At 58.9% G+C, this 57671-nt stretch carries 47 protein-coding genes and 1 tRNA gene (1 of these 48 running past the window's edge); 28 read left to right on the top strand and 20 right to left on the bottom strand.

Translation table 11 applies throughout. The annotated features are described in order from the left end of the window. The 4 genes in view from DWW73_RS05620 to DWW73_RS05605 are tightly spaced (at most 59 nt apart) and all read left to right on the top strand, a layout consistent with a single transcriptional unit that may run on beyond the window. Nucleotides 1-755 carry the 3' portion of an aldose 1-epimerase family protein gene (locus DWW73_RS05620; protein WP_117772912.1) on the top strand. Its footprint begins 127 nt before the window's first position, so 755 of the gene's 882 nt are visible here — the last part of the coding sequence; its start codon lies off the left edge, out of view; the stop codon is at nt 753-755. Between the two features lie 59 nt (nt 756-814). Then, on the top strand, nt 815-1750 hold the full coding sequence (locus DWW73_RS05615; protein WP_117778979.1) for a hexose kinase: 936 nt from the start codon (nt 815-817) through the stop codon (nt 1748-1750). A 37-nt stretch (nt 1751-1787) separates the two neighbouring features. After that, entirely contained in the window at nt 1788-1922 is a 135-nt protein-coding gene (locus DWW73_RS10370) for a hypothetical protein (RefSeq protein ID WP_255413121.1), read from the top strand. Between the two features lie 32 nt (nt 1923-1954). Next, nucleotides 1955-2428: a YhcH/YjgK/YiaL family protein gene (locus DWW73_RS05605; RefSeq protein ID WP_117778978.1), complete on the top strand. Its 474-nt coding sequence runs from the start codon at nt 1955-1957 to the stop codon at nt 2426-2428. Nucleotides 2429-2636: 208 nt separating this feature from the next. Here the strand turns inward: DWW73_RS05605 and DWW73_RS05600 are convergent. Next, a tRNA-Thr gene (locus tag DWW73_RS05600) sits at nt 2637-2712 on the bottom strand. Nucleotides 2713-2919: 207 nt separating this feature from the next. Between DWW73_RS05600 and DWW73_RS05595 the strand changes: the two genes are divergently transcribed. Continuing rightward, on the top strand, nt 2920-3402 hold the full coding sequence (locus tag DWW73_RS05595) for a PTS sugar transporter subunit IIB (protein WP_117778977.1): 483 nt from the start codon (nt 2920-2922) through the stop codon (nt 3400-3402). A 326-nt stretch (nt 3403-3728) separates the two neighbouring features. Here DWW73_RS05595 and DWW73_RS05590 read toward each other — a convergent pair whose 3' ends face one another. Beyond that, nucleotides 3729-4781 carry an aldose epimerase family protein gene (locus DWW73_RS05590; protein ID WP_117778976.1) on the bottom strand — a complete coding sequence of 351 codons (1053 nt, stop codon included), beginning with the start codon at nt 4779-4781 and terminating at the stop codon, nt 3729-3731. A 206-nt stretch (nt 4782-4987) separates the two neighbouring features. Between DWW73_RS05590 and DWW73_RS05585 the strand changes: the two genes are divergently transcribed. Next, complete coding sequence (locus DWW73_RS05585) at nt 4988-5752, top strand: DeoR/GlpR family DNA-binding transcription regulator (RefSeq protein WP_233502325.1); 765 nt, start codon at nt 4988-4990, stop codon at nt 5750-5752. A 110-nt stretch (nt 5753-5862) separates the two neighbouring features. Here DWW73_RS05585 and DWW73_RS05580 read toward each other — a convergent pair whose 3' ends face one another. The 4 genes from DWW73_RS05580 to DWW73_RS05565 form a co-directional block, all read right to left on the bottom strand. After that, entirely contained in the window at nt 5863-6168 is a 306-nt protein-coding gene (locus DWW73_RS05580; RefSeq protein ID WP_117564760.1) for a type II toxin-antitoxin system RelE/ParE family toxin, read from the bottom strand. Then, entirely contained in the window at nt 6158-6424 is a 267-nt protein-coding gene (locus tag DWW73_RS05575; RefSeq protein ID WP_117564761.1) for a type II toxin-antitoxin system Phd/YefM family antitoxin, read from the bottom strand. Before DWW73_RS05575 ends, DWW73_RS05580 begins: the two co-directional genes overlap by 11 nt. Nucleotides 6425-6721: 297 nt before the next feature. Further along, nucleotides 6722-8143: a 6-phospho-beta-galactosidase gene (gene lacG, locus DWW73_RS05570; protein WP_199407933.1), complete on the bottom strand. Its 1422-nt coding sequence runs from the start codon at nt 8141-8143 to the stop codon at nt 6722-6724. A gap of 76 nt (nt 8144-8219) precedes the next feature. Then, nucleotides 8220-9998, bottom strand: coding sequence for a PTS lactose transporter subunit IIBC (locus DWW73_RS05565; RefSeq protein ID WP_117564762.1), 1779 nt, complete (start codon nt 9996-9998; stop codon nt 8220-8222). A 283-nt stretch (nt 9999-10281) separates the two neighbouring features. On the opposite strand from DWW73_RS05565, the gene DWW73_RS05560 reads away from it, so the two are divergent. Then, nucleotides 10282-11283 carry a LacI family DNA-binding transcriptional regulator gene (locus DWW73_RS05560; protein ID WP_117564763.1) on the top strand — a complete coding sequence of 334 codons (1002 nt, stop codon included), beginning with the start codon at nt 10282-10284 and terminating at the stop codon, nt 11281-11283. Between the two features lie 173 nt (nt 11284-11456). On the opposite strand, the gene DWW73_RS05555 is transcribed toward DWW73_RS05560, so the two are convergent. Then, entirely contained in the window at nt 11457-13217 is a 1761-nt protein-coding gene (locus DWW73_RS05555) for a PTS lactose transporter subunit IIBC (protein ID WP_117564764.1), read from the bottom strand. A 175-nt stretch (nt 13218-13392) separates the two neighbouring features. After that, complete coding sequence (gene lacG, locus DWW73_RS05550) at nt 13393-14841, bottom strand: 6-phospho-beta-galactosidase (RefSeq protein WP_006234822.1); 1449 nt, start codon at nt 14839-14841, stop codon at nt 13393-13395. Between the two features lie 344 nt (nt 14842-15185). On the opposite strand from lacG (DWW73_RS05550), the gene DWW73_RS05545 reads away from it, so the two are divergent. Next, a complete protein-coding gene (locus tag DWW73_RS05545) occupies nt 15186-16214 on the top strand; it encodes a LacI family DNA-binding transcriptional regulator (protein WP_055310566.1) in 1029 nt (342 codons plus the stop codon). 267 nt (nt 16215-16481) lie between these two features. Here DWW73_RS05545 and lacG (DWW73_RS05540) read toward each other — a convergent pair whose 3' ends face one another. Further along, complete coding sequence (gene lacG, locus DWW73_RS05540; protein WP_117564765.1) at nt 16482-17921, bottom strand: 6-phospho-beta-galactosidase; 1440 nt, start codon at nt 17919-17921, stop codon at nt 16482-16484. A gap of 66 nt (nt 17922-17987) precedes the next feature. Continuing rightward, entirely contained in the window at nt 17988-19763 is a 1776-nt protein-coding gene (locus tag DWW73_RS05535) for a lactose/cellobiose PTS transporter subunit IIB (RefSeq protein ID WP_117564766.1), read from the bottom strand. A 356-nt stretch (nt 19764-20119) separates the two neighbouring features. Between DWW73_RS05535 and DWW73_RS05530 the strand changes: the two genes are divergently transcribed. Next, nucleotides 20120-21124: a LacI family DNA-binding transcriptional regulator gene (locus tag DWW73_RS05530; RefSeq protein ID WP_117564767.1), complete on the top strand. Its 1005-nt coding sequence runs from the start codon at nt 20120-20122 to the stop codon at nt 21122-21124. 214 nt (nt 21125-21338) lie between these two features. After that, nucleotides 21339-21677 carry a PTS lactose/cellobiose transporter subunit IIA gene (locus tag DWW73_RS05525; RefSeq protein ID WP_055252615.1) on the top strand — a complete coding sequence of 113 codons (339 nt, stop codon included), beginning with the start codon at nt 21339-21341 and terminating at the stop codon, nt 21675-21677. Nucleotides 21678-21867: 190 nt separating this feature from the next. Here DWW73_RS05525 and DWW73_RS05520 read toward each other — a convergent pair whose 3' ends face one another. Then, the gene (locus DWW73_RS05520) at nt 21868-23001 is read right to left on the bottom strand and encodes an IS110 family transposase (protein ID WP_117646653.1); all 1134 of its coding nucleotides are present in this window, start codon (nt 22999-23001) and stop codon (nt 21868-21870) included. A 373-nt stretch (nt 23002-23374) separates the two neighbouring features. Between DWW73_RS05520 and DWW73_RS05515 the strand changes: the two genes are divergently transcribed. From DWW73_RS05515 to DWW73_RS05495, 5 genes are all read left to right on the top strand, one after another. Further along, a complete protein-coding gene (locus DWW73_RS05515) occupies nt 23375-24388 on the top strand; it encodes a hypothetical protein (protein ID WP_055252625.1) in 1014 nt (337 codons plus the stop codon). 325 nt (nt 24389-24713) lie between these two features. Further along, complete coding sequence (gene lacA / locus DWW73_RS05510; RefSeq protein ID WP_006234830.1) at nt 24714-25142, top strand: galactose-6-phosphate isomerase subunit LacA; 429 nt, start codon at nt 24714-24716, stop codon at nt 25140-25142. Between the two features lie 63 nt (nt 25143-25205). Next, nucleotides 25206-25730: a galactose-6-phosphate isomerase subunit LacB gene (gene lacB / locus DWW73_RS05505; RefSeq protein WP_006234831.1), complete on the top strand. Its 525-nt coding sequence runs from the start codon at nt 25206-25208 to the stop codon at nt 25728-25730. A gap of 376 nt (nt 25731-26106) precedes the next feature. Then, nucleotides 26107-26988 carry an aldose 1-epimerase family protein gene (locus DWW73_RS05500; protein ID WP_117564678.1) on the top strand — a complete coding sequence of 294 codons (882 nt, stop codon included), beginning with the start codon at nt 26107-26109 and terminating at the stop codon, nt 26986-26988. 53 nt (nt 26989-27041) lie between these two features. Then, complete coding sequence (locus DWW73_RS05495) at nt 27042-27977, top strand: hexose kinase (RefSeq protein ID WP_117564736.1); 936 nt, start codon at nt 27042-27044, stop codon at nt 27975-27977. A 339-nt stretch (nt 27978-28316) separates the two neighbouring features. Here DWW73_RS05495 and DWW73_RS05490 read toward each other — a convergent pair whose 3' ends face one another. Together DWW73_RS05490 and DWW73_RS05485 are read right to left on the bottom strand one after the other, a co-directional pair. Then, on the bottom strand, nt 28317-29945 hold the full coding sequence (locus tag DWW73_RS05490) for a UDP-glucose--hexose-1-phosphate uridylyltransferase (protein WP_233502326.1): 1629 nt from the start codon (nt 29943-29945) through the stop codon (nt 28317-28319). After that, on the bottom strand, nt 29936-31141 hold the full coding sequence (locus DWW73_RS05485) for a galactokinase family protein (protein WP_117564681.1): 1206 nt from the start codon (nt 31139-31141) through the stop codon (nt 29936-29938). Before DWW73_RS05485 ends, DWW73_RS05490 begins: the two co-directional genes overlap by 10 nt. A 383-nt stretch (nt 31142-31524) precedes the next feature. On the opposite strand from DWW73_RS05485, the gene DWW73_RS05480 reads away from it, so the two are divergent. Then, entirely contained in the window at nt 31525-32511 is a 987-nt protein-coding gene (locus tag DWW73_RS05480; RefSeq protein ID WP_117564683.1) for a LacI family DNA-binding transcriptional regulator, read from the top strand. Between the two features lie 129 nt (nt 32512-32640). Beyond that, the gene (locus tag DWW73_RS05475; protein ID WP_117778975.1) at nt 32641-33801 is read left to right on the top strand and encodes an FprA family A-type flavoprotein; all 1161 of its coding nucleotides are present in this window, start codon (nt 32641-32643) and stop codon (nt 33799-33801) included. A 59-nt stretch (nt 33802-33860) separates the two neighbouring features. Here DWW73_RS05475 and DWW73_RS05470 read toward each other — a convergent pair whose 3' ends face one another. After that, nucleotides 33861-34664: a DeoR/GlpR family DNA-binding transcription regulator gene (locus DWW73_RS05470; protein ID WP_117564687.1), complete on the bottom strand. Its 804-nt coding sequence runs from the start codon at nt 34662-34664 to the stop codon at nt 33861-33863. Between the two features lie 335 nt (nt 34665-34999). Here DWW73_RS05470 and DWW73_RS05465 point away from each other — a divergent pair, with 335 nt between their 5' ends. Then, nucleotides 35000-35857, top strand: a complete 858-nt coding sequence (locus DWW73_RS05465; RefSeq protein ID WP_022095149.1) for a class II fructose-bisphosphate aldolase — start codon at nt 35000-35002, stop codon at nt 35855-35857. 322 nt (nt 35858-36179) lie between these two features. Here the strand turns inward: DWW73_RS05465 and DWW73_RS05460 are convergent, their stop codons facing one another. The 3 genes from DWW73_RS05460 to vsr form a co-directional block, all read right to left on the bottom strand. After that, complete coding sequence (locus tag DWW73_RS05460) at nt 36180-36803, bottom strand: HAD family hydrolase (RefSeq protein WP_089572377.1); 624 nt, start codon at nt 36801-36803, stop codon at nt 36180-36182. A 56-nt stretch (nt 36804-36859) separates the two neighbouring features. Continuing rightward, the gene (locus DWW73_RS05455) at nt 36860-37789 is read right to left on the bottom strand and encodes an AraC family transcriptional regulator (RefSeq protein WP_158548959.1); all 930 of its coding nucleotides are present in this window, start codon (nt 37787-37789) and stop codon (nt 36860-36862) included. Nucleotides 37790-38286: 497 nt separating this feature from the next. After that, nucleotides 38287-39276, bottom strand: coding sequence for a DNA mismatch endonuclease Vsr (vsr, locus tag DWW73_RS05450; RefSeq protein ID WP_117564690.1), 990 nt, complete (start codon nt 39274-39276; stop codon nt 38287-38289). A gap of 148 nt (nt 39277-39424) precedes the next feature. Here vsr and DWW73_RS05445 point away from each other — a divergent pair, with 148 nt between their 5' ends. Then, nucleotides 39425-40210, top strand: coding sequence for an ABC transporter ATP-binding protein (locus DWW73_RS05445; protein WP_117564692.1), 786 nt, complete (start codon nt 39425-39427; stop codon nt 40208-40210). Beyond that, nucleotides 40200-42404, top strand: a complete 2205-nt coding sequence (locus DWW73_RS05440) for an FtsX-like permease family protein (protein ID WP_117778974.1) — start codon at nt 40200-40202, stop codon at nt 42402-42404. The genes DWW73_RS05445 and DWW73_RS05440 overlap by 11 nt, the downstream gene beginning before the upstream one ends. 327 nt (nt 42405-42731) lie before the next feature. On the opposite strand, the gene DWW73_RS05435 is transcribed toward DWW73_RS05440, so the two are convergent. Then, nucleotides 42732-43697, bottom strand: a complete 966-nt coding sequence (locus DWW73_RS05435; protein WP_158563791.1) for a response regulator transcription factor — start codon at nt 43695-43697, stop codon at nt 42732-42734. Nucleotides 43698-44026: 329 nt separating this feature from the next. Between DWW73_RS05435 and ptcA the strand changes: the two genes are divergently transcribed. From ptcA to DWW73_RS05410, 4 genes are all read left to right on the top strand, one after another. After that, on the top strand, nt 44027-45100 hold the full coding sequence (gene ptcA, locus DWW73_RS05430; RefSeq protein WP_117654944.1) for a putrescine carbamoyltransferase: 1074 nt from the start codon (nt 44027-44029) through the stop codon (nt 45098-45100). 133 nt (nt 45101-45233) lie between these two features. After that, nucleotides 45234-46673, top strand: a complete 1440-nt coding sequence (locus DWW73_RS05425) for an APC family permease (RefSeq protein WP_117778972.1) — start codon at nt 45234-45236, stop codon at nt 46671-46673. 367 nt (nt 46674-47040) lie between these two features. After that, nucleotides 47041-48246, top strand: a complete 1206-nt coding sequence (locus tag DWW73_RS05420; protein ID WP_117646255.1) for an agmatine deiminase family protein — start codon at nt 47041-47043, stop codon at nt 48244-48246. A 539-nt stretch (nt 48247-48785) separates the two neighbouring features. Continuing rightward, a complete protein-coding gene (locus tag DWW73_RS05410) occupies nt 48786-50165 on the top strand; it encodes an APC family permease (RefSeq protein WP_117564704.1) in 1380 nt (459 codons plus the stop codon). Between the two features lie 65 nt (nt 50166-50230). Here DWW73_RS05410 and DWW73_RS05405 read toward each other — a convergent pair whose 3' ends face one another. Next, the gene (locus tag DWW73_RS05405) at nt 50231-50422 is read right to left on the bottom strand and encodes a hypothetical protein (RefSeq protein WP_117564706.1); all 192 of its coding nucleotides are present in this window, start codon (nt 50420-50422) and stop codon (nt 50231-50233) included. Nucleotides 50423-50550: 128 nt separating this feature from the next. On the opposite strand from DWW73_RS05405, the gene DWW73_RS05400 reads away from it, so the two are divergent. From DWW73_RS05400 to DWW73_RS05385, 4 genes are all read left to right on the top strand, one after another. Continuing rightward, complete coding sequence (locus DWW73_RS05400; RefSeq protein ID WP_117778971.1) at nt 50551-51543, top strand: helix-turn-helix transcriptional regulator; 993 nt, start codon at nt 50551-50553, stop codon at nt 51541-51543. Between the two features lie 315 nt (nt 51544-51858). Further along, entirely contained in the window at nt 51859-53487 is a 1629-nt protein-coding gene (locus DWW73_RS05395) for an amidohydrolase (RefSeq protein WP_158563790.1), read from the top strand. A 96-nt stretch (nt 53488-53583) separates the two neighbouring features. After that, a complete protein-coding gene (locus DWW73_RS05390) occupies nt 53584-54960 on the top strand; it encodes an MATE family efflux transporter (protein WP_089572364.1) in 1377 nt (458 codons plus the stop codon). A gap of 251 nt (nt 54961-55211) precedes the next feature. Next, nucleotides 55212-56381: an ATP-binding protein gene (locus DWW73_RS05385; protein ID WP_199410969.1), complete on the top strand. Its 1170-nt coding sequence runs from the start codon at nt 55212-55214 to the stop codon at nt 56379-56381. 374 nt (nt 56382-56755) lie between these two features. On the opposite strand, the gene DWW73_RS05380 is transcribed toward DWW73_RS05385, so the two are convergent. Then, the gene (locus DWW73_RS05380; protein ID WP_089572363.1) at nt 56756-57406 is read right to left on the bottom strand and encodes a GNAT family N-acetyltransferase; all 651 of its coding nucleotides are present in this window, start codon (nt 57404-57406) and stop codon (nt 56756-56758) included. Nucleotides 57407-57671: the final 265 nt, after the last annotated feature.

Here is a 57671-nt window from a genome sequence, read left to right as displayed (position 1 = left end):
AGGCGCCGATTTGCTTCCCGATTTGCGGAGGCTTGCGCGACAACAGCGCCATGACGTTTGCCGGGCATCATGTAAAGCTCGCTCGCCACGGCTTTGCGCGCAAGCAGGAGTGGAAGCTGCTGAGCCAAGGTGAGAACGAGTTGGCTATGTGCCTGGCTTCGGAGGATAACGCCGCGCTGCTGAGCGATTATCCGTATCCGTTTAGGCTCGTCGCCCGTTATACGCTCGAGGACAGCGCCGTGCGAGTCTCCTATGAGGTGACCAACGAGGGAACCGAGGACATGCCGTTCTTTATCGGTGGGCATCCCGGCTTTAGGTGCCCGCTCGATGAGGGCGAGGCCTATACGGACTACGAGTTGCGCTTTGAGAAGGATGAGGCTGCGGAGCTCTGCACCGCCGTTCCTTCGACTGGCTTGATTGATGTGGACAGGCGCTCCAAGAACCCCATGGTGGGAAAGACGCTGCCCCTGTCGCACGAGCTCTTCGATTTTGCGGAGACCATCTTTGACGTACTCGAGAGTCGTCAGGTCACGCTTTCCAAGAAGGGGGAGGACAAGGGCGTCCGCCTGAGCTTTGAGGGCTTTCCGTACCTCATTGTGTGGAGTAAGCCCGAGGGCGATTTTGTGGCAGTTGAACCCTGGGGCGGCCTCTCGACCTGCTCCGATGAGGACGACGTACTTGAGCATAAGCGCGGCTGCCTTGTCGCCAAGCCCAAGGAGACCATCGTTCGCTCGTTCACGATTGAGATTCTGTAATTCCGTTTTGTCGACTCGTATCGCGAGGCACAAGGAGCCTGCGAGATAAGGAGCTAAAAATGATCCTCACCGTTACGATGAACCCGTCTGTCGATACGCGCTATCAGCTCGATGAGCTCATTATCGACGACGTTAACCGTGTGACGCCCGAAAAGACCGCCGGCGGCAAGGGCCTCAACGTGGCCCGTGTGTTGGGCCAGCTGGGCGACGACGTTGTGGCAACCGGTCTGCTCGGCGGCCACATGGGCGCCTACATGGCCGAGCTCATGGACGCCAACGGTATTAACAACGACTTTGTGCCCATCAAGGGCGAGACCCGCATCTGCCTCAATATCCTTCATGCCGGCAACCAGACCGAGCTGCTCGAGAGCGGCCCGACAATTGCCCCCGAGGAGCTCGATGCCTTTACCGCCAAGTTTACCGAGCTTGCGAGCAAGGCCGCTGTCGTTACCATTTCGGGTTCGCTGCCCCGCGGTGTCGAGGCGGACTACTATGCCAAGATCACGGGCATTGCCGAGAACGCCGGCGCCAAGGTGTTGCTCGATACCTCGGGTGCTTCGCTCGAGGCTGCGCTCAAGTCTGAGGTCAAGCCCGAGCTGGTCAAGCCTAACCTGACCGAGATTAACGGCCTTTTGGGCACGAGCTTTACCACCGACGATGTGGACGAGCTCCGCGCCGCGCTCGCCTCGGATGCTCGCTTCTCCGATATTCCCTGGGTCGTCGTATCCATGGGCGCTGCCGGCTCCGTTGGCTTCCATAACGGCCGTGCATTCCGCGCCAAGACCCCCGATATCCCCGCCGTTAACGCTACGGGCTCTGGCGACTCCACTATCGCGGGCTTCGCGCACGCCATCGCAGCCGGCGCGGATGACGAGACGGTGCTGCGTACCGCCAACACCTGCGGCAAGCTCAACGCCATGGATCCCATGACTGGCCACTTGGTTATGGATCGTTGGGACGAGGTCTACAACGGCGTTGTCGTGACCGAGCTGTAAGAGCTTGTGCCGCGGCCCCGGTATCGGTTGCTTGCCTGTGGTTAGAGCCGATGACAAGTGCGGTAGCATTATGCCGGGGCGCGACGCCGACTTTGTCGTGTTCAATCCCGACCTTAGCCTGGTCGAGACGTATGTGGGTGGCAACAGCGTCGGTAACGTGTTTGCCGAGTAGCCGCCAAAGAAACGATCCGAGAGGGGATTTAGATGATTTACGGTGCACTGGGCGATATCGAGGAATACCGCGGAATGCTCAAGGGCCTCGACGTGCTGATTGACTGGCTCGAGGAGAACGACCCGGCGGAGCTCGAGGTCGGCAGCCATCCGATTCTGGGCGACAAGGTCTTTGCGAACGTCATGGCTCCCACGACGCGTCCCGAGGCCGAGGCTCACTACGAGACGCATCAGCGCTATCACGACTTGCAGATTGACGTCGAGGGTCGTGAGGCCTTTAAGGTTGCCACGGGCAGCCTGACGCTGGTCCAGGAGTTTGACGAGAAGGACGACTACGACCTGGTCGATTCCGACGCCTCGATCGCCGGCGATCTTGCCGACGACAAATTCGCGCTGTTCGTTGCCGGCGAGCCCCACATGCCCACGCTCGAGTTCCCGGGAGATGGCGCACAGCCGGTCAAGAAGATCTGCTTTAAGTTGCTTGCCGACGCTTACTGGGAGGAGTAACGCGCTGCTCGTCTGAGCTGCTCGTCTGATGGCGTGATTCCATTGAGGAGCGCGCTTGGGCCCCGCTGATCGCGGTTCCTTTGGGGATTGCGGTTGGCGGGGCTTTTTGTTGAGTAGGGGAGTTGCCGGCGGCGTTGTGCTTGGATTGGCGGATGTGCGCCCGAAATCGGCAACAAAAAAGCCGCCCGAAGGCGGCTATCTTGTGCAATGGAGCCAGCGACCGGGCTCGAACCGGTGACCCCCGCTTTACGAGAGCGGTGCTCTACCAACTGAGCTACGCTGGCGGCCATGTGATGACGCAACTGAGACGTCAACGGCTGTTTATGATACGGGACATCGCACATCCGCGCAAGTGTTCTGACGGCTTTTCTCACTTTAAATGCACTAATATTAGAGGCGTGATGTCTGCAGTGCCCATTTGGTACTTGACCTGCTGTTGAGTTGGTGGCCGACGTCCCGCTCGTATGGGTCTCAAACAGAATGGGGCAGCCATGGCTCAACCCAAGATCCTTCTCACGCGTATCGATGACCGTTTCATTTACGGGCAAGACGTTGAGCTGTGGAACGAAGCCGTGGGTTCCAATCTTGTCTTAATCGTCAACGATGAGATCGCGGCGGATTCGCGCCAATGGGCACCCATGAGGGTGGCGGCGCCAGAAGGCGTTTGGACGCGGTTTTTCTCGGTGCAAAAGGCCATCGACGTCATACATTCTGCAACGCCGCGTCAATGGATTCTGATCATGGTGGCCTCACCCACGGATGCACTCGCGCTGGTTAAGGGCGGTGTGCCAATAACCAAGATCAGCATCGGCCATATGCGGGCGAGGGAGGGCAAGCGCTCTGCAACGCCTGCCATTGCCGTAGACGATACGGACATTGCCGCCTTCAAAGAGTTGCAAAAGCTCGGCATAGAGCTAGAAATCCGTTATCTCCCCAGTTCCGCCCCCGACCCCATTGGCAATCTGTTCAACTGATCCCTTGGGGACGGAGGAAAACGGATCATTTTGCCCTTGCGAGGGATGCGCGCGATGCCGCCTGTCAAAAACTATGCCCATTTACTACGTTTGATTGGCTATCGTCGAGCATGTTGAATTTGAGATAAACAAAACCGCAGGTATACTGCTCACAAATGTAACAAAAACCGGTGCATGGTCGAGCATCCCGGGCTAAACGTAGTAAATGGGCATAGTTTTGATATGTCACTCATACAGTCACAGAAAAAACGAGCCTAAAAGATGAAAAAGCGCCCGTCGGCGGTGGTGCCGGCGGGCGCTGCTGTGCGATATGTTGCGTTATGGGCTTAGTGCCTCATAAAGTGGTATTCGATCACATTGCTGTAGGGGTGACCCGGGCCCACAATGCCCTGTGGGAACAGCGGCTGGTGTGGTGTGTCGGGGTACATCTCGGCCTCGAGGGCAAAGCCAGCGCCCCAGCCGTAGTTGGCATCGTCCTTGGCGTGCTCGTCGCCCAGCCAGTTGCCGGTGTAGAGCTGCACGCCCGGGGCGGTGGTGTAGTAGTCCAGCTCACGACCGGTCCACATCTCCTCGACGTGCATCGCGCGGCGCAGATTACGTCCGTACTGATAGCCATCGATGCACAGGCAGTGGTCGTAGCCACGGGCCTGCTTAATCTGCGGATCGTCGGCCTCCATGCCAGGCGCGACGGGGCGCAACTCGCGAAAGTCAAACGGAGTTCCCTCGACTGGAGCAATCTCGCCGGTGGGGATGCTCTGCTCGTTGATGGGCAGGTAGTGGGCAGCGTTGGCAACAAAGAAGTGCTCACAGTCCATGCCGGCGTTATGACCGGCAAGGTTAAAGTACGTGTGGTTGGTCATGGACACGTAGGTGGCGCGGTCGCTCTCGCAGCCATACTCGATACGGAAACGTCCGGTGCGTGTAACGGTAAACACGGCCGTAAAGGTGCGGTTGCCGGGGAGACCCAGCTCGCCATCCTCAAGCGAGGTGGTCATGCGCACGGCGTTGTGGACCTCGTCGAGCTCAACATCCCACACGCGCTTGTGCAGGCCGTGCTCAAGATCGCTGTGCAGGTTGTTGACACCTTCGTTGGCCGGCATATGCCAGTCCGTGCCGGCGATGGTGATCGTGGCGCCCGCGATGCGGTTTGCCACGGGGCCGATGGTCGCGCCAAAGCAGGCGGGGTTGTCAAAGTAATCCTCGAGCTTATCGAAGCCCAGCACCACATCACGCACGTTGCCGGGGATGTCGGGCACGTCGATGCCCAGCACGGTGGCGCCATAGTCCATAATGCGAACGCAGATCTCGGGCCCGTTGAGGGTGTAGCGATGAACGGGGGTACCGCACGGCGCGGTGCCGAAAAGCTCGGAAGTGATCATTTAGTTCCTAACATCGAGGTATTTCGGACAAACTGTAGCGCGAACAGGCAAGATTATCACTACACCCCACTAAAGCAGGGGGTATTTTTCTCAAAAAAGTGATGATTAGGGCTGCGTGGGCGTTCATTTTTGACGCGTACGAGTCTGATACAATTTGTTCGTTACTGTTTGAATGATATGCGCGCAGAGAACGGCGAGGATTCATCGTGATTAAGGCAGAGCGACAGGATAAGGTTCGTCAGCTGCTCGAGGAGCAGGGCACGGTCTCGGTCAAGGAGATTTCGGATGCGCTGGGCGTTTCGGACATGACGATTCGCCGCGACCTCGAAGAACTTGCGAGTCTGGGTGAGATCGAGCGCGTGCACGGCGGCGCCCGCAGTGCGCAGGGTCGTCCCCACGCTATGTTGCGCCATGAGTATTCGCACAGCGAAAAGCGCACCAAGCATGCCGAGGAAAAACTGCAGATCGCACGCCGTGCTGTGGAGCTTATCGAGGAGGGCTCTACTATCTTTTTGGGCACGGGCACCACGGTTGAGCAGATGGCCTCGATGCTGCCGACGTTTCGCCTGCGCATTGTGACCAATTCGCTTTCGGTGTTTAACCTGCTCGAGGCGCGCGAAGACTGCGAGCTGTGCCTCGTGGGCGGTATGTACCGTCGCCGCACCGCCGCTTTTGTGGGACCGACGGCCGAGGATACCCTGCGTGCGCTGGGCATCGATGCGGCGTTTATCGGCGCCAACGGCATTCTGGATGGCGACGTGTCTACGTCCAACATGGACGAGGGCCGTATCCAGCAGCTCGCTTTTAGCAAGGCCGACTCGCGCTATCTGATCGCCGACTCCAGCAAGATCGGCAAGCGCGACTTCTACACCTTCTGCCGCCTGGACAGCCTGGATGCCGTGGTGTGCGAGCCGGGTATCTCGGTCGAGGACCGCGCCGCCATCGAGGAGCACACGCAGGTCATCTGCTAGCTAACGCCGCAGACGATACTTCTGTCCTCTGCCGGCGCGGGGATTATCGCTTCACAATGACGCGCAGAATGATATGCATATGCGCTCGGGCCAGGTATTCAGCTTGTGGGCTAGACCAGGCGGGCGTAGTTCTGTGACTGATGAAAGATGTGGGCGATATAGATTGTTTCGTGCTCAAACTTGTATAGACACACGTAGTTGTTGACGGGAAACGATCGGTAATTACGTGCCGCTAGCTCTTGCATGTGCGAGAGGGGACGTAAAAGCGGCTGCTCGCGAAGCAGATCAAGCTGATATTCAAACTCAGCGACAAAATTGCCCGCTGCACGCGGATTCTTGAGGATTTGAGCAAGGTATCCGACAATACTCTCGTACTCATATCGTGCGCTTTTGAGGATTACGACGTTATAGGTCATATTTGTCTCGTATCGAAGCCGCGAAGGATTCGTAGTCGCTGTAGTCGCCTTGCGATATTTCGTCTTCTGCCAACATCATACGAGACAGCAGTTTTGCCTTGGCGATTTCTTCTTGCATGAGGCGATACTGGTCGCTGCTGATGCAGTGCATGGCCTCGTAGCCGTTCTTAGTTACGGTGACGTCGCGCTCAGACTCAACAAGCGTGGTGAATGCAGCAGTGTCCTTCATATCTCGGACGGGCACACAAGCTGACATGGGTACCTCCTTTGCGTCGGGACACAATTGTACCACGGTATGTTAAAACGTCGGCGTCGTTGGATTATCTCAATCTGTAACAGTTGGGAGTAGAAAACCGGGTTAGATGTTACAGATCGAGATATTCTGCTTCGGGCTACCCGTTTGTCTCGATCTGTAACAGGTAGGGCCGAAAACCCCTGCTAGATGTTACAGATTGAGACAAACGGCCTGTTCGGACCGAGCCAAAATAAAAAAGGCCGCATGCGAACCCGCGGAGGGATTCGCATGCGGCCGACAGGGGGTATGCGGTGGAAACTAGGCCATGAGCAGGCCGGTCTCTGCGACGTTCTTGTACCAGTACGCGCTCGCCTTGGGATAGCGCTTCTGGGTCTCAAAGTCGATGTAGAACAGACCATAGCGCTTGTTGTAGCCGTTGGTCCAGGAGAACTGATCCTGCAGCGACCACACAAAGTAGCCGTCGACGTTCACGCCGCCGTCGATTGCCTTGAGGATCCACGCGAGATGCTGGCGCATGTAGTCGATACGAGGGGCGTCGTCGATAAAGCCGTCCTCGAAGTCGTCCTTATAGCCCATGCCGTTCTCGGTGATGTAGATCTTCTTGTAGTTGGGGTAATCGTTTTTAATGCGGAGCAGCAGATCGTACAAGCCCTCAGGATAGATGATCCAGTCCCAATCGGTGGTGGGAACGCCTTCGCGCACGCATGACTCGCCCACGCCCTTGAGGAACCAGCGCGAGGAGCCCTTGTCGCCGGTGCCATTGTGGTTGATGTCGTTTTCGCCCTCGGCGGCACGCAGGAACTGGCACTTGTAGGTGTTGACGCCCAGGCAATCGTTGTAGGGGAGCGCGGCGGTCAGCGCGGCGATGTCCTCATCGCGGACGTCGAGCTCGCCGCCGGCGATATGGGCCAGCTTGGTCGCAGCCTCCATGGTGTCGGCTGCATAGTGGCCGCGGAAGGTGGCGTCGAGTACCCAGCGGTTGTTGATGACGTCGGCCATGCGAGCTGCCTCACAGTCGGCAGCGCTGTTGGGGTTGAGGGGATACTTGGGCTCCAGGTTCTGGACGATGCCGATCTCGCCCTCAAAGCCGCCCTCATGGAAGGCGACGACAGCCTTGGCGTGGGCCACCATCATGTTGTGCATGAGCTGGAAGGCCTTGTCCAAGCGATACTTCTCGCCGTGCGGCCAGTTGCCGACGATAAAGCTGCCCTCGGCGGTCGCGGGAATCTCGTTAAAGGTAAACCAGTGCTTGACCTCGGTGAACTCGGCAAAGCAGAACTTGGCGTACTCGACGAAGGCATCGATGGTCGTGCGCGTCAGGAAGCCCTCGCCGCCGTCCTGATAAAAGGCCTCGGGCGTATCGAAGTGATCGAGCGTGACATAGGGGATAACGCCGGCATTGTTGCAGGTGGCAAAGAGCTCGTGATAGAAGGCGACGCCCTCGGGGTTGATCTCGCCAGTGCCGTTGGGGAAGATGCGGCTCCAGGCGATGGAGACACGGATGCCGTTGATGCCGAAGCGCTGGCACAGGTCGATATCGACCGGATATTTGTTGTAGAAGTCGCTTGCAGGATCGGGGGAGAAGCGACCCTGAGCAGCCAGGAAATCGTCCCAGGGCACTTTGCCCTTGCCGTGTGTACGGGTCTCGCCTTCAACCTGGTAAGCAGCGGTGGCGCCGCCAAACACAAAGCCGTCGGGGAACTGCATGGGGTTGGTCATGAGTCATCCTTTCTGTGGGATACGAATAGGGAGAGGTGCCCGAACTGGGGATTCGGGCACCAACAGAGGGAGGTAACTAGTCGAGGTTCTCGCGGAGCCACTTGATGGCGCCAGCGGGGTCACGGGTAAGGTCGATATATTCCTTACCGCGCGGGGCGAGCAGCTTAATGCCCAGACGATCGGTGTCGGCCTTCATGTCGTTGTAGTAGCTACGGACCTGCGGGGCAAGCACGATAACGTCGTACTGATCCATGATGGCAGTGTGCTGACCATAGGCGCCTGCGGAGGAAGCAATATTCTCTCCGGTCTGTGCGGCACCTTCCTTGATGGCGTTGGCAAGCATGGCAGAGGTGCCGGCGCCGGCGCACAGGACGAGGACCTTCAGGCCGTCGACATCCTTCTTGGCGGATGCGTCGGCGGCAGGCTCGGGCTGATCGGCGACAGGCTTGCTGTCGGTGGCAGCGGCGGTCGTCTCGACGGAAGCGGTAGTCTGCTCGACAGCGGGCGCAGAGGCGTTGGGGGCGATGACGGCAGCACCATCGGACTCAAGACCCAGCTCGGCGGCGCGCTCGGCCTCCTGGTCGCAGAGCAGCTTATCGTATGCCTTCAAGAACGGCAGGTAGATGATGGCGTCCAGCAAGATGATGATCGCGACAAATACCAGGGCAATAAGCTGGAAGTTCGTGGTGATGAAGATGCCGATGGGGGCAGGGGTAGCCCAAGGCACCACGAAGGAGAAGCCGTTCATGCCCACGTTATCGATAAAGAACTTGGCAACACTCACGTTGACGCAGCCGGCGGCAACAAAGGGGATGAGCATGTAGGGGTTAAGGATCATCGGCGCGCCAAAGAGCAGCGGTTCGTTGACGGCGAAGGCAACAGGAACGATCGAGGCCTTGCCGACGGCTTTGAGCTGCTTGGATTTCATAAAGAGAATCAGCAGAAGCGGCACGATGAACGTGGCGCCGGTGCCGCCGAACTCACCCACGAGCGACATGTTAAAGGTGAGGGAGTGGGCGGGGTGGCCGCCTGCCAGCAGAACCTGCAGGTTTTCGGCCTGGTTGGCAAGACGGATGGGGTCGATGCCCGGCTGGACGATCGAGGGGCCGTGGACGCCGATGAACCAGAAGAACGCGGTGGCTGCCTGGATAAGGATAAGGCCAGGATAGGTTTCTGCAGCGGTGAAGAGCGGGGAGAGCAGTTTGATAAGCAGCTCGGAGAACGGAACGCCCATGAGGTTGCGCACGACGACATCGATGATGCCGCAGATGATGACGGCGCCGCCAAAGGGGATGATGTCGCGGAAGTTCTGAGCGATGGCGCCCGGAACCTCCTTGGGCAGCTTAATGGTCAAATCGCGCGAAACGCAGAATTTATAGACCCACACGGTAATGAACGCGGCGATATAGGCCGAGAACAGACCGCGCGTGCCCATGCTGGTGCAATCGAAGACCGAAAGTTCGGAGCCGTTGAACTTGGTGGTGAACTGCGTGACTGCGAGCAGCAGCATGCTGCACTGGGCGGCCACCATGGTGGAACCGTCGTTGAGCACTTTGCCGGCGGGCATACGACGGTTCATGGATGCCGTGAAGTTCTTGGCGGTGGTGCCGGCAACCATGATGCCCATGACGCCCATGGTGAAGTTGTAGAGCTTGTTGCACCAGTCGATGAGCGGCTGGGGCAGCGTGATGCCGACTACGCCGGGAAGGGTGGCAATGAGCAGAAAGATCGAAGAGGTGAGGACAATGGGCATGCACCCAAGGAATCCGTCCTTGATGGCCTGGAGGTATATGTTCCTCGAGATCTTCTCAAAGAACGGCTGATGCTTTTCGAGCATCTTTACGATGGCGTCCATAGAGCTCCTTTGCTACTTGATGCGCGATGCATGTGGATGGAACTGGTCGTCGATGGATGGTCAGGACTGCCCGGAAACCTTCCTGTTTAAGGAAGGCATTGCGAAATGACAACGTTGTCATTTCGTTAATGACAACGTAAGACATTTTTGGAAGAGCAACAAGGATATACGGGTGAGTGGTCGATATTGTTCGGTAAACGGTTGATTTATCAGTCAGGCAGGTAGTGTATGCTAGAACGCAAAAACAAGCGATGTAAAACCGACTGGAGAAGCAGTGGCAACGATGGACAAGAAAAATGTCTCAATGAATGATGTGGCGATTGCCGCTGGTGTTTCTCTCAAGACGGTTTCGCGCGTGATTAACGAGCCCGATAGCGTGCGAGAGTCGACACGCGATAAGGTTCATTCGGCCATGGAGGCGCTCGGGTTTCGAGCCAACTTTGCCGCGCGTTCGCTCAAGTTGGGCCGTTACGGGTGCATCGGCGTCGTGCTGTTCCACTTGTCGGGCGGTGCCGTGGACATGATCGACGGTATCGCCGATGCCGCCGAAGAACGCGGCTTTGCGCTCACGATGATTAAGAAGCGCGCAGGGGAAAAGATGACCCTTGCCGATGCGGCGCGTAGGATGTCGCAGCTGCCTGTTGATGGCATGATCTTTAACCTGCGTCAGATGGTCGATGACTTTGATACCTTCGAGGCTCCGAAAGACCTCAAGACGGTGATTATCACACCGATGGAGCATCCTACCTGCTCTACCGTCAGTGACGATCAAGAGGGTGGTGCGCGCATGGCGTGCGAGTACTTCTTGAATCACGGGCACAAGAACGTGTACTTCGTTTCGGGTAAGAAAGAGTCGCTGTCGAGTCAGTGCCGTATGAAAGGTTGGCGTGCGGCACTCGAGGCGCGTGGCATTGAGCCGCCCGAGCCTCTGCAAGGCGATTGGAATGCGGATAGTGGCTATGCCGCGGGCCTTGTGCTTGCCGATAAGCCCGATTGCACGGCGGTCCTCGCTGCTAACGACTGCATGGCAAACGGCGTGATGATGGCTCTACGTGACAAAGGGCTCAATGTGCCCGACGACGTGTCCGTGATCGGTTTCGACGATGAGCTCTACAAGACGATTCCCAACTCGATTCTGACGTCGGTGAAGTTTCGCCACCGCGAGCTGGGCATCCGTGCGCTTAACGAGGTCGTCGCAGGTCTGGAAGCCCCGAGCTCCAGAAGCCGTACGCTCGTCTCGGGTGTGTTGGTCGAGCGCGCGAGCGTGCGGGATCTGCGGGCGTAGACGTGCTCGGCCTGCTCGTCTAAATCTGTAACAGGTGGGACCCGAAAACTCGGCTAGATGTTACAGATTGAGATGAACAGGAGGACGGGTGCGGTCTAAACAAAATGGCCCGCGCATCACACATCGATGCACGGGCCATTTATTGTCTGCGAGCGGCAGGTGGTGTCAGCGTCTTATGCCTCGAGGTTTTCCTCGATCCAGGCGACGGCACCCTTGGGATCCTTAGTGAGGTCGATGTACTGTTTGCCCTTGGGCGACAGCAGCGTGATGCCCAGGCGGTCGGTGTCGGCCTTCATCTCGTTGTAATAGGTGCGAACCTGCGGAGCCAGGACGATGACGTTGTACTGGTCCATGATGGCGTAGTGACTGCCGTAGGCACCGGCGTTGGCGGTAATGTCGATGCCCAGCTCGTCGGCGCCTTCCTTAAGCGCGTTGGCGAGCAGTGCAGAGGTGCCGGCGCCAGCGCACAGAACCAGAACCCTCAGATCCTTGCCCTTAAGGGCGGACGGAGCTGCGGAGGCCTCAGTGGCAGAAGCGGTCTCGACAACAGGAGCCTCAACGGCGGGGGCGTCAGCGGTCTTGACGGTCTTGGTCTCCTCGGCCTCTTCTTCGGCCAGGGTCTCGGCCTCCTGCTTGCACAGGACGTTGTCGTAGGCCTTGCAGAACGGGTAGTAGATCAAGAAGTCAACGACCAGCAGGACGACAACCAGGACCAGAGAGATCGGCTGGAAGTTGGTGTCGATGAAGGTGCCGATCGGTCCGGGGAGTGCCCACGGCATGGCATAGATAAAGCCGTTCATGCCCAAAAAGTCGATGAAGAACTTACCAATGAGGACGTTGGCCACGGGGGCAAACAGGAACGGGATCAGGAAGTACGGGTTGAGGATGATGGGCGCGGCGAACAGCAGCGGCTCGTTGACGGCGAACATCACGGGTACGACAGAGGCTTTGCCGACGGCCTTGAGCTGCTTGGAGCGCATAAAGAGCAGGAAGATGATCGGGACAATGAACGTGGCGCCGGTGCCGCCGAGTTCGCCGATGTAGTTACCGAAGTTCTCGGTCAGGGCGAGGGCGGGGTGACCGCCGGCCTGCAGCGTGGCGAGGTTAGTGGTGATGTTGCCAAACAGCGCGGCGTTGAGGGCAGGCTTAACGACCGAGGGGCCGTGGATGCCCATGAACCAGAACAGCGGGATCATGAACCAGATGAGGGCGAGGCCGGCGTAGGAATCGGCAGCGGCGAACAGCGGGCTCACCAGCGTGGAGATGACGTTGGCAAACGGGACGGCCAAGCAGGTGCGGCAGATAACGTCGATGACGGCGACAAACAGGATGGAGAAGCTGAAGGCGAAGATGTCGCGGAAGTTCTGGGCGATGGCGCCGGGGACTTCTTTGGGCAGCTTGATGGTGATGTCTCGCTTAATGCAGAAGGCATAGATGTTGACCGTGGCAAATGCGGCGACAAAGGAGCTCAGCAGGCCCTTGGTGCCCATGTTGTCGGTAAAGAACACCGAGACATCGGCGCCGTCGATCTTGGCACTCGTCTGGGTAACGGCCAAGATGAGCATAGCGCACATGGCGGCGACCATGGTGCTCGTGGCGTTGATGGCCTTGCCGGCAGGCATGCGGCGGTTCTTGGAGCCGGTCAGCGCGCTTGCGGTGGTGCCGGCGACCATGATGCCCACGACGCCCATCGTGAAGTTGTAAACCTTGTTGCAGAAGTTCACGACGTCGACGTTCCACCAGTCGGGCAGCGTAAAGCCGCCGACCGTGGCGACAACGCCCGGCAGGGTCGAAATAAGCAGGAAGACAGAAGAAGACAGGATGATGGGCATTGCTGCCAAAAAGCCGTCTTTAATGGCCTGAAGGTAGATGTTCTTAGAGACCTTGTCGAAGTACGGCTGACCTTTCTCCAAGAACTTAACGATCGATTCCATAGTTCACGCTCCTCTTTGCATGAAATCTTAATGGCATGGACGTTGAAAACCTATATGGTCTCCCGCTTGCTAAAAGCCCGGGTGCAGGCGGGGTCGGTCCCAGGGGGAGAGAGGGGAGCGGCTGGGTTTGTATCGCATGGGGCCGCTCCCCCTCGGGGGAAAGCGAGGCGATGCGCTACTGCGCGTCCGCCATAGTGTCGGCGAGCTCCTTGTACCAGAGTGCCGACTGCTTGATGTAGCGTTTTTGCGTGTCGAAGTCGATGTAGAACAGGCCGTAGCGCTTGTTATAGCCATTGGCCCACGAGAACTGGTCCTGCAGGCTCCAGATAAAGTAGCCCTGGACGTCGACGCCCTCGGCACGCGCCTGGAGCACCTTCTCCATGTGCTGGTCGACAAAGTCGATGCGCTCGGGATCGGCGACGATGCCGTTTGCGTCGGGCTCGGGGTCCTTGTGGCCCAGGCCGTTTTCGGTGATATAGATGACGGGGAGGTTGGGATAGGTGGCGCTGATGTGCTTGAGCGTGTCGTAGAGGCCTTGCGGGTAGATGAGCCAATCCCAGTCGGTGGTGGGGATACCCGGCATATCGACCTGCTGCCCGACGCCCTTAAACTTAAAGCACGAGGTGCCCTTGTCTCCGGTGCCGTTAAAGCTGTTGGTGGACTCGCCATCGTAGGCGGCGATAAACGCCGACTGATAGTAGTTGAGGCCGAACATATCGTTGCGGGGCGCCGCCTTGGCGAGCTCCTCCATGTCGCTGTCCTCAACCGTAAGCGTGGCGTTGTTGGCACGCAGAATCTCGTTGATGAGTGAGAGGGTGCGCGCGGAGTAGTGACCCAGGAAGGCGCCGTCCATGATGAAGTCGGTGTAGAAGGCGTTGTACAGGTCGGCGGCGTGCTGGTCGGCGGGCGAGTCTGTGGCAGGATATGCCGGCGTCAGGACGTTGACCATGCCAATGCGTCCGCCCAGGTGCTCGGTCTCGTCAAGATCCTTATACAGGTTGACGGCGCGGGCGTGGGCAACGAGCTCGTTGTGCTGGCTCTGGATGCCGCTCGTCACATCAAAGTGATGGTTGGGCGGGAAGTTGCCTTGGATGTATTGGGAGTGCGAGAGGCTGATGAGCTCGTTGATGGTGAACCAATTCTTGACCTCGCGGAACTCGCGGAAGCAGAACTCGGCATAGCGCACATAGGCGTCGACGGTCTTGCGGTTGAGCCAGTCGCCCTGGTTGAACAGGGCGGCGGGGGAGTCAAAGTGATGCAGGGACACATAGGGCTCGACGCCATACTTTTTGCAGCAGGCGAACAGCTCGTGGTAGTGCTTAACGCCCTCGGCGAGGGGCTCGGCATCGTCGCCGTTGGGGAAGATGCGGGTCCAGGCGATGGACACACGGATGGCGTTGAGTCCATGCTCGGCAGAAAGGCGGATATCCTCCTCGTAGCGGTTGTAGAAATCACTGGCCGGGTCGGGCAAAAAGCGACCCTGGGCGACAAGGTAATCGTCCCACATGGTCTTACCCTTGCCTGCCACCTTCGTGGAACCTTCCGTTTGGTACGCGGCGGTTGCGGCGCCCCAAACAAAGCCCTTCGGCAGCTGCTGTACGCGGTTTAGCAAAGACATATGCATACACCCTCTCGTCTCGCTGTTCGATATTGTGCGTTTGCGCTCAGGAGGCTCCCTGGTTAGCGTTCAGCGGTGAAAAAGCCCGATAAACACTATCTTAAAATGATTAGAACCAAAATGAGCACGTGAACATTTGACAATGAGCACGTTAACATCCGGCTGGGATGTATAGAAACAAAACAACTTCAAACAGCCGCGAACGGTTGTATTTGTTCGGTAAGCGGTTTTGATTGACAGAAGTTTTCATGTTGTGGTATATGGCTCGGGTATCATGAGCACGTTATCAATGTATGTACGATGCGCCATGGGCGCGGGGAATAGTTGGGAAGCAGGTTAGCGTGGAAGGCATGGCTCAGCAGACAAGGAATGGTCATTCGGCGAGCGCGGCAGAAGTTGCGGCGCTCGCTGGCGTGAGCCGCCAGACTGTGTCTCGCGTGGTCAACGGTATGCCCAACGTGACGGAAAAGACGCGCAAGCGTGTGCTGGCCGCCATGGAAGAGCTGGGCTTTCGTCCCAATTTTGCTGGAGCGGCGTTGCGCGGCGGGTCGTATCGTTCTATTGGCCTGTGCATGTACAACATCACACGTGTCGGTAACCTGGCGACGCTCGAGGGTATCATGCAAGCGGCGCGCGAGCACGATTTTGCCGTCACTATGATCGAGATGGGCGGCGACAAGCCCTATACACTTGCCGATGCCTCGCGCCGCATGGTCGAGCGACCCGTCGACGGCATGATTCTCAACATGAACCGCATGGCTCCCGATTTTGAGGAGTTTGTTCCCCAGCCGGGAGTGCGAACGGTCATCCTGTCCATGTATGCGCATCCGCGCTGCACGACGATCGACTCCGACCAGTATGGTTCGTGCGAGCTGTTGACCAATTATCTGCTGGAACATGGTCACTCGAATATGCGGTTTGTGGCGGGTCCGGAAAACTCGATTTCCTCGCGTTTTCGTGAGGCCGGTTGGCGCGATACGCTGGGTCGTGCTCATGTCGATGCCGCTCCGATGCTGCGTGGCGATTGGAGTGCGGACAGTGGGTACGCCATGGGCGAGCGGATTGCGGCCGAGGTGCTTGCCGGCGGGTCGCAGGCGCCGACTGCCGTGCTTGCGGCAAATGACCAGATGGCGCTGGGCGTTATCGCCGCGCTCGAGAACGCGGGCCTGTCCGTGCCCGACGACGTGAGCGTGGTTGGTATCGACGACGCACTCGAGGGACTTGTTCCTCACAATCGACTGACGACGCTGCGATTTGATTTGCGCGGTGTCGGTAAGCTTGCGTTTGAGGCGGCGATTGGAGAGAGCTCGTCTATCGAGGCGATTCATGTGCCGAGTACGCTGGTCGAACGCTCGACTGTTAGGGACATACGGGGTTAGGTCCTACTCCGTTTGTCTCGATTTGTAACAGGTAGACGGTCAAAAGCGGGCTACGTGTTACAGATTTAGATTCTTCGGAAAGAGCAATCCTGTTCGTCTCAATCTGTAACAGCTAGGACCAAAAAACTCGGCTAGATGTTACAGATCGAGACAAACGGCTCCCGACCAGCCCAAAAACAAAAAGACCGGGGGCGGCGCGCCGTGTGACGTGCCGCCCCCGGCTGAGAAATGGGGACAGGTTGTGTGAGCGGGCAACCCCGCCAGCCACTAGTCCAGACGACGGGTCTGCGCCACGTGCTTGTACCAGTAGGCGCTTGCCTTGGGCGTGCGCTTCTGGGTTTCAAAGTCAACGTAAAAGAAGCCGTAACGCTTGTTGTAGCCATTGGTCCAGGAGAACTGATCCTGCAGGCTCCACAGGAAGTAGCCGCCCACGTTGACGCCCACCTCCATGGCCTTGAGCAGCCAACGCAGGTGCTGCTCGATGTAGTCGATGCGCGGCTGGTCGTCCACAAAACCGTTCTTGTAGGGGTCCTTGTAGCCCATGCCGTTCTCGGTGATGAAGATCTGCTTGTAGTTGGGGTAGCGCTGCTTAATGTAGACGAGCAGATCGAACAGGCCCTCGGGATAGATGATCCAGTCCCAGTCGGTGGTGGGGATGCCAGGCTTGTTCACATGCTCGCCAATACCCTTAACGCGCCAGCGGCCGGTGCCCTTCTCGCCCGTACCGTTGTGGTGCAGGTCGTTCTCGCCGTCGTAGGCCTTCAAGAAGCGGCACTGATAGTTGTTAACGCCCAGGTAGTCGTTGTAGAGCGCTGCCTCGCGCATAATCTCGAGGTCCTCGTCCAGGATCTCGATGGTGCCGCCCGAGACGGCAGCCAGGCGGTTGGCGCACTCGAGGGTGTCGGGCGCGTAGTCGCCGCGGAAGGTGGCGTCGAGCAAAAACTGGTTTTGCAGCACGTGCTCGTTGTTGGCGGCTTTGATGTCGGCGGGGTCGTTTTCGTTGAGCGGGTACTTGAACTCCAACGACTGAATGACGCCGATTTTGCCCTTAAAGCCGCCGTTGTGGAAGGCCAGCACTGCCTTGGCGTGGGCGAGCATCATGTTGTGCTCGCACTGGAAGGCCTCGGCAAGATGCGCCTTGACGCCACCGGGGAAGGTGCCCTCGATGTAGGTGTTGGAGGCATCGGCCCAGATCTCGTTAAAGGTGAACCAGTAGGTCACCTGGTCGGCGTACTCCTTAAAGCAGAAGGTGGCAAAGTCCACAAAGGCATCGATGGTCTCGCGGTTGAGGAAGTCGCCCTTCTCAAAGAGGGGAAGCGGCGTATCGAAGTGATGCAGCGTGACAAACGGCTCAACGTGGTGCTTGTGGCACTCGGCGAAGAGATCGTGGTAGAACTGCACGCCCTCGGGGTTGATTTCGCCGGTGCCGTTGGGGAAGATGCGGCTCCAGGCGATGGAGAGGCGAATGCCGTTGATGCCAAACTCCTCGCACAGCTCCAGATCGACGGGGTACTGGTTGTAGAAGTCCGAAGCGGGATCGGGGGAGAAGCGCCCCTGGGCCTCCAGGAAGTCGTCCCAGGCGACCTTGCCCTTACCGTGGGTACGGGTCTCGCCCTCTACCTGGTAGGCAGCAGTGGCGCCGCCAAAGATAAAGTCCTCGGGAAACTGCGCGGGCGGGTTGGTGACGCTAACAGGGTTAACGGACATGATGATCCAATCGTCTAAATCGAAGGGCCAGCCGGCTGTTGATGGTCGACTGGCCCTGGGCGTTAGTTACTTCGAGAGTTGCTCGCTTACGAAGGCGAGAGACTTATCGCCGTTCTGGGAGAGCTCGATGTACTGCTTGCCGCGGCAGGCGACGCACTTGTTGCCCACGCGCCCGCAGTCCTTCTGCAGGTCTGCCAGGTAGCTTGCGGCCTGCGGGGCCAGGACGACCAGGTCAAAGTCGGGGAGCATATCCACGTGGTTGCCATAGGCCTCGGCAGCGGTTTCGAGGTTAATGCCGCGCTCCTTGGCAGCCTTGGCCAGCGCGTTGGCGAGCAGACCCGAGGTTCCGCCACCCTGGCAGAGCACGAGCACGCGCTTGCCGTTGAGGTCGCTGGCGGTCGTTGCCTCGGCAGCGGGTGCTGCAGAAGCGGCAGGGGCGTCGGCCTTCACGGCCTCGGCTGCGGCGCCGGCGGCAACGCTCTTGGCATCGGCCTTGCCCTGGAAGGCGTCGTTGAGCTTGGCGGCCTTCTCGGCGTTCTTGGCGGCGAGCTCCTCCTGGGAGATCTCGGCCTCCTCGGCGCACTTCTGGGCGTCATAGGCACGGAAGAACGGATAGTACAGGACAAAGTCGACGACCAAGATGAGGGCGAGCATCACAAAGGCGAGCGGCTGGAAGCCCAAGCCCATGATGGTGCCGATGGGGCCGGGGACAGTCCAAGGCAGGGTGTACATAAAGCCGTTCATGCCCAAGAAGTCGATAAAGATCTTGAGGATCCAGATGTTGGCGATCGGGGCAAAGACAAACGGGACAAAGAAGACGGGGTTGAGCACGATGGGTGCGGCGAACAGCAGCGGCTCGTTGACAGCAAAGCAGACCGGGACGATGGCGGCCTTACCGACGGCGCGCATCTCCTGAGACTTGGCCAGGAAGCAGAACATAAAGACCAGGACGAGCGTGGCACCGGTGCCGCCCATGCAGACGACGAAGTACTGGGCACCCTGGGTCAGGACAGCGGAAGCGTGCTGACCGGCCTGGAACGCAGCCAGGTTGTCGGTCATGTTGGCAACGAGGGCGGCGGCGATGGCGGGCTCGACGATCGAGGGGCCGTGGACGCCCACGAACCAGAAGAGGCTCATGGCGCCGTAGATTACAGCGAGGCCGATGTAGCCGTCGGCAGCGGTGAACAGGGGCTGGAACACCTGGATGACGCCCTGGGCAAAGCAGAAGCCAAAGGCGGCGCGGAAGACGATGTCAAAGACCCAAAAGACGGTGATGCAGACGGAGAAGGGGATGATGTCCTTAAAGGTCTGCGAGATGTTGGGCGGAACCTGCTCGGGCATCTTGACGGTGATGTTGCGCTTGATAAAGAACTTGTAGATGATGCCGGTCACAAATGCAGCGATGAAGGCAGTCAGCAGGCCTTTGGAACCAAGATAGGTGGTGTTGAAGCCGCTGGCGGCGTCCGTGGCGATCGTGTCGCTCGAAAGGAGCAAGAAGCCGATGATGGCCGCGCACATGCACGAGATGAAGTTGATCTGGTTGTTCTTGGGCAGGTCGCGATTCTGGGCGTCGGCGAAGTGCTTGGCGGTGGTGGCGGCACAGGCGATGGCCAGGATGCCCATGGAGTAGTTGTAGCACTTCCACAGGGCGTTGTTGATGTCATCGGGCCAGTAGAAACCCCAGATGTTGGGGACCGAAGCTACCAGGCAGAAGATGGACGAGAAGATGATGATGGGGATGACGGAGATAAAGCCGTCGCGGATCGCCTTGAGGTACTTGTTGCGGGCGATCGCGTTGAAAAAGGGCTGGCCTTTTTCGATGGTGGCGATGAGTTGCTCCATGCAAAGCTCCTAAGAGTCGGTGGGTTAGCAACGATAGTAGCTTTTGACGTTTGGTTGCCAAAATGTTGACGTTGCCATTTTGCGACACAAAAAAGGTGCGAACCGGTGGCCCCTGTGCCTGCGGACCGTCGATTCCTTGCGTGTAAACGTGTGAGCCGCCCGGTGGCTCTGTGTTTGCGCAATGGCAACGTTAACATTTGGGAGCCAAAAGCCGTTTGGGGAAGCAAAAATGTCGGTGAACGGTAGGTTTTGGGTGGTGAGCGTATGGTGGGGGAGGCGTTGGATATACTTGAAGGCGTTAAAAATGACTGCGTAGGGTGCCACCAATGGCATCGTCGACATAGAAAGATCGACCTATGGCCGCTGTTAAAAAATCGGTTTCCGTTAAGGATGTGGCGCGTCTCGCGGGCGTCTCGGAGCAGACGGTCTCGCGTACGGTGCACGATTCGCCCAGCGTGCGCCCCGAGACCAAGGAGCGCGTGCGTGCCGCCATGCGCGAGCTGGGGTATCGCCCCAATTTTGCCGGTCGATCGCTGCGCCGCGGTAAGTTTAAGACCGTCGGCGTCGCTATGTTCAACATTACCGGCACCGGCAACCTCGACCGTATGGAGGGCTTTGCCGCCGCCGCCGACAAACACGGCTACGCCATCACCCTCACTAAAGTAGATGGGCATCCGTATACCCTCGAGAGCGCATCGTCGCGTATGAGCGCACTGCCGGTGGACGGTATGGTCGTGATTATGAACCGCATGCCGGCGGACTTTGGCACCTTTGAGCCGCTGCCCGGTATGCAGACGGTGCTCGTTACCATGCTGGAGCACCCGCTGTGCTCGACGGTCGATAACGACCAGTTCGATTGCTCGCGCCAGGTGGTCGAGTACTTGCTGGAGCAGGGGCACAAGACCGTGCACTTTATCTCGTGTCCCGAGCGCTCGCTTTCGGGCATGCGACGCGAGGAGGGCTGGCGTGAGACATTGCGTGCGCATGGTATTGAGCCGCCGCGACTCGTCCGTGGCGATTGGACGGCACAGAGCGGATATGCCGCCGGCCAGGTGCTTGCGGATGATCCGACCTGCACGGCCATTTATGCATCCAACGATGCCATGGCCTACGGCTGCATTCGCGGACTCGAGTCGCGCGGAAAGCGCGTGCCCGAGGACGTGAGTGTGGTGGGTGTTGATGACAGCCTGGGCGATATCGTGCCCGACCGTCGCCTGACCACGGTGCGCTTTGACAACAAACGCGTCGGCATGTGGGCGGTCGACAAGATTGCCGGCGCCGAGGGCGCTGCACCCGGTGTGGAGCACATGCTGTTTCCGGGCGTGCTCGTCGAGGGCGATACGGTGCGCGATGTACGCTAGGGCGCGGGTCTGTTTGGGTTGCCGCTAATTGTGTTCGATATTGTTCAGATTGGTTTAAAAACCGTTCACGGACGAATAGTGACCGTTCATAGCTCAAAATTACGTTTTGCGCTGTTCTTTTTTGTTTGAATGTTATTGTTTCTGTCATACACAACGCAGCGCGTATGCCCGGACGCGATGCTCTCCATTGGTTCATATGTGAAAGGAACGCAATATGGCAACCAAAGAAGAAATCTCGATGGTTGGATTCGAGATTGTCGCATACGCAGGTGACGCCCAGACCGATCTGCTTGCAGCGCTCGATGCTGCTCGCGAGGGTGACTTTGAGAAGGCCGAACAGCTGCACAAGGATGCCAGCGATGCACTTATCGGCGCCCACGACACGCAGACCAAGCTGCTTTCGCAGGAGGCCGGCGGTGGCGAGATGGAGATGACCTTCATCATGGCTCACGCTCAGGACACTCTCATGACCACTATGATCCTGGAGAAGCAGGCCCGCTTTACCATCGATGCCTACAAGCGCATCGCTGAGCTCGAGGCCAAGCTCGCCTAACGAGCCCTCACAACCAAGTTCCCTTCCAAAAGCCCTGCCGCACCCGCGACAGGGCTTTTTCTGTCCTCCTCCAAGTTGCGGTGAAATAAGGACTGAATAGGGGCCGGCGGGCGCAAAACAATCCCTATTCCACCGCAACTCATCCCGAGATAGTCATTGGGTGTTCCTATAGTTTTGTCAACCGTCGGGGCTACTCCCGGTAGGGCACCCGGTCGCGCATCACGGCGTATATCGCCCTGAGCCGCTTCCTCGCGACGGCCTTGAGCGCCCGCCCGTGCCCCATGCCCCGCGCCCTGCAGGCCCGGTAGTACTCGCCGTAGCGCCCCGAGGACCTCACCAGGCTGTTGCACGAGAAGATCAGCAGGGACTTGAGCCTCGCGTCGCCGCGCCTGGACGCCCTGACCGACCTCACCGACGTGCCGGAGCTCCTCACCCTCGGGGCTATGCCGCAGTACGAGGCCAGGTGGTCGTGGTCCGGGAACCTCGCGATGTCGACCGACACCGCGAGCTGCGCCGCCGTCCTCGGCCCGATGCCGGGCACGGTGAGCAGGCACGCGTAGGTCTCGTCGCCCTCGAGCAGCGCCGCCGTCTCGGCCTCGAGGGCCCCGGCCTCGTCGAGGGCCTCCGATATCCGGGCGGCCAGGAACCTGACCTGCCTGTTCTCGGCCTCGACGAGCGCCGGCGGGGGCGCGGTGGAGGCGGCCGCGGCCTCCCCGGCGGCCTCGGCCCGCGGGCCCCCGGCCCCGGAGCGGGCGATCCCCCACGCCCCGCCGAACCCGGCGAGCAGCTCCAGCCACCGCCGGTCCGACAGGTCGACCGCGGCCTCGAGGGCCGGGCAGGACTCGAGCAGCACCGCGCGCAGGCGGTTCTTGTCCCTGGTCGCGCAGGCGACGACGTGGTCGCGCTGCGACGAGAGGGCGCGGGCGGCCTCGAGGGCCTCGCCGCGGCCCGGGACCCCCGACAGGGAGTCCGGCACGCCCAGGGCGGTCCGCGCGATCACCGCGGCGTCGCGCTCGTCGGTCTTGGCCTCGCCGGCGAACAGGCCCGCGGCGCGGCTGGCGGCGAGCCCGGGCAGGTGGGCGACCCCGAGCCCCGCGGCGCGGGCCCGCCTCACGGCGAGGGACCCTATGTTGCGGAACTGGTCGACGACGACGAGCGTGCCGGCGGGCGCGGAGGCGAACAGCGCGTCGAGCTCGGCCTCCCTGTTGCGGACGGGGGCGCTGGCCAGCACCTCCCCGTCGCGGTCGATCAGGCAGGCCCAGTGCGATGACTTGCCGACGTCCAGGCCGAGCACGGCCGCGGGCCTGGTGGATGGCGCTTTCACGGTGGTATCCTTCCGGTAGTCGTTCGACCGGATGGCCTCCCCCTCGGCACTCACATTACCAGCCGCGGCGCCTGCCCGGCACTTTCCTATCAGCCGTCGGGGGCGGCGCGTCCCGCGCCGGCAGCACCCAACGGGCCCTCTCGGGGGCAGGGACGTTCGGCCGTGCGCGGGCGCCCGGTCGGCGGCCCGTTCTGGGCGCGCCTCAATCGTAGCCCGAGACGGTCCCGGGCTGACAATTTCGACTGTAATGGACGTTCTTAAACGACTGGTCATTGGGGACAGTCTTGGTGCGCTCCGTTCGTCCTCCCGTTCGATTTTTGCTCGGTGGGTATACTTCCATCCGCAATACAGGCCGGAATGAGGAGGTATCCAAATGCCGGACAACGGATTGATTCAAAAGAAAGATGCGCACGAGATGGCTCATGGGCGTCCTGTCCAGATAACCGAGCACACGGCGGTAACCGAGCTGCAGCCCAGTCTGTCCGATGTCGTGTGCGCAAACAAAAAGCTGCAGATTGGCTTTATCGTTGCGCTCGTGGTCCTGGCGCTGCTGTCGGGCTTTGTAGCTCGTCCGCATTTCGCCGATACCAAAACTTGGGACTCCACCATCGAGGTCATCGACCAAAAGAAGGGTAACGTACTGGCGCTCACGACCTCGTGCGTGGCGCTGTCTGCGGGCATTACCGCGCTGCCGGGTGATACGGGAACGCCGGTTGCCGAGCAGCTCGCGCAGCTTTCAGGCAACCTTGGTATCGTGCTTGCCGTGCTCTACCTCGAGAAATACCTGCTAACCATTTTGTGGTCGGTTGGCTTGGGCATCTTAATCCCGTTTGCGTTGGTGCTCTTTGCGGTGTCGCTCGGCATTCACGGGCGCTGGAGCACGAGCGCTGTCCTGCGCCGTGTGGCGACACGCGTGCTGGTAGTTGCCGTGATCGGCATGGCGTTGGTGCCTGCAAGCGTTTGGGTGTCGCAGAAGGTCGATGAAACGTATCGCGTAAGTATTGAGCAAGCTGAGCAAAAGGCTGCGGACGCTGCGGACGCGGCCGACACCACGGACAAGTCAGCCGAGACCAGCTCAAAATCGAACAAGAAAAAATCCGAGGCCACGGAGTCCAAAAACGTGCTCGAGCAGTTGACTGATGGGGCCTCGAGCCTTGTTACGTCGGTGACCAGCGGTGCCAAGCAGATGACCGACGAGATCGTGCAGCAGGTGACCGACCTCATCGAAGGCGTCATCGTGATGATCGTGACTTCGTGCGTTATCCCGCTGCTGGTGCTCGTGGCGTTCCTGTGGCTGGGACACGTACTGCTGGGGATCGATATTTCCGGCCCGGCGAACTATTTGACGGGCCGCTTTCTGAGTGCTCCGTCCAAGCACGCCAAATAGGGTGGGCAGTCCGAGTAGCTAAAACAGCTGTATATACCGGGGAATACCGCCGAAGGGCGGCCGAGACACGTTCTTGGCCGCCCTTTTGTTTGTTGAACACATGGTCGCTACGTCCGCGCCCGGCTCAAACGGTCAGCAATCATCCGTGAACGATATTTGTTCAAAAAAGAACAAAGATAAACAAATAGTTGTTGCAGTTACTGTTCGAATGTGTTCAAATAAACATGAACAGTGAAGAACCGCACATTCAGATGCCCGGACCTGAACGCGATTCAACACTTCCAAACAGAAACTACGCACCTGCGTATCTCTCAAGGAGGATGTCATGAGGGTTGTAATCGCTTCCGATGCCGACGGTATGTCGATGAAGGAGTCCATCAAGGAGATGCTCATCGCCGACGGTCACGAGGTCGTCGACTATTCCGAGACCCCTGCCGCGGACTTTGTCGATTCCGCGACCGCCGTTGCCAAGGACCTGCTGGAGCACAAGGATTCCCAGGGCTTCGCATTCGATAAGTACGGCGTCGGCTCCTATATGGCCGCCGTCAAGATCAAGGGCATGGTCGTCGCCAACATTTCCGACGAGCGTTCCGCTTACATGACCCGCGAGCACAACGGCTCGCGCATGGTCACCATGGGCCCGGGCGTTGTGGGCACCGAGGTCGCCAAGAAGATCGCCCGCGAGTTCCTGCGTGCACAGTACGCCGGCGGCCGTCACCAGATCCGTGTCGACATGCTCAACAAGATGGCCTAACGAGAGCCACCGAGAACTCGAACTTCTACCTCAACTTGTGAATTCAGACGAAAGGACGTTCTGATGAAGAAGACCATCGCAATCGGTTGCGACCATATCGTTACGGACGAGAAGATCTATCTGGCCGACCGCCTGGAGCAGGCTGGTTACAAGGTGCTCGACTGCGGCACCTACAGCCACACCCGTACGCACTATCCCATCTACGGTAAGGCCGTGGGCGAGGCTGTTGCCAGCGGCAAGGCCGACTTTGGCGTGGCCCTGTGCGGCACCGGCATCGGCATCACCAACGCCGTCAACAAGGTTCCCGGCGCCCGCTGCGCCCTGGTCCGCGACATGACCTCTGCCCTGTATGCCCGTCGCGAGCTCAACGCCAACATCGTGGGCTTTGGCGGCAAGATTACCGGCGAGTTCCTGATGGCCGATATCATGCTTGCCTTCCTGGAGGAGCCCTACGAGAAGACCCCCGAGCACGATGCCCTGATCGCCAAGATCGATGCCTGCAATAAGGCCGACGCCGAGGCTCAGGCTGACCCGCACTTCTTTGACGAGTTCCTCGAGAAGTGGGACCGCGGCGAGTACCACGACTAAGGAGGTTACGCGGTTTTACCAAACCGCGTAACGGGTCGACGCTGCGAAGCCATCTGGTGGGCAATCTGCCGTTCAGCTTCGGCGGCATGACCAGAAGGTCAATGCCGCCTCGCTTCACGGCACCTTGCCTCACCAGCTGGCTTCTCGCTGACGTTGAGGTGACCTGTGGGGTTACCGCTGTTGTTGCGAAGATTTCCGATACGGCGAGCTGCTCCGATAACACGTTTGCTTGCTTGGCTTGAGTGCTTCGCTCTTGGCTGTACTTGGCGATTTGCAGCTTTTCAATTGACGGCTCGCGTTTCTGTGAGGGGGCGCGGGCCGGTTTTCTATCAGCCCTATTGACTTGGCGGGCTGTCGTAAGAAAGGGAAGGCTCCTATGGAGTTTGTTCTTGATAACGGTTCTATCCGCGTAGCACTGAGCACGGCGGGCGGGTCGTTCACTTCTATTGCGGCCAACGGCCGTGAGTACCTGTGGCAGGGTGACCCGGCGGTCTGGTCGGGCCAGGCACCCATTTGTTTCCCGATCTGCGGCGGCCTTCGTGACGGTCGCGCAATGACCACGGGCGGCCGCGAGGTCAAGCTCGCCCGCCACGGCTTTGCTCGCAAGCAGGAGTGGAAGCTCGAGGAGCAGAGCGACAACATGGTTGCGCTGAGCTTAAGCTCTGCCGACCATGCCGAGTTGCTCGAGCAGTACCCGTATCCGTTTAAGATCGTTGCTCGTTACACGATCGATGCGGAGAAGGTGGCCGTGTCGTACGAGGTGACCAATGAGGGCACCGAGGACATGCCGTTCTTTGTGGGCGGTCACCCTGGCTTTAAGTGCCCGCTTGACGAGGGCGAGTCCTACGACGACTACGAGCTTCGTTTTGAGCAGCGTGAGGCCACCGAGCTCTGTACTGCCGTTCCCTCGACGGGCCTGATTGATGTTGAGCATCGCAGCAAGAACCCCATGATCGGCCATGACCTGCCGCTTACCCACGAACTCTTCGACTTCGCGGAGACCATCTTTGACGTGCTCGAGAGCCGCGTGGTTACGCTGACCAAGAAGACCGAGGACAAGGGCGTGCGCCTGACGTTCCCCGATATGCCGTACCTGATTGTGTGGAGCAAGCCCGAGGGTGACTTTGTGGCCGTGGAACCGTGGGGCGGCCTGTCCACCTGCTCCGACGAGGACGATATTCTGGAGCACAAGCGTGGCTGCCTGGAGGCCAAGCCGGGAGAGACCGTCACCCGCGGCTTTGAGATCGAGATCCTTTAACGAGTTATCGTATGTTTGGGGCGGGTTATGCCGCCCCGGAACAGGAGTTCAACATGATTCTGACCGTTACCATGAACCCGTCGATTGATACGCGCTATCAGCTCGACAAGTTGATCATCGACGACGTGAACCGTGTGACGCCCGAAAAGACCGCTGGCGGCAAGGGCCTCAACGTGAGCCGTGTGCTGCTGCAGTTGGGCGACGATGTGCTCGCGACCGGTCTGCTCGGCGGACACATGGGTGCCTATATGGCCGAGCTTATGGATGCCGACGGCGTCAAGAACGACTTTGTGCCCATCGCCGGTGAGACGCGCATTTGCCTGAATATTCTGCACGAGGGTAATCAGACCGAGCTGCTGGAGAGCGGCCCGCAGATCGCTCCGGCCGAGCTCGAGGCCTTTACGGCCAAGTTTGCCGAGCTTGCAGCGAAGGCGGACGTTGTGACGCTTTCGGGCTCGCTGCCGCGTGGCGTCGATGCCGGCTACTATGCCGAGCTCGTCAAGATCGCCGAGGAGGCGGGCGCCAAGGTGCTGCTCGACACTTCGGGTGCATCGCTGGAGGCCGCGCTGGAGTCCGACGCTAAGCCTGAGCTCGTAAAGCCCAACCTGACCGAGATTAACGGCCTACTGGGTACGTCCTTTACGACCGATGATGTCGATGCCCTGCGCGAGGCGCTTGCCGCCGATGACCGTTTTGCCGGTATCCCCTGGGTTGTCGTTTCGATGGGCGCTGCCGGTTCGGTGGGCTTCCATGAGGGTCGCGCGTTCCGCGCCAAGACGCCCGCGATTGCGGCTGTGAACGCAACGGGTTCCGGCGACTCGACCATCGCCGGCTTTGCACATGCCATTGCTGCTGGCGCCGACGACGTCACGGTGCTCAAGACCGCCAATACCTGCGGCAAGCTCAACGCCATGGATCCCAAGACCGGCCACCTGGTCATGGACCGCTGGGACGAGATCTTCAACAACGTTGTCGTGACTGAACTTTAAGGTTACGGCGTTTTACCAAACGCCGTAACGGCTCGACGCTGCAAACCCGCCAGAGCGGCAATCTGCCTTTCAACTTCGGCGGCATGACCAGAAGGTCAATGCCGCCTTGTTTCAAGGCACCTTGCTCGCTCTGGCGGGTTTTCGCTGTCGTTGCCAAAACATCGGCGTTGCCTTGTCGCAAGTAGTCATCGGGGACGTTCTTTAATGACTAGTCGTTTAAGAACGTCCCCGATGACTACACTCAAAAAACGGTGCCCGTCGGCGATATTGCCGGCGGGCACCGTTGTCGTGTAGGTGGCTATGTCGTGTGGGCTGCTGTTGAACGTTCGGGCCCGTGCTCTACAGCGAGTCGATAAAGCGCTGTTGGGCGGCGCGTCCCGCCTCGTCCCACTTAAAGACGCCGGCGTTGTCGAGCACGTGGCCAAACACCACGCCGACCTCTTCGTGCAGGATATCGATGGCGTTGTCCGCCGTGAGCTCATCGGCGCGGCGGGCATAGACGTCCTCGGCCCATGCGGCGTGGCTGTGGCAAAGGTCGTCGCCCTCGAGCGCGGCGGCAAGGTCGTAGCTGGCATCGGCCTTGGCCGCCAGCAGGTGCTCGCGGACAGCGCCGAGCTCGGGGACCAAGCGCGGCGGTAAAATCGCCAGGCCCATGACCTCGATCAGGCCGATGTTCTCCTTCTTGATATGGTGGTACTCGGCATGCGGGTGGAAAACGCCCAGCGGATGTTCGTCGGTCGTGATATTGCAGCGAAGCGCCAGGTAGGCCTCGTAAATCTCGCCGCCGGCATTGCCGCGGGAGTCGACGCGGCGGATGACGGGCGTCACGGTGTTGTGCGCCACGCCATCGGCCGTGTGCGCGATGACGCCCACAGACTCATCGGTCCACTCGCGCCAGGCGAGGATAATCTTCTCGGCAGCGTCGAGCAGCTGGGCGCGGTCATGCGAGCGCAGGCGCAGCACCGAGAGCGGCCACTGCAGCACGGTACCGGTGACCTGGTCAAAGCCGGGCACGCTAAACTGCGAGACCTCGGCGGCATGCATCATGGGGAACTCGTGCGCACCGCCCTGGAAGTGGTCGTGCGACAGAATCGAGCCGCCCACGATGGGCAGATCGGCGTTGGAGCCAATAAAGTAGTGCGGGAACAGGTCGACAAAGTCGAGCAGGCAGGTCAGGCCCTTGCGGTCGACGTGCATCGGGCGATGCTCGGAGCTCATGGCAATGCAGTGCTCGTTAAAGTACGCGTACGGGCTGTACTGGAAGCCCCAGCGCTCGCCGTCGAGCTGGATGGGAATAACGCGCAGGTTCTGACGGGCGGGATGAGCGCCGCCGTCGGCTGCGGCGGAGCGTCCGGGGTAGCCCTCGTTCTCGATGCAGAGCTGACAGGCGGGATACTTCTCGCCCGTGTTTTTGGCGGCACCGGCTGCGGCAATATCGCGCGGGTCCTTTTCGGGCTTTGACAGGTTGATAGTGATCTCCAGGTCACCCCAGTTGGTGGGGGTGTTCCATTTGATATTGCGCGCGATGGCGGCGCGGCGCACGTAGCCGGCGTCGCAGCACAGACCGTAGAACCAGTCGGTCGCGGCGCGGGGCTCGTTGACGCCCATGCGGCCGTCGAACTCCTCGTTTACAACCGAAGGCCTCGGCATCAGCGCGCCCATGATGCGCATGGCGATGCGGTCGCGGCCCGACGCCGTGTCCTCGGCGGCGCCGTTGGCAACGGCGGCCTCGGCAAGCGCGGCGAGCGTGCCCTCCAGGTCAAAGTCAGGCAGGGTATCGGGGTGCAAGAGCGAGAGTTTCTCAACTTGGAGTGCCCAAGTCATGTCGAGTGCGGGGCCCGTGGCGCCGATGCACTCCAAAATGGTGTTGTATGCCCAGATGCGATCGTCCTGGCCGATCATCGATCGGTGGATAGCGTACTCGATCAGGTTCTGCGCGGCCTCGCGCACGTCAGTCATTACAGCCATGCCGCGTAAGCCCCCTTGTCAGAGATGGCGTAGTGACGGGCAGAGCCTTCGCCCAGCCAGCCGTTCATCTTGGCGATGAAGGTGTCGACCAGGTCGAGCGGCACGAAGGCCTGGATGGTGCCACCAAAGCCGCCACCGTGGATACGAACGGCGCCGCGGCCGTCGAGCACGTGCTCGGCCAGCGCCAGGGCATACATGGAAGGCTGCTCGGAGCCCAGCTTGGCAACGACATTCTGCAGGTACATGGCAGAGCTGGCGCCGGACTCGCGCGTCAGGACCAGGAACTGGTCGATGTCGCCGGCGTTCAGGGCTGCCCAGCGCTTGTCGACCAGGCCGTTCTCGTACCAGTAGTGAACGGCGCGCAGACAGGCACGGTCGCCCAGCTTGGCGCGCAGCTCGGGGAGCTTGGCGTCAAAGTCGGCAACGTCGACCTCGCACAGGCGTGCCTTGCCAAACTCGGCGGCGACGTCCTGCATCTCGCGCGGAACGGCGGCGTAGTCATCGGTGGCGGCCACGTGGTCGGCACCGACCTTAACGAGCACGAGCGCATAACCGTGATCCTCAAAGTTGAGCTCGAGCTTCTGGGTTTTAGGCTGAGCCTGATCCTCAAAGTCCATGTAGGCGAGGCCGCCCAAGCAAACGGCGGCCTGGTCCATCAGACCGCAGGGCTTGCCGTAATAGTTGTTCTCGGTGCGCTGGCTCATCTGGGCGAGCGCGACGGGCTCGATGGCGGGTGCGTCCCAGAGCGTCTCCATGGCGCGACCGTATGCCGCCTCGACAGCAGCGGAGCTCGAAAGACCGCCGCCCGAGGGGACGGAGCAGGTGAAGGCAAAGTCGAAGCCCTGGGGCTCAACGCCCAGAGAGGCGATTTCGTGGGCCATGCCGCGGACGAGGCTTGCGGACGTGCCCTTCTCGGACTCCTGAACATCTAGCGTATCGAGCGTGATCTCAAACGTAGGATAGCCCTCGTCGGCGACGCGAACCTTGTTGGAATCGGTCGCCACGGCAATGCCGTCGACGGCGACATCGAGCGAGCCGGCGATAACGTGACCGCCCTCGTGATCGGTGTGGTTGCCGCTGATCTCGGAACGGCCGGGCGCGTGCACATAGAGCACCTGGCGATCGCCGATGGGGCCAAACTCCTCCTCAAACAGCTTGGTGAGCGTGGCGAGTGTCTTTTCGTCGGGGGTGGTCATGAGGGTCCTTTCCTTGGCGCATACTGACGAGTTTTCCGTCGTAGTGAGTACGTTAACAATCTGAAGTGGCATAAACTCAGCATCTACGATGCCGCACGTTACGGGCTATGTTAACGTACTCATAACACAACACTTATCACTTTTTGAGAATCTGGTAATCGGTAGAAATCCAGCCGTGAACGGTATTGCCGTATGGACTTATAGAGCAGAAGAGTTGCGGATTGAAAAAGTAGAGTACGTTAACATGCGTCCGACGATAGCGGGCTTCGGCGCGGGGCGTATTTCTGCCCGGGCCGGCATGCACGCTATTCAGATCTCGCGAGGGTGAAGGTGATCCTGTGGTAAGGCGCCCGTCCAACGATACAGGTACGCGTCCGGTCTCCATGGCCGACGTCGCCCGCGCTGCTGGCGTTTCGCAGCAGACGGTTTCGCGCGTTGCCAACGGCCTCCCTAACGTCAACGAGCAGACGCGCCAGCGCGTGCAAGCCGCCATGCAGGAGCTCGGCTTCCGTCCGAGTTATGCCGGTCGCTCGCTGCGCGACGGCCGTTACCATTCGGTCGGTCTGTGCGTCAACGATGTCACCAAGTTTGGGAACCTCTCAATGATCGACGGCATCGCCAGCGCAGCTCGCGAGCATAATTGCGCCATCACGCTGGTCGAGATGTCCAAGACCGAGGAATTCTCGCTTGCCGAGGCAACGCGTCGTATGGCCGCGCTGCCCGTGGACGGCATCATCATCGGCATGAGCCGTATGGCGCCCGATTTTGAGACGTTTGATCCGTTACCGGGTATCGGCACGGTTATCGTCACCATGTATGCGCACCCGCGGGTGACTACGGTCGACTCCGATCATTACGGCTGCTCGCTGTTGCTTATGGACCATCTGTTTGAGCTGGGGCACGAGCAGATTCGCTATATTGGCGGCCCGTCGTTCTCGGTCGACGAGCAATTTCGTCGCGCCGGTTGGCAGGATGCGCTCGAGCGTAAACACATCGAGCCGGCAGAGCCGCTCGAGGGCGACTGGTCTGCCAACAGCGGTTACGAGGCCGGCAGATATCTGGCCGAGCACGATCGCACCATGACGGCGATTTACGCGGCAAACGACCAGATGGCAAATGGCGCAATTGCAGCGCTGCGCGACAGCGGCTTGCGCGTGCCCGAGGACGTGAGCGTGGTGGGTGTCGATGACTCACTCGACGACTTTGTCGCGCATAACGAGCTCACGACCGTTCGATTCGACTTGCATCAGCGTGGGCGCGAGGTATTCGAGCATGCGGTTCCCGAGGCGGGTACGGCGGGCAAAACCGTTGCCATTCGCATTCCCGGTCAGCTCATCGTTCGACACACCACGGCAGCGCCGCGCGCATAGTTTTCGCAGGTCAACGGCTCGGCGTTGCATATCAATAACAATCGGTAAGGATGCCGGCAGATAGCCGTGACTATGAAGGCGAGTGCTATGATAGACGGGTTCATTTGTCTATCTAGGAGGCTTTGCCTGATGGAGATCACCAAGGATATCCGCTACATTGGCGTTGACGATCATGACATCGACCTGTTCGAGGGCCAGTACGACGTGTCCGAGAACGGTATGGCATACAACAGCTACGTTATCTTGGGCGAGAAGATCGCTGTCGCCGATTCGGTCGATGGCGGATTTGTCGACGAGTGGCTCGGCAACCTCGAGACCGTACTCGACGGCCGCACGCCCGACTACCTGGTCATCCATCACATGGAGCCCGATCACTCCACCGGCATCGCCGCCTTTATGGAGCGCTATCCCCAGGCGCAGATTGTGGCAAGCATGGGCGCCTTCCGTATGATGGTCAACTACTTTGGCACCGACTTCCCCGAGCGCAAGATGGTTGTCAAAGAGGGCGACGTGCTTGATCTGGGTGGCCACAGCCTGACCTTTGTCGGCGCCCCCAACGTTCACTGGCCCGAGGTACTCTTCTCCTACGAGGCTACCGACAAGGTGCTCTTTAGTGCCGACGGCTTTGGCAAGTTTGGCGCCAACGACATCGAGGATCCGGAAGGGTGGGCCTGCGAGGCGCGCCGTTACTACTTTGGCATCGTGGGCAAGTTCGGCAAGTTTGTGCAGGCCGTGCTCAAGAAGGCCGCCGACCTGGACATCCAGATCATCTGCCCGCTTCATGGCCCCGTGCTGACCGAGAACCTGGGCTACTACCTCGACACCTACAACACCTGGTCGAGCTATCAGCCCGAGGATGAGGGCATCACCATTGCCTACGCGAGCGTCTACGGCCATCTGAAGGCTGCCGTTGAGGAGCTTGCATCTGCGCTCGAGGCTCGCGGCCAGAAGGTCTCCGTTTTTGACTTGGCTCGCGACGACATGGCCGAGGCCGTTGAGGATGCGTTCCGCTATGACCGTCTGGTGCTCGCTTCCATCACCTATCAGGGCGAGATCTTCCCGTTCATGAGCACCTTTATCCATACGCTTGCCGAGCATGCCTACCAGAACCGTACCGTGGCGCTTGTCGAGGCCGGCTCCTGGGCGCCCGCCGCTGCCAAGGTTATGACCAAGGAGCTCGAGGGCATGAAGGACATCACCCTGACGCAGAACAAGGTGACCGTGCTAGGTTCGCTCAGCGACGCATCGCGCGCCCAGATTGAGGCCCTCGCTAACGAGCTCTCCAAGTAGCGATACGCTCACGTTTAACGCTCAAACCACCACAAAGGTGCCTTTGTGGTGGTTTTTGTTTAAGCGCTGGCGATGAGGAGATTTGGGCGGGCGTTGTCGACGATCTCGGCGATTGAGGTGGCGACGGCGTGATCGGGGTCACGGTCCATCACGATGGCGTTGACGTCGGTCAGCTCGGCAAAGCGGTACATGCCGCGTCCGTTGACCTTACTGGCGTCCATGAGGGCGACACTTTGACGGGCGGCACCGACCATAGCCGCTTTGGTCTCGGCCATCTGCGGAAAGTCGGTCGTAAAGCCGCAGCCGGGAACAAAGGCGCCGGGGCACATGACGGCAAGGTCGGCGTGGACCATTTGGAGCGCTTGCATGGTAAGTGGGCCGTACAGATAGCGATGACCTTTGCGCAGTGCCCCGCCCAGCATGACGACATCGACTGAGGGCATGCTCTCGTCGATGTAATCGGCAATGGTAATGTCGGCCGTGATGACGGTGATGCCATCGCGCTGGTCGAGGAGCCGGACAAACTCGAGCGCTGTGGTGCCCGAGTCGACGAGCAGCGTGTCGCCGTCATTGACGAGTTCGATGGCGCTTTGTGCGATGGCCTGCTTGGCGGCGACATTGACGTTGATGCGGCGATCCTGGGTGGATACGGTCAGTCGCTTCTGGAGCGACACGGCGCCGCCATGCGTGCGGCGCAGCTTGCCGGACTCGGCGAGCGCGTCTAGGTCGGCGCGGGCGGTAACGGAGGACACGCCAAAGGTCTGGGCGATTTCTGCTACCTGCACCGAGGCGTTATGTTCGAGCATTTCCATAATGGCGGCACGACGCTCATCGGCGAAAGCTCGGGTTGTTGCATGGGCCATATCCGCTCCATCATCGTCTGAAATTTGCAGGAATTGTGTTGAGTCTATTTTCGTTCATTTTCTTTTTAAGTAAGAAAACGCCTTTCGATTACTTACTTTTTCTATAAAAGAAAGACCTCGAACGCCCAAAATTCAATATCGAACACGCCCACTCGGCTCCAATTCCTTCCGTTTACTTTTCAAAAACGGCTGTATTGACCTGCATGGGCTCAATATCTCGCACGTGCAAAGCCGCTGAATTTCATACAATAAGTGCAGCAAAACACAAGGTAAAACGCCTTGTGAACAACTACGCCCGATGTCCAGATGCGGGCGAGGGAGAGGAGCAAACGCTCATGGCACTTGTTACCACCGAAAAGATGCTCAAGGACGCTCAGGCCGGCCACTACGCCGTCGGCGCGTTCAACGTCGAGAACCTCGAGTTTGTTATGGCCGTTCTGGCCGCTGCCGAGGAGACCAAGTCCCCCGTCATCATGCAGACCACCCCGGGCACCATCAAGACCGCTGGTCTGGACTACTTCTACGGCATGGTCAAGGCTGCCGCCGAGCGCGCTTCCGTGCCCGTCGCTCTGCACCTCGATCACGGCGATGGCTATGACCGCTGCATGCAGGCTTTCCGCACTGGCTACACCTCTGTCATGATCGACGGTTCGCACGAGTCCTTCGAGGACAACATTGCCCTGACCAAGTCCGTCGCCGACGCTGGCCGCGCCATGGGCGTGCCCGTCGAGGCCGAGCTCGGCAAGGTTGGCGGCAAGGAGGACGACGGTCCCGCGGTTGAGGGCGAGAGCCCCTACACCGATCCGGCCGAGGCCAAGGAGTTCGTCGAGCGCACTGGCTGCACCTCCCTCGCTATTGGCGTTGGCACCAGCCACGGCGTGTACACGAGCGATCCGCACATCGAGCAGTCCGTGGTCAAGGCCATCCGCGACGCCGTCGACGTGCCGCTGGTTCTGCACGGTACCTCCGGTGTGCCCGATGAGCAGGTTGCCGAGGCCGTGAAGAACGGCATCTGCAAGGTCAACTACGCCACCGAGCTGCGTCAGGCCTACACCAAGGGCTTCATGGCCTACATGGCCGAGAACCCCGCCTGCTTCGATCCCAAGAAGCCGGCCAAGGAGGGCATGCGCGAGATCACCGAGCTGGTTAAGATCCGCATGACCAACCTCAACTCTGTGGGCAAAGCAGAGTAACAGCAAGGGTACTCCGACTCGCTACATATCCCGGGGAGGGACGAGGGCTTAGTTCCCCAATCGTCCTCGGGCATGCAAAAAGCCTCGCTGCGCACTTCGTGCGGCGAGGCTTTTTGCCCCCTGCGGAAAGATTGGGGAACTAAACCCTCGTCCCTCCCAGGTTGACCTACTCGAGGTCGTCGCCCTTGTGGCGTTAGGGCGGAAAATAATAAGAAGCCTTCGCGCTGCGGAATGATTTTGGAAACTAAGTGCGGGGGCCCGCCCAAGCTGTCCTGTTCAATCGCCCTTGTGGCGTTAGGGCTGAAAGGGTGGGGCGCGTGGGTTATTTGGTTGTTAGGGTTAGTAGGTCGTTGGGGGTTTTGAGGTTGTAGGTGGCGTTTGGGATATCTTGGTGTGATCCCCATGCTGCTCGGGCAAAACTGACCCCTGCTGAAGTTGCGCATTGTTCGTCGTAGACGGTGTCGCCAACGTAGACGACGTTGCCAGGATTCGCGCCCGCACGTCGGAGATATTCGAGCATGGGTGCGGGTGCGGGTTTATGTTCGGTTGTGTCTTCGACAAGGATGATGTGCTCAAAATACTTATCGAAACCAAGGGGTGCAATTTCTTTTGCGTATTCGTCGCGCGCACGTGAGGAGACGATGCCAAGTTTGCAGCCGCTATCGGCGAGCGTTGCGATGACTTCAAGCAAACCTGGAAACACGCTGATGGTGCTTTTAAAGCTGGCGGCAACTTGGCACCAGCGATCCAACGTTGCCTGCGAGTAGATCCCAAGTTTCTCAAGGGCATCCTTGCCGGGTATGCCGAGGGCAAAGTCAAGCTCGTGTCGGGGAAGCGTTTTGCTGGTCTCTTCTTGGACAATCTGGACAAGCGATGACAGAACGCTTTCTTCTGTATCTGCCAATGTCCCATCAACGTCAAATACGATATGGTCAAAGTGCTTCATATGATTGCTCCTCTCTGTTGTTTGCCTGCAAGTTTGATGCAGTGACAGAAGAAGGGCTAGCGGGATTTCTGCCTGGTGCTATCGAGATTCTGCCTCGCTGCTCGATAGCTCGAAGGAGTGCACCCCATTTGTTCTTTAAATACCTGGCCAAGATGGCTTGCTGTTATAAATCCGCATTGGCGCGCGACTGTCTGTACCGTTCTCGTGGTGTGTGCCAAAAGTTCGCAAGCACGGTTTATGCGGTATGCGCGTAGATATGCCGCCGGGGTCGTTCCTGCACAAGTTTCGATAATGCGGTAACACTCTCTTTCGCTTACGCCGGCTGCAGATGCCATCTGGGGCACATCTATAGCGGCTGCATAGTTTGCGCGGATAAAGTCCAGGATTGCCTTGAACTGTACGTCGCGGCTGGTCATCCAAGAGGCGCCGTCGGAAGAAAAGAGCGGTTCGGTCTTGGCGTTAATCTGAATCCAGAGCTCTGACAAACTATTTCGAAGCGCCATCTCGTTCTGCGGCTGTTGAAGGTCGTGGTTAAAGGAACTCTTTAGCAAATCGATAAAGGGCATATCGTCGGGGTTGGTGGGCGACCATTTGAGCACATCGACGCCTCGACATTGCAGCAAAGGATTGATATAGCGCTTTTGAAGGCGTCCCGCGGGATCGCCGAGCATCGACGGCTGAAAGATATGCAGCATTTGAATGGCTGGCGCCGAATTGGGTGATTGCAGCGTGCTGTGCAAAACGCCGCCGTTGATAAAGCCGGCGGACCCTTCCTCAAAGCGTACGTGCTCATGAGCCGCGTGCGTTCGATAGTCAATCGCTCCCTGCTCCATGTAGAAAAGCTCAACTTCGGAATGCCAGTGCCAGGGGACGGAATTGCCCGGATAGCGAGCGAATTCTGCGCGTTCGGCAATATAGGGCCAGTCATCGGCGGTCTCGGGAAACGCTTCCTCGCGTCCTCCGCGGTGCAATTCTATGTGATCCATGTTTCGCATGGCATCAGTATAAAGCGCGATGGGCTTAGATTGCTCTTGCCTGTTCGGGGAACGCCTTGTCTAGGGATGCTTGGAGCTTTTCGAACGATGCTCGCAAGTTGAGGTTCTGGTCGGTTGAGCGTTTTGCTTTTGTGGTGGGGGAGTCGAGGAGGCCATTTCTCTGTGTCGGGGGGAAGGAGAAAAGGTCTGCATGTGTTAGGGATGGCTGCTGTGTTGCGTCATTGGAAGAATGCATGCTTATGCGGCCTCCTCGATGTCCACCAAAAGGTTGCGCACGGGGTGTGCTGCTAGGTCCCGTGCGTTGGCAGTATTATGCCGCGGCTGCTGAAAAGAAGCGCTAAAGAAAGGCTTAACCTGGTTTGATGTTACGATGAAACTGCAGTTCAGAGGTATCGAGTAACACTCTTGAAAGGTTTTGAGCTTAAGGGCTTTCTAAGGTTTGTGACGTGGATGTGGCGCGGACGTGCGGAGCGTGTGAATGCTCGCTGTTAGCGCTGCGGCTCTGTGGCGCGCACCTGCTCGATGACCTTTTCCATCGTGGCGTCGATGCGGTCTTTTTTGAGTTCGCATTCCCAGATGGTTATGGGCGTCCAGCCCATTTGAGTGAGCGCTGCCACAGCAGCACGGTCGCGCTCGACGTTGCGACGGAACTTTGCCTCCCAAAACTCAACGTTGCGCTTGGGCTGGCTTGGGTTGCACTTGGGGCAGCGGTGCCAAAAGCAACCGTTGACGAAGATGGCGATCTTGCGGCCGGGGAAGGCGATGTCGGGCTTGCCGGGTACCTTCCATTCCAAACGATAGCCCGTAAGGCCCGCGGCCCGTAGGCGCTGACGTACGAGCAGCTCGGGCTTGGTGTTGGCGCGCTTGTTGCCCTTCATGGACTTTTTGATGGCGGCGCGACGGCGGACCAGTTCGCGCTCGTCAGCGGAGAGGTCCGAGGTATCGATGCCGTCGAGCAGGCCGGGCTTGGGACGCTTCTTGCTGCGGCGCTTAGGTGCGCGCTTGGGCTCGGTGGAGGGCTCGTCGGTCGCGGTGGCGTCGGCGTAGTTGGCAGTGCCGTTGGCCTCAAGCCGATCTTCCCTCAACTCAATCAGAGCATCGATAAGCCCTTTGTCGGCGGGCATCCACTCAACGGTGGCAAGCGAGGTGCGCGGAATCCAGCGGATATCGAGCTGGCGGTCGTGCTTCTGGGGCTCATCGGATTCATCGGCGAGCGAGCAGTAGTAGCACTCCATGGAGAGATGGAAATCGGGGTAGTCGTACTCAACGGTGTAGAAGTCACGCAGGTTGGTGACCTTCACCTGCAGCTCTTCCATGAGCTCGCGGCGCACGGCGTCCTCGGGCGTCTCGCCGCGCATGAGCTTGCCGCCTGGGAACTCCCAAAGTCCCCGCATGTCGCCATAGCCGCGCTGCACGGCAAGCAGCTCGTCAGATCCTTCCTTGCGAATGATCCCAGCGGCAACATGAACAGTCTTCAACAGGAGTCCTCTCTCAACATCAACAAGTGACAGGCTAGCTACCCGTACCTTACACAACGGTAAGGCAAGCGTAAGCCATATCGATGGTAGCCGACTCGGCTCCCTGCGACTATAGATGCCGTAGACTAATCGCAAGAAAGGACTCGGTATGCAAACCACGCACATGGCGACCCCGGTACTGGAGGTCGCGCATCTCGAAAAGGTATATGGAGCGCTGGGCAACGTGACCCGCGCGCTCAACGACGTCAACTTTACCGTCAACCGCGGCGAATTCGTCGGCATCATGGGAGCCTCGGGCTCGGGCAAGTCGACGTTGCTCAACTGCGTGTCGACCATCGATGCCGCCACGAGTGGCGCCATCCGCATCAACGGCCAGGATGTGACGCGCATGAAGCAGGCCAAGCTCTCGCAGTTCCGCCGCGAGGAGCTGGGCTTTATCTTCCAGGATTCCAACCTGCTCGATACGCTCACGGCACGCGAGAACATCGCCCTGCCGCTCACCATCGCCCGCGCAAACTCGGCAGAGATTTCGACCCGCGTGCAGGATGTGGCAGCGCGCCTGTCCATCAGCCAGGTGCTCGACAAGTATCCCTACCAGATGTCCGGTGGTCAGCAGCAGCGCGTTGCCGCGGCTCGCGCGCTCGTCACCGACCCCACTATGATTATGGCCGACGAGCCCACCGGCGCCCTCGACTCCAAAAGCGCTCGTCTGCTGCTCGAGAGCCTGGAGGCCCTGAATCGCCGCCTGCGCGCCACGGTACTCATGGTCACGCACGACAGCTTTGCCGCCAGCTACACGAGCCGTGTGCTGTTTATTCGCGACGGCAAGATCTTCACCGAGCTGCGCCGCGGCGATACCGACCGCCGAGAGTTCTTCGACCGCATTATGGAGGTCGTTGCCATGATGGGCGGTGAGGGCTCCGATGCTCTGTAAACTCGCTTGGGGCAACGTCCGCCGCGCCGGCCGCGATTACCTCGTCTACTTGCTGACGCTCACCCTAGGCGTCACGGTCTTCTATGCCTTTAACACCATCTCGATGCAGGTCGACATCGCCGGAATCGATGAAAAGGGCTTGGCGCAGGTAATGGGCAGCATGCTCGGCGACCTGACGTACTTTTTGGCCGGTGTCATGGCCTTTTTGATGGTGTATGCCAATAACTTCATCATGAAACGCCGCAAAAAGGAGTTTGGCCTGTACCAGGTGCTCGGCATGGGGCGCGGGCGCGTCGCCACGATCATGGCGCTCGAGACCGTGATAGTATCGGTCGTGGCCTTTGTCGTCGGCATTGTGCTGGGTGTGGGACTCTCCCAGCTCATGACGTTCTTTACGGCCTCGCTTTTTAAGACACAGATCGCCAATTTCCACTTCTTTTTCTCGGTGCATGCGTTCAACCTGACCCTTGCCTGCATGCTCGTAATGTTTGTGCTCACGCTACTGCTGAACCTTCGTGCCGTGCGTCGTACCAAACTCATCGAGCTTATGGGTGCCGAGCGTCGCAACGAGAGCATCAAGACACGCAACCCCTGGATCGCGATTGCCATCTTTGCCGTGGGCGTGGTGCTTGTGGGCGTGGCCTATTACCGTCTGCTACGTGATGGGTTCCCGCTAACCGCGACGGACAGCAAGCTGCAAGAGGCCATGAACCAGTTTGGTATTACGACCGCTATGGTTACCGTGGGCACCTTTGCCCTGTTCTGGGGACTCTCGGGCATGCTCATCAAGCTGCTGCAGAGCCTGCGCGGCGTGTATTGGCGCGGCCTCAACATGTTTACCGTGCGCCAGCTTGCGGCCAAGGTCAACACGGTGTGCTTTTCGATGGGCGTCATCGCGATGCTCCTGTTTTTGGCCATCACCTCGGTGACGTGCGGTATGTCGATTGCCAACGTGATGAACGAAAACCTGGAGCGCTATAGCCCTGTAGACGTGTCTCAGACGTATGTCTATTACACGCCCGATACGTTCGACTACTACAAAGAGTACGTCAATCCGTCTGATGAAGCCGATCGCATGGTGCCGGCCGATACAACGGTCGATTTGTACCCCGCATGGCACGGCAGGGACAGTTCGGCGGACAACAACGACGAGACCGGCAAGAAGGTCGATATCGCCGATGTTGCCGGTGAGCATGTGCAGATCGATTCGTATCTGAGTTACCCGTTTGGCGGCTCGAATCCTTCGGTGACCCCAAGTGAGATGTGCAAGATCATGGGCGAAAAGCTTCCCAAGGCGTTCGGGGGTAGCAATGCCGATACGATGGGTCTGTTTGTGACGCCGGCGAGCCAGTACAACAAACTGCGTCAGATGATGGGTGAGGAGCCGGTGCACATCGGTCACGACCAGTATCTGCTCACGTGTGATATGGGCGGCGAGCTGGTCGACCTGTACACCAAGTATATGGCTGGTGGCCATGCCCTTACCTTGGGCGGGCATACGCTCAAGCCCGCAACCGATAAGTCGGACGAAGATACGGCGGCCATCGCCAACTCGGCGATGGGCAGTAATCCGGGTACCGTCGTCGTTGCCGACGAGCTGTTGTCCCAACTTAATCTGCAGCCGTATTCCAGTAGCCTGCTCGTTAACTACAAACAGGGGATGGATACGACCGAGGCAGACGAGAGCATTAAATACACTCTGCTCGACGATCTGCTCGTTGACGGCAAGAAGCCGGGGTCGTGGGGAACCTTCATCACACGCTCCGAGATGTACACGCAAGCAGCGCAAATGAACGGTCTTATTAGCTACCTAGCCATCTACATCGGCTTTGTATTGGTCGTTGCATGCGCGGCGATTCTGTCGATCCAGCAACTCTCCAACGTGGCCGATGGCAGCCGCAGCTATCGTGTGCTGGCACAGATCGGCTGCGACGACCGCCAGATTCGCCATTCGGTGATGGCGCAGCAAGCGGTATTCTTCCTGTTCCCGCTGGCAGTGGGCCTAGCGCACTCCTTTGTGGCACTTAAGGTGATCATCGAGCTGGTGAGCATATTCGGAAATATGAGCATCGGCGGCACCGTGGGCCTCACCTGTGCGATCTTCCTGGCAGCCTATGGTGGCTACTTCCTGGTGACGCACCTCATGAGCGCCGGCATGGTACAAGCTGCCATCGCCACCCGCTACAGCGAGTAGCAGACGGGCAAAACCGTCGCAAAACCAACGCAAACAACCGCCGCGGAGGGAGTCGGCCCCCTTCCGCGGCGGTTTTTTGCCTTTCCGGTACGCCTCAGATGCAAGTGAGTAGACTTTTTTGGATCTGCCGAGCACATCGCGACAAATGCTCGGTAAAACCGCAGGTCAGCGCTGTGGCGATTTGGGGTGTGCTCGGCTTCCTGCAAGAAGTCTACTCACTTGGTTTTTGCTGCTAGAAGACCGCCGCGAGGGAAGGCAACTCCCTCGCAGCGGCCGACGTTTGTCCAGATAAAACCTGCCAAAATAAACCTGTCCCTTTTTGGCAGGTTATCGCTTCCAAAAGTGGAGGATCAACGTCGTGCGGTTTTGCTGCTCGGTTTTGACCAGGATGTTGTGGATGTGGGTCTTGACGGTGCCCACGGCAAGGAATAGCTCGTCAGCGATCTCTTGGTTCGATTTGCCCAGCACAACCAGACGCATAACTTCGGTCTCACGGTTGGAGAGCTTGTAGGCGTTGCGATAGAAGGGCATCTGCTCTTCGATGTGTCGATCAAGATCGCTGACGTTCTTTTCCTCGGGCGCCTCCTGCATGCGGATTGAAAGCACGTGGTAGGAGTAGATGATCAGCAGAATCGCAAAGTAGCAGGCAAAGACGTTTTCGCTAAAGTTGCGCTCGGACAGATATAGTTGCAGCCAAGAGGGCGCCAGACTCATGGGGACAATCAGAATGTTGTAGAAATCCTCGGCAACGATGCAACCGACCAGAATAGCGCCGATAATCAGGTGCTTTTGTTGGTTGTTAACGCGTGCCTTCAGCTCGACTTGTGTGCTCTTGCGTGCCGTCCAAAAGATATATAGCCCCACGAAAACAAGGAATACCTGACGCATCGTGTAGTAGAGCCATTGATGAATGGGGCCGTAGGGGACAGCGACGATAATCAGCAGCTCGCTCAGCAAGAACGTTGCGACGGGAATGACAAACTGCTTTTTTGAATGCTTGTCGAGCAAATCCATGGCAATGAGCCAGATAAAAGCTTGTGAAGCGGTCGCCACAAGGGTCCGCAACACAGGCATGGTAATTGAGTAATAGTCGCTGGCTGGAAAACTCTGGTTTTGCAACGTGTATTCAAAAAAGAAGATCTCGGTCATCTCGATGGCATAGCAAATAAAAACGCCGCTGCCATAGATAAAGAAGCGTCGACGAGACGAGGCATAGGCGGCAAGCGAAAGCACTGCCGTCACAATACAGATCACGAGTATCGCTAGGGTATAGAAGAACATCAGGGTGTTCATCTGCCACCGTCCCATCTCATTTCATCTATGGCCGAGCCCTGTATACCTTGTGGGATATAGACGTCTCAACCCTTCGTTCCATTGCGGATTAGGCGCCGAGATACAGCATAGCCGTATACCGTTCGCGGTTCTAGATAGTAAACCCCCTGCAAGCTGGCTACCTGCGGGTTTATATTGGTTTAGAGGGGATGTAACTCCGTGAACGGTCTTTAATCCCGAATAAACTAGGTAAAAATTGCATACGGGTGAATGATGGTCTTGTCAACACGAGGCGTGATGTTCGAGCGCCTCATAGCAATAGTCGGCACGACCGGCGGAAAGGAATCGACATGGCGCTGCCTAAGGATTTCATCGACACCAACGACTTCACCAAAGAGCAGATCCTGGCTATCGAGGATCTTGGCCTGGCAATGAAGAAGGCCATCAAGGTTGACGGCTATTATCCGCACCTGCTCCGCAACCAGAGCCTTGGCATGATCTTCCAGCAGGTTTCCACCCGCACCCGTCTTTCCTTCGAGACCGCCATGTGCGACCTCGGCGGCCATGCTCAGTTCTATGGCCCTGGCACCATTCAGCTCGGTGGCCACGAGTCCCTGGGCGACACCGCTCGCGTCATGGGCGACCTGCTCGACATCATGATGGCTCGCGTTGACCGTCACAAGGACGTCGTCGGCCTCGCCAAGGGTTCCGCTGTGCCCGTCATCAATGGCATGTCCGAGTTCAACCATCCCACGCAGGAGATGGGCGACCTCATGACCATGCTCGAGAACCTCCCCGAGGGCAAGAAGATCGAGGACTGCACCCTGGCCTTCATCGGCGACGCCACCCAGGTCTGCGTCTCCCTCATGTTCATCGCTTCCAAGGTCGGCATGAAGTTTGTCCAGTTTGGACCTAAGGGCCACCAGATCCCCGACGGCGGCCTACACGTTGGCACCGTCGAAGAGCGCGCCGAGTTCGGCAAGCAGATGATGGCCATCGCCGAGGAGAACTGCAAGGTCTCCGGCGGCTCTGTCGTCATCTCCGACGACATCGAGTGCATCAAGGGCGCCGACTTCATCTACACCGACGTGTGGTATGGCCTGTACGACGAGGAGGTCTCGGGCGAGAACTACATGGACGTGTTCTATCCCAAGTATCAGGTCACCATGGACATGATGAACTTCGCCGGCCCCAACTCCAAGTTCATGCACTGCCTGCCGGCCACCCGCAACGAGGAGGTCGTCGACGAGGTCATGGACGATCCCGAGCGCTCCCTGTGCTGGGTCGAGGCCGAGAACCGCAAGCACTCCATCCGTGCTCTCCTTGCCGCCCTGGGCAAGCGCACCCCGCTCAACGACGAGGGTGTCGAGTACTCCGCCAAGGCTGAGCTCCACGCCGCTCTCGAAGCTCTCGAGCAGCTCTAAGCCTTAAGCCTGCTAAACGCACGTTTGCGGGCGGCGGATGCTCGTCTCCTGTCGCCCGCTCACCGAGGCCCAAGCAATTGCCTTAATACCTTAGGGCCTCGGATCTGTCCAAGACTGAGCGAAGGAGCTCATCATGAGCGACGGAAAGAAAAAGCTTTCCTTTTTGACGGTCATTTCGACCATCATCTGCGTCGTCTTCGTTTGCGAGGCCGCCGCTCCTGCTGCTGCCATTGGCAACCAGCAGTTCTTCTGGTGGATCTTCCTGATCCTGACCTTCCTGCTTCCCTACGGCATGGTTGTTGCCGAGCTCGGTACCACCTATGACGGCGAGGGCGGCATTTACGACTGGGTACGCGATGGCCTGGGCGACAAATGGGGCGCCCGCATCTCGTATTACTACTGGGTCAACTACCCGCTGTGGATCGCCTCGCTGGCTACCATGTTCCCCGACATTTTGGGCATGGTCTTTGGCGTCGAGTTCAACTTGATCGCCAAGATGGGTATCGATCTTGCCTTTGTGTGGATCGTCTACCTCATGGGCCGCTCCAAGGCGGCCGACTCCGAGTGGGTCCTTAACGGCGGCGCCATCATCAAGGTCGCCGTCGCCGTTATCGTTGGCGCTTTGGGCATTTGGTATGCCATGGAGAACGGTTTTGCGAACGACATGTCCGCTGCCACCTTCCTGCCCGAGCTCACCAACACCAACGCTCTCGGCTACCTGTCGATCATCATCTTTAACTTCATGGGCTTCGAGGTCATCTGCACCATGGCCGACGACATGGCCGATCCCGCTCGCGATATCCCCAAGGCTATCATCGTCGGTGGCCTGTCCATCGCCGTGATCTACCTGTTCGCTGGCTTTGGCATCGGCGCTGCGGTGCCGGCCGATTCCATCGACCCCGACTACGGCATGATCGTCGCAGTCCAGACCATGGTGGGCGACTCCATGATCTTCAAGGTCATCTGCATTGCCTTCCTGATCACCCTGTTCGCCAACATGGCTGCCTGGTCCTTCGGCGTCAACTCTGTTGCTCGCTATGCTGCCGAGCACGGCAACATGCCCAAGGTCTTCGCCTCGATGATCTCGGATGACGACATGCCCAACGGCGCCAACCTGGTCAACGCCATCGTTGCCTCCCTGGTGCTGTGCCTGCAGCTCGTGCCCATCGACGCCATCTCCAACGGTGTCTTCTGGATGCTCTTCGGCACCTCCGTCGTCTTCCTGCTGCTCACCTATATCCCGATGTTCCCGGCGTTCCTCAACCTTCGTAAGAACGACCCCAACCGCGAGCGCATCTTCACGTTCCCGTTTAAGGGTGCCATGATGAAGGTCATGCTGGCCATCCCTTGCATCGAGCTGATCCTGGCCATCGTTGCAACGCTGATTCCGTTCTCAGTCGATGAGATTGGCGATAAGGTCCCGATGATCGTTATCTTCATCGTGCTTTTGCTTATTGGCGAGGTTGTCCGCGTCGTCAGTGCTAAGGGTCGCGAGACCGAGTACAAGGGTCTCACCCCCGAGCTGGCTGCTCAGCGCCTGGCTGAGGAGGCTGCCGAGGCCGAGGAGAACTAAAGCACCCGGATTCGGGGCTCCAACCCTCCTCGCGTACCAAAGTACGCTTCGTCGGGCTTGTCGCTCCCGACTCCGGGCACTCTAGCCTCTTCGGGGGCGTGCCCAAAGCGACAAATTTGCTAACCATTCCCTGGGGCGGGTGCGAGCGATAGCTCCGGTAACCACCGCCCGCCCCAATTTCTCTTTCGTATCCTTCGTGCGTATGTCTCCGCGCACTTGGCTACGTCGTCGCTCGCCGGTGCGACTCCGTGAAAACCGGTACCGGGCGCCCCGACCTTTGCCGGGGAACGGGCGCCTACCATCTCTTGGTTTTAGGCTGCGGGTAACCCGCCCGCAGCAAGCGATCGTTCGATTTGGAGGAAATCTTATGCGTACGATCACCGAGTCCGAGTCCACCCCCAAGGCCGACGGCTTCTTTATGCCCGCTGAGTTCGCCCCGCAGGATCGCGTGTGGATGGGCTGGCCCCACCGCACCGACACCTGGGCCCACGGCGCCAAGCCGGCTCAGAAGCAGTATGCCGCCATCGCCCGCGCCATCGCCGAGTTCACCCCGGTTACCATGTGCGCCAACCAGGTCGACTATGCCAACTGCAAGGCCGTCTTCGAGGAGGACGAGAACGTCACCGTCATCGAGATGACCACCGACGACGCCTGGTTCCGCGACACCGCCGCCACCTACGTCATCAACGGCAAGGGTGAGAAGCGCGCCAACCACTGGCACTTCAACGCCTACGGCGGTCTCGTCGACGGCCTCTATTTCCCGTGGGACAAGGACGAGCAGATCGCCCTTAAGATGGCTGAGCTCTCCGGCTGCCGTCGCTATCGTCCCGATGACATGATTCTCGAGGGCGGCTCCATCACCGTCGACGGCGAGGGCACCCTTGTCGTGACCGACCAGTGCCTGCTTTCCCCGGGCCGCACCTGCTCTGCGGTTCTGGAGGAGGAAGAGGATCCCGAGTCCATCTGGCCCAAGTACCACAAGAAGTTTGAGCCCTGGAGTGAGGAGCTTCGTGCCTACATGGACGAGCACCTCAAGGATTACCTGGGTGTCGAGAAGGTCATCTGGGTCAAGGAGGGCATCGACCCCGAGGAGACCAACGGCCACATCGATGACGTCGCTACGTTCATCGCCCCGGGCGTCATGGCCTGCATCTGGACCGACGATCCCGAGTATCCGTTCTACGAGCAGTGCCACGCTGCCTACGAGACCCTCTCCAACGCCGTTGACGCTAAGGGCCGCAAGATGAAGGTCTACAAGCTCTGCATGCCCGTGAACCCGCTGTTCATGGACCAGGCTTCCTGCGACACCATCGACGCCGACGAGAACGCCGAGCCGCGCGTCCCCGACGAGCCGCTGATCGCCTCTTACATGAACTACCTGGTCACCAACCACGGCGTTATCGTCCCGCAGTACGGCGACGAGAACGACCAGCTGGCCGTCGACACGCTCCAGAAGATCTACGACGAGGTCTGGGGCGAGGGCGTCTACAAGTGCGTCGGCGTTCAGTCCGAGCAGGTCGTCTTCGGTGGCGGCAACATCCACTGCATTACTCAGCAGGAGCCGTCCGCTTAATCGTCTGACTTTCCGAGGCACCCCATCTCGCCGCTCAAACCGTCGCTCGCGTACCAAAGTACGCTTCGCTCCTCTTTCGCGGCGACCTGGGGCACCTCGAAAACCCAGCCGATCAATCGGACAATCGGCGAATCGAACCATCTTGGGGCATTGATGGTCGGCTTGCCCGATGTCTTGGTCGGTTGGGTTTTCTTTGGGCACTCCGTTGCCTCCACTTCGGAGTGCCCTTTTCTTTGATTGAGTACGCGTCTGGCCTGGGATTTTTTGCGGGTTAGGCCAATTGTTCGCTTGAATTTCCCAGGTCAGACGCGTCTTCAATTGCCGAAAGTTATCGGTCGTGAACGCGACCGTTTTGATCGGAGTATCTATGTACCAGCGTATCGTTATCTACACGCGCCTGTTCCGCGAGCGTTGGTCCAACAATTGCATCCTCTCTTCTCTTTGGGATGGCACCTGCACCGGTGACGCGGCCTGCAACCCTACCTTGGGCTGCGCCTTCGGTACAGATGCCATCCTTTTTGCTGTAGGGGGAGCGTGTCGTGGCAGGTAAAAAGTTCTCCCTGTTCGAGGTCATCCTCTCGGTTATCTGCGTTGTCTTTACCATCGAGGCGGCCGCTCCGGCATCTGCCATGGGTAACGTGCAGTTCTTCTGGTGGATCTTCCTCATCATTACGTTTTTGCTTCCCTATGGCCTGGTGGTGGCCGAGCTCGGTACGGCGTTTGATTCCGAGGGCGGCCTGTACGATTGGGTTCGCCTGGGCTTGGGCGACCGTTGGGGCGCCCGCTGCTCTTGGTGCTACTGGGTTAACTTTCCGCTGTGGGTGGCAAGTATCGCCTGCATGTTCCCCAGTGTCATTAATGCGGTGTGGGGTATCGAGTTTTCACTCGGGATCCGAATCGCCATCGAGATTGTCTTTGTGTGGGGCGTCACGGTCATGGCAATGCAGCCGGTGGCCGAGGCAGATTGGGTCATGGACGGCGGCGCCGTCATCAAGGTGCTCATTACCGCTGTGGTGGGAATCGTCGGCATTTGGTTTGCCTGCAATAACGGCTTTGCCAACGACATGTCGTTTAAGACCTTCATTCCAGATCTGGGCGACACCAATTCGTTGACGTACCTATCGATTATCCTGTTCAACTTTATGGGCTTCGAAGTGGTCGCGACCTTTGCCAGCACGATGAAGAACCCGTCGCGTGATATCCCCAAGGCGGTTATTGCCGGTGGCGTGGCCATTGCGGCGATCTACATCATCTGTGGCATTGGCATTGGAGCCGCGGTTCCCACCGAGCAGCTTTCACTCGATTCGGGCATTGTGGACGCAGTCGCCGCTATGGTGGGGCGCACCCACCCGCTGACGATGGTCGTGGGCGTGGCCTTTTTGGTGACGCTGTTCGCCAATATGATCTGCTGGAGCTTTGGCGTCAACAACGTAGCGAGCTATGCCGCGCGCCATGGCAACATGCCGCGTCCCTTTGCGTTGGTGTCCAAAAAGACCGGCATGCCCAACGGCTCGGCGCTCATTAACGGCTGTTTTGCCAGTCTGATGCTGCTGCTCCAGATTCCGCTGGGTGAGGGTTCCGACGTCTTTTGGGTTTTCTTCTCGATGAACGTCGTCTTTCTGCTCATGAGCTATATCCCCATGTTCCCAGCGTTTTGGCGTCTGCGCAAGCACGATAATCGTTCGCGTGTGTTCCGTGCGCCTTTCGAGGGCAAGGTGCTCGCGGTGGCGCTTGCGATGCCGGTGGTAGAGCTCGTGCTTTCCATTGTTGCGACAATCGTGCCGCTTAACAGCTCGCCCGCCGAGATGTCAAAGTTGCCGATCCTCATGGGTGTGGTGATCGGCGTGTTGCTGGGCGAGGTTTCGCGCCTCATATCGCGCCGCGGCCGCAGCATCGACAATCCCGGCGTTGGCGCATAGGGGTCAGGTTATTTTGCACCAAAACAGTAGCGCCGCGAGTTACGCAGCGCTTGGTGCATCTTGGATTACTGTTCGCGGTGCTCGGGATCGGAAACGAGCTTAGGCGCAAAGTAGGGGACGTGGCCCAGGTACGGGCGGCTGTCCGAACGCTCCTCGGCGATGCAGGGGACCTCATCGTAAGTAAGTGAGTCGCTCAGGTGGGCGATGGCCTTGGCGGCAGGAGCGACGAGCATCTTGAGCGGTGCGATAGGCGCCATGGCATCTCCTTTCATCGGTGAGACACAGCTTGTTTATCTAAACGATACAGTACGTTTAATCGGTGAGTCTAATCTTGCGGCAAAGAATCTGTCAACATCCTCACGGCATCTAGACAGGGGAGGCGGGCATGAGTTTCGCGTTCTATATCTACACCATGATTATCATGGGTGTGGCTCTGGTGACCAGTGCCGTGGCATTGGTGGTTTGGCTCATGACGCACCGTCGCGACAGCCTAGTGGCCGCGGCGGGCTTTTTGCTCTACATGCTCGATATGTCGGTCATCTTTTTTGACGAGTACACTCGGCTCAAATATGACTACGCCGTTACCTTTAGCGAGCCGCTGCAGCACCCCTTGCTGCGCTGCGTGCTCGGTATTGCCATCTATGCTTGCATTGTGCTGTGGATGTTTGCACGCTTGCGCAAAAGGCCGACGTCGCGCATGCTCGGGCTCGCTATCGTGCCGTTTTCAATCTTGCAATTGCTGCTGGTGCCTCGCAGCGGCGCTGCCGGAGAGATGCAGCAGTATCTCTTTTGGCTCACGCGTGACCTGGGCAATGTAGGATGTCTTGCCTATGCCGCCTGGCATTACCGGTGCAGAGCCACTCGTGTTGAGAAGCTGGACCTCGACCGCTCAAAGCTCTTTTGGAAGGTGGCACTCGTTCTTGCGTTTTGCGTAATCGCCGAGGACACCTACATGATCTTGTTCTGCCACCCCGACTTTCAAAACCCCGTCATCAGCCTCTTTTTGTGGTATCTGTCCGAGCGCAATATCTCCGAAAACGTGCTGCTCGTGGTATGCGCGGCTCAGCTTTTTTGCCAGTTTAGCCATATCCTGCGTGTGTATGCCCGTCATCCGCGTGCCGATGAGGACGTGGCGGCCGAGAGCGCAAGCTCTGAGGACGACCTCGCATCGCGTGTGGTGATTTATGCCGACGCCCATAAGCTGTCACGGCGCGAGCAGGAAGTGCTCACACTGGTGCTGAAGGGCAACGACGCCCAAAACATCGCCAGCGAGTTGGTCATCAGCCCTGGCACGGTCAAGGCACACTTGCATCGCATCTACGTTAAAAGCGGTGTCTCCAACCGAGATGACCTCATAGATACCTTTTGGCGTTCCTAGCCCTATTCTTCCTTGCATGCGGGTCTTGCCGTGTGGGCGGGCACGCCGTTGGGCGTAATGACGCGGTAATAATCTCAGACAATAAACCTGCAGGTAAAGCGTGTAAACCTGCTTAAACTGACCGTTTGCGGTCCCTGGCCTTGGCATGGATTTGCCCCTGTGTATCAATGGGTGTAGCGCGAAGCCGCGGACGTGGGACAGACGTCCGAGCACGGCTTGTAGGCACGCGCCGATGCGGGAGCGCTACGCTCCCAACCGAGTGCCCACGCGGGCGGTGCGTCCGCGTTGCAACCAAAGATGCCTGAGGAGGCTCACATGGACAAGGCTGATGTAGTTATCAAGAGCAACGCCGTTTTTACCGGCGATGGGCTCGAGCCGTTTAAGGGCGGCGTTGCCGTGCGGGGCGATAAAATCGTTGCCTGCGGTGACGATGCCCACCTGGCACCGTTTATCGGTCCCGATACCGAGGTGCGCGACTTTGGCGACCAGCTCGTCATGCCCGGCCTGATTGACTCGCACACGCATTTTGCCCAGGGCGCGTTCATGACCGACCCCGATTTTGCCGTCAACCTCATCGACTGCACCAGTTTTGAGATGGCGATGGAACGTGTCGTGGCGTTTGCGGTCGACCATCCCGATAACGAGTGGATCCTGGGCTGCCAGATTATCCAGTTCCAGTGGGATGTCCCCGAGATGCCCACAGCCGCGATGATCGATGAGTACATCTCGGACCGCCCGGTCTTTCTGCAGCAGGTTGACCTGCATACCTTTAGTGCCAATACCTGCGCCATCAACAAGGTGGGAGTAACTTCGCAGACGCCCGATCCCGCAGGCGGCAAGATCCTTAAGGATGCCGAGGGCAATCTGACGGGCGTGTTTTCCAACAACGCCGGCGTCTTCTTTATGGACGAGGTCTACGACCCAGCGCCCGAGGTTGTTGACGCGTCGTTTGCAAAAACCGCCCGGCGCGCCAATGCCCTGGGAATCACTACGGTCGGCATGGTCAATCCTACGTTTGTGAGCATGGAAAACCCGTATGCGGTGTTGGCAGGTCTTAATGCCAAGGGCGACTTGCCACTGCGCGTGTTCCTGTACACCGATCTGTTCGAAAACGAGTCCTTAACGCTCGAGCAGATCAAGGAGAAATACGCCTTCTCGGGTACGCAGGTCGAGTGGCACGGCTTTAAGCAGTTTCTTGATGGCGTGTGCTCCGACCACACCGCTTGGATGCTTGAACCCTATTCCAACGCGCCCGATACCTGCGGTGAGCCCGCGGAGGATCCAGAGCGCATCCGTGCCGCCATTGTCAGGGCGCAGGAATGGGGCGTTGACACGCGCGTCCATACGATCGGCGATCGCTCGGTGCGTTTTGTGCTTGATTGCTTTGAGGAGGGCGAGCGCTTGCATGGTAAGCGGGGTTGCCGCCACTCCATGGAGCACAACGAGACGGTTGAGCCCGAGGATCTGCCGCGCTATGCCGAGCTGGGTATATGCCCTGGTATGCAGCCGTGGCACATGCTGCTCGATATGGCTGACCTTGCCAAGGACGATGCCGTGGGCCCCGAGCGTGCTGCGCTTTCGTGGCCCCTGCATAGCCTGCTTGCCAGCGGTGCCGTGGTGCACCTGGGCAGTGACTTCCCCGTTGTGGGCTTGGAGCCCATGGAGGAGGTGTACGGCGCGGTCTTCCGCATGCTCGAGGACGGCTCCAACCCAGAAGGGTGGTTCCCGCAGGAGCGCATCACCATGGCCGAGGCCCTGCGCGCCTACACCTACGGCAGCGCCTACGCCATGCATGCCGAGGATCGCATCGGTACGCTCGCATGCGGCAAACAGGCTGATATCTGTGTGCTCGACCGTAACCTCTTTGACTGCGAACCGGCTGAGGTCCTCGAGGCCACGGCGTCTCTCACGATGATTGCCGGCAAGGTGGTCTACGAGGCCTAGCGGGGCTGCTGCATCGCTGGGCGGTGCCGCAGCCTGTGCGTGCCGCCCATCCATTCATGCATCCATTCATCAATCTCTCATGGAAAGGGGAGAACAATGGCAGAAGAAACGACCGCCGCTGTTGAGGAGGAGCGTGAGCTTGCCTCGCAGCCGATTCCCGGCCTGGTGCGCAAGTACACCATCATCACCGGCCAGGGTATGCTCGCCCAGATTATCATGGTGGTCCTTGAGGGCCTCGTGATGGGTTGGGGCCTGGGTGCACACGGCCTGGCCTGTGTTTCGATCATCATGTCGGTCGAGTACATTAACCTGGCCTTTGGCAACCTGTTTGGCACCGGCGTGCCCGCCGTGGTGGGCAACCTTTTGGGTGCCGGCGACATTAAGGGCGCCAGCAAGGCGTTTAGCCAGGGTTTTTGGCTTACCACGATTGTGAGTGTGCTGCTTGCTGTGGTGATGGCTGTGTTTACCGAGCCCATCTGCGCATTCTTCGGCGCCACGCCCGACATCATGGCCGATACCGTTGCCGGCGTGCGCACCTTCTCCGTGCTGCTGCCGCTCACGGTCATTGGTCAGATGGTCACCGCCGTCATGCGTGTGGACGAGAAGGTTCAGATCCAGGCCAACCTCATGACCGTGTCTGCCATCGTCGCTATCTGCTGGCTTGCGCTTTCCACGTTTGTGCTCAAGCTTGGCGTTATGGGAGCTGGTGTGTACTACGGTCTTTCCATCGGTATCTGGGCCATCGGTATCTTCTGGTTCATCGGCGGTAAGAAGTCGCAGCTCCAGATCAGCGCCGCCGACCTCAAACTCGACATGGCCATCTGCGGCCAGATCATCAAGATTGGTTTCCCGTTCTTTTTGGTGCAAGCTGCCACGTTCATCTTCAACACCGTTGCCAACTCGTTGCTTGGCCAGCTCGGCGGCGACATGGGTTCGCTCTACATCGCGGCCTTTGGTGTGATCAACGGCTACATCCTCTACATTACCATGATGGTCGCCCAGTGCTTCTCGTACGGCCTGCAGCCCATTGCCGCCTTCAACGCCGGCGCCAAGGCGTGGGCGCGCCTCAAGGAAACGCTCTCCTGCACGCTTAAGTACCAGGTCGTGACGCTTGCTGCGGTGTCTGCTGTGCTATGGGTGGCCGCAACGCCGGTCTGCGCCTTTTTTGCTGGTAGCGATCCGGCGCTCGTCGAGGTTGCCGCCAACGCCACGCGCATCGTTATCCTGGCCGTGGCCCTGGGCTATCTTGCCATGACCATGTCGATGTACTTCCAGGCGGTTGAGAAGGTGGGTATCGCCACGTTCACCGGTCTGCTCCGCTACGTGATCTGCTCCGTGCCGCTTATGTACCTGCTTGGCAACATGATGGGCGTTCAGGGTGTCTGGTTTGCCTTGGTGGCGGCTGACGCCATCACTGGTCTTATCTCCATCGCCCTCGCCGTCCGCGAATCCAAGCGACTTGCCACGCTCTAGACTCGGACACGGCCGGCCCGCGATAGTCGAATAAGTCAACTCGCCTGCAAGCCACCACAATGGGGACAGTTCCCATTGTGGTGGCTATTGTTATTTAGGGTCTGAGATTTCGGCTCTATAAATAACGTTTTTGAACTGGGCTACTAAAAGATTGTGGAAAACACTACTACAAGATTATGGAAAACGCTACTGCAAGATTATGGCAAATGATACTATACGATTATGGTAACAGCGTTATAAGGGGCGTTGATATGGCCGAGTACATTAACAGGGATTTGCATGAGTTGCTCATTCGCATGGCGGGTTGGTTTCCTGTTGTGTCGTTGACGGGGCCTAGGCAGAGCGGTAAGTCTACGCTGGTTAGGCATGCCTTTCCCGACTATTCCTATGTCACGCTTGAGGACCCCCAAACGAGGCGCGCGGCCTTGGAGGATCCGGTGAGTTTTATCCGCAACCGAAAGGGCGGACTCATCATCGATGAGGCGCAATACGCCCCGGATTTGTTCTCGATGATTCAGGTTGTTTCGGATGAGCGGGGAGACGCCGGTCAATACATCCTTACGGGATCGCAAAACTTTTTGATGATGAAAAGCATCGGCCAGTCTCTTGCCGGGCGAGTCGGGATCTTAAAATTGCTGCCATTTTCGTTTCGAGAAGCGGAGAGGGGCCAGCAGGGGCAGTTGGAAGTGGATTTGTTTGCGCTCGAAGGGGGATACCCTCGCCTGCGTTCCGCCGGAATGCCGTCCTCGGTTTATTTCCCCAGCTATATTGATACCTATGTTGAGCGCGATGTTGTGGGCTTGCTTGACGTGCGCAATAAAGCAGAGTTTCATAAGTTTCTGTCCATAATTGCCCAGAGCGCCGGTGCTCTCATTAATATATCTTCGCTTTCTCGAGATACGGGTGTGAACGTATCGACCATTAAAAGCTGGTTGTCTATCCTGGAGCAGAGCTACCTGACGTTTTCACTGCAGCCCTATTATGCAAATGCCAGGAAACGTTTGACTAAAACGCCCAAGCTTTATTTTTACGACACGGGGCTGCTCTGCTACTTGCTCAAAATTGGATCACTGGAGCAACTTTTGGAGAGCCCTTATCTGGGGGCAGTTTTCGAAAACCTCATCGTTTCCGAAACGGCGAAGAGCCATCTCAACGTGGGCGAGAATCCCGAGTTGTATTTCTATAGGGACGACGGCAAGCGAGAAATCGATTTGCTCGACTGCACAAACTCAGGGAGTCCCAAGGCTATCGAAATAAAATCATCCAGAACGTATCACGATAAGTACGCCCGCCATTTACAGGCTGTATGCGATGAGATCGACATTGCAAAAGATGCGCGCTATGTTGTGGCCCGCGTGGATTCAACGTATGAGTCGAAAGACTGTAGCGTGGTCTCGGCGCGTGATTGGCTTTTGCGATAACAAGTTCGGCGTATTAACAACTGCCGCGAAGAGGATCGGACCCCTTTCGCGGCGGTTTTTTGCCGATCCGGTGCGCCTCAGATGCAAGTGAGTAGGCTTTTTTGGATCTGTCGAGCACACCGCGACAAACGCTAAATAAAACCGCAGGTCAGAGCTGTGGCGTTTTGGAGTGTGCTCGGCCTCCTGCAAAAGGTCTACTCACTTGGTTTTTCGGCGAGAAGGCCGCCGCAAGGGCAAGCAGCTCTCCTCACGGCGGTTGGCGTTTGCCCAGATAAAACCTGCCAAAATAAACCTGTCCCTTTTTGGCATGTCCCTTTTGGCGCGGCTGATTGGTTTGGGCTGTTTTGGAGAAAGCCCATGAGGCGGCACTCAGGCTAATCCTGCGTGTCGCCTCCGTACATGTAGACGATAAAGCCGTCGCCGGTGTCTTGGCTGTGATCCTCCAGGATGCGTTTCATGTTGAGGTGCTCGTAGAACTGCCAGTCAGAGTTGCAGTCGCTCATCAGGAAGAACTTGGTGCACCCGGCTTTGGCGAGTTCGGCGCGCGCAAGGTCGATGAGCTCGCGGCCGAGTCCCTTGCCCTGCCACTCGGGCACAATGATGATCAGGTTGAGCTGGCCCTGGGCATACTCGTCGCCCGTGGCGGCAAAGCGATCGGCCGTGGCCTTTTCGCGACTGTCGCCAAAGAGCGAGCCCTCGAGTTTGGCATCGGCGGTCTTTGCCATCTCGGTTGCCTGGGCGAACATCTCGTCGTAGCAGGGTACCCACGTGGGGTTGGTACGCGGCTTGCCGTCCTCGAAGATACCGATGCAGCAGGCGGCGATAATGCGGCCCTCTGCCTCGGCGACGAGCGCGATGGGGGAGCGCTGCAGCTGCATGGCAATGTTGAAGCGCGCGCAGAAATCGGCAGCTTCGACGTCGCCGCGGTTGCGCAGCGTGTTGCACCACAGCTGGTTGTAGATGGCGGCGATGCCAGCCAGGTCGTCGAGCGTGGCGGCGCGCAGGGTTACGTTGTCAAGGCTCATGGAGGCTCCTTCCAAGGTGGGTCAGGCCACCTCTGAGTGTGACATGGGCGCACCGCTGCCGCATCAACCATTCGGTAGACGAGCTTCGATCTCTCGGGGACGGAGGAAAAGGGGCCACGAGCGAGGATTTTCGGACGCTTGCTCGACGAGAGTGGATAATCTCCCACTTTTAGCGCGAACATAGGTCAAAAACGGGAGATTATCCACTCTCGTGGTAGCGCGCAGAGATGTGGTGTAAGAGGCGGGGCATGCCCCGCCTCCGCCC

Source organism: Collinsella sp. AF16-8 (assembly GCF_003462695.1).
In the GTDB taxonomy this organism is placed as follows: Bacteria; Actinomycetota; Coriobacteriia; order Coriobacteriales; family Coriobacteriaceae; genus Collinsella.
The sequence above is the reverse complement of the archived record's forward strand: the minus strand, read 5'-3'. Positions and strand labels throughout refer to the sequence as shown.

Excerpts from the sequence above, each read along its gene's own strand:
- DWW73_RS05500 (WP_117564678.1), top strand. The coding sequence starts at position 26,107 with ATGGAGTTTGTTCTTGATAACGGTTCTATCCGCGTAGCACTGAGCACG.
- DWW73_RS05400 (WP_117778971.1), top strand. The coding sequence starts at position 50,551 with ATGAGTTTCGCGTTCTATATCTACACCATGATTATCATGGGTGTGGCT.
- DWW73_RS05580 (WP_117564760.1), bottom strand. The coding sequence starts at position 6,168 with ATGACCTATAACGTCGTAATCCTCAAAAGCGCACGATATGAGTACGAG.
- DWW73_RS05560 (WP_117564763.1), top strand. The coding sequence starts at position 10,282 with ATGGACAAGAAAAATGTCTCAATGAATGATGTGGCGATTGCCGCTGGT.
- DWW73_RS05530 (WP_117564767.1), top strand. The coding sequence starts at position 20,120 with ATGGCCGCTGTTAAAAAATCGGTTTCCGTTAAGGATGTGGCGCGTCTC.
- DWW73_RS05495 (WP_117564736.1), top strand. The coding sequence starts at position 27,042 with ATGATTCTGACCGTTACCATGAACCCGTCGATTGATACGCGCTATCAG.
- DWW73_RS05480 (WP_117564683.1), top strand. The coding sequence starts at position 31,525 with ATGGCCGACGTCGCCCGCGCTGCTGGCGTTTCGCAGCAGACGGTTTCG.
- DWW73_RS05445 (WP_117564692.1), top strand. The coding sequence starts at position 39,425 with ATGCAAACCACGCACATGGCGACCCCGGTACTGGAGGTCGCGCATCTC.
- DWW73_RS05385 (WP_199410969.1), top strand. The coding sequence starts at position 55,212 with ATGGCCGAGTACATTAACAGGGATTTGCATGAGTTGCTCATTCGCATG.
- DWW73_RS05405 (WP_117564706.1), bottom strand. The coding sequence starts at position 50,422 with ATGGCGCCTATCGCACCGCTCAAGATGCTCGTCGCTCCTGCCGCCAAG.
- DWW73_RS05515 (WP_055252625.1), top strand. The coding sequence starts at position 23,375 with ATGCCGGACAACGGATTGATTCAAAAGAAAGATGCGCACGAGATGGCT.
- DWW73_RS05475 (WP_117778975.1), top strand. The coding sequence starts at position 32,641 with ATGGAGATCACCAAGGATATCCGCTACATTGGCGTTGACGATCATGAC.
- DWW73_RS05380 (WP_089572363.1), bottom strand. The coding sequence starts at position 57,406 with ATGAGCCTTGACAACGTAACCCTGCGCGCCGCCACGCTCGACGACCTG.
- DWW73_RS05390 (WP_089572364.1), top strand. The coding sequence starts at position 53,584 with ATGGCAGAAGAAACGACCGCCGCTGTTGAGGAGGAGCGTGAGCTTGCC.
- DWW73_RS05425 (WP_117778972.1), top strand. The coding sequence starts at position 45,234 with ATGAGCGACGGAAAGAAAAAGCTTTCCTTTTTGACGGTCATTTCGACC.
- DWW73_RS05615 (WP_117778979.1), top strand. The coding sequence starts at position 815 with ATGATCCTCACCGTTACGATGAACCCGTCTGTCGATACGCGCTATCAG.
- DWW73_RS05595 (WP_117778977.1), top strand. The coding sequence starts at position 2,920 with ATGGCTCAACCCAAGATCCTTCTCACGCGTATCGATGACCGTTTCATT.
- DWW73_RS05605 (WP_117778978.1), top strand. The coding sequence starts at position 1,955 with ATGATTTACGGTGCACTGGGCGATATCGAGGAATACCGCGGAATGCTC.
- DWW73_RS05575 (WP_117564761.1), bottom strand. The coding sequence starts at position 6,424 with ATGTCAGCTTGTGTGCCCGTCCGAGATATGAAGGACACTGCTGCATTC.
- ptcA (WP_117654944.1), top strand. The coding sequence starts at position 44,027 with ATGGCGCTGCCTAAGGATTTCATCGACACCAACGACTTCACCAAAGAG.
- DWW73_RS05545 (WP_055310566.1), top strand. The coding sequence starts at position 15,186 with ATGGCTCAGCAGACAAGGAATGGTCATTCGGCGAGCGCGGCAGAAGTT.
- DWW73_RS05485 (WP_117564681.1), bottom strand. The coding sequence starts at position 31,141 with ATGACCACCCCCGACGAAAAGACACTCGCCACGCTCACCAAGCTGTTT.
- DWW73_RS05465 (WP_022095149.1), top strand. The coding sequence starts at position 35,000 with ATGGCACTTGTTACCACCGAAAAGATGCTCAAGGACGCTCAGGCCGGC.
- DWW73_RS05435 (WP_158563791.1), bottom strand. The coding sequence starts at position 43,697 with ATGAACACCCTGATGTTCTTCTATACCCTAGCGATACTCGTGATCTGT.
- DWW73_RS05525 (WP_055252615.1), top strand. The coding sequence starts at position 21,339 with ATGGCAACCAAAGAAGAAATCTCGATGGTTGGATTCGAGATTGTCGCA.
- DWW73_RS05440 (WP_117778974.1), top strand. The coding sequence starts at position 40,200 with ATGCTCTGTAAACTCGCTTGGGGCAACGTCCGCCGCGCCGGCCGCGAT.
- DWW73_RS05535 (WP_117564766.1), bottom strand. The coding sequence starts at position 19,763 with ATGGAGCAACTCATCGCCACCATCGAAAAAGGCCAGCCCTTTTTCAAC.
- DWW73_RS05565 (WP_117564762.1), bottom strand. The coding sequence starts at position 9,998 with ATGGACGCCATCGTAAAGATGCTCGAAAAGCATCAGCCGTTCTTTGAG.
- DWW73_RS05555 (WP_117564764.1), bottom strand. The coding sequence starts at position 13,217 with ATGGAATCGATCGTTAAGTTCTTGGAGAAAGGTCAGCCGTACTTCGAC.
- DWW73_RS05470 (WP_117564687.1), bottom strand. The coding sequence starts at position 34,664 with ATGGCCCATGCAACAACCCGAGCTTTCGCCGATGAGCGTCGTGCCGCC.
- DWW73_RS05395 (WP_158563790.1), top strand. The coding sequence starts at position 51,859 with ATGGACAAGGCTGATGTAGTTATCAAGAGCAACGCCGTTTTTACCGGC.
- DWW73_RS05460 (WP_089572377.1), bottom strand. The coding sequence starts at position 36,803 with ATGAAGCACTTTGACCATATCGTATTTGACGTTGATGGGACATTGGCA.
- lacB (WP_006234831.1), top strand. The coding sequence starts at position 25,206 with ATGAAGAAGACCATCGCAATCGGTTGCGACCATATCGTTACGGACGAG.
- lacG (WP_006234822.1), bottom strand. The coding sequence starts at position 14,841 with ATGCATATGTCTTTGCTAAACCGCGTACAGCAGCTGCCGAAGGGCTTT.
- DWW73_RS05490 (WP_233502326.1), bottom strand. The coding sequence starts at position 29,945 with ATGGCTGTAATGACTGACGTGCGCGAGGCCGCGCAGAACCTGATCGAG.
- lacA (WP_006234830.1), top strand. The coding sequence starts at position 24,714 with ATGAGGGTTGTAATCGCTTCCGATGCCGACGGTATGTCGATGAAGGAG.
- DWW73_RS05420 (WP_117646255.1), top strand. The coding sequence starts at position 47,041 with ATGCGTACGATCACCGAGTCCGAGTCCACCCCCAAGGCCGACGGCTTC.
- DWW73_RS05590 (WP_117778976.1), bottom strand. The coding sequence starts at position 4,781 with ATGATCACTTCCGAGCTTTTCGGCACCGCGCCGTGCGGTACCCCCGTT.
- lacG (WP_199407933.1), bottom strand. The coding sequence starts at position 8,143 with ATGACCAACCCCATGCAGTTCCCCGACGGCTTTGTGTTTGGCGGCGCC.
- lacG (WP_117564765.1), bottom strand. The coding sequence starts at position 17,921 with ATGTCCGTTAACCCTGTTAGCGTCACCAACCCGCCCGCGCAGTTTCCC.
- DWW73_RS05455 (WP_158548959.1), bottom strand. The coding sequence starts at position 37,789 with ATGGATCACATAGAATTGCACCGCGGAGGACGCGAGGAAGCGTTTCCC.